Annotated in this window: 55 protein-coding genes, 5 pseudogenes and 3 riboswitches (1 of these 63 running past the window's edge); of the genes and pseudogenes, 12 read left to right on the forward strand and 48 right to left on the reverse strand. The window is 43.3% G+C overall.

Annotated elements, in window-relative coordinates; genetic code table 11:
• The first annotated feature begins 87 nt into the window (after positions 1-87).
• The 5 genes from ACQXR1_RS14305 to ACQXR1_RS14325 all read left to right on the forward strand — a co-directional run bounded on the left by ACQXR1_RS14305 (position 88) and on the right by ACQXR1_RS14325 (position 4,163).
• A complete protein-coding gene (locus ACQXR1_RS14305) occupies positions 88-213 on the forward strand; it encodes a hypothetical protein (protein ID WP_014665931.1) in 126 nt (41 codons plus the stop codon).
• Between the two features lie 277 nt (positions 214-490).
• Positions 491-769, forward strand: coding sequence for a hypothetical protein (locus tag ACQXR1_RS14310; protein ID WP_430772363.1), 279 nt, complete (start codon positions 491-493; stop codon positions 767-769).
• 129 nt (positions 770-898) lie between these two features.
• Positions 899-1,387: an LURP-one-related/scramblase family protein gene (locus tag ACQXR1_RS14315; protein ID WP_430772364.1), complete on the forward strand. Its 489-nt coding sequence runs from the start codon at positions 899-901 to the stop codon at positions 1,385-1,387.
• Between the two features lie 65 nt (positions 1,388-1,452).
• A riboswitch (SAM riboswitch) is annotated at positions 1,453-1,559 on the forward strand.
• An 81-nt stretch (positions 1,560-1,640) separates the two neighbouring features.
• On the forward strand, positions 1,641-2,774 hold the full coding sequence (locus tag ACQXR1_RS14320; RefSeq protein WP_430772365.1) for a 5-methyltetrahydropteroyltriglutamate--homocysteine S-methyltransferase: 1,134 nt from the start codon (positions 1,641-1,643) through the stop codon (positions 2,772-2,774).
• A 68-nt stretch (positions 2,775-2,842) separates the two neighbouring features.
• A riboswitch (SAM riboswitch) is annotated at positions 2,843-2,949 on the forward strand.
• Positions 2,950-3,026: 77 nt separating this feature from the next.
• A complete protein-coding gene (locus tag ACQXR1_RS14325) occupies positions 3,027-4,163 on the forward strand; it encodes a 5-methyltetrahydropteroyltriglutamate--homocysteine S-methyltransferase (RefSeq protein ID WP_430772366.1) in 1,137 nt (378 codons plus the stop codon).
• A gap of 48 nt (positions 4,164-4,211) precedes the next feature.
• Here the strand turns inward: ACQXR1_RS14325 and ACQXR1_RS14330 are convergent, their stop codons facing one another.
• From ACQXR1_RS14330 to ACQXR1_RS14355, 6 genes are all read right to left on the reverse strand, one after another.
• Positions 4,212-4,985, reverse strand: coding sequence for a 3-hydroxybutyrate dehydrogenase (locus tag ACQXR1_RS14330; RefSeq protein ID WP_151257504.1), 774 nt, complete (start codon positions 4,983-4,985; stop codon positions 4,212-4,214).
• Between the two features lie 16 nt (positions 4,986-5,001).
• The gene (locus tag ACQXR1_RS14335; protein ID WP_014665937.1) at positions 5,002-5,652 is read right to left on the reverse strand and encodes a succinyl-CoA--3-ketoacid CoA transferase subunit B; all 651 of its coding nucleotides are present in this window, start codon (positions 5,650-5,652) and stop codon (positions 5,002-5,004) included.
• On the reverse strand, positions 5,649-6,365 hold the full coding sequence (locus ACQXR1_RS14340; RefSeq protein ID WP_071582456.1) for a CoA transferase subunit A: 717 nt from the start codon (positions 6,363-6,365) through the stop codon (positions 5,649-5,651). Before ACQXR1_RS14340 ends, ACQXR1_RS14335 begins: the two co-directional genes overlap by 4 nt.
• A gap of 23 nt (positions 6,366-6,388) precedes the next feature.
• The gene (locus ACQXR1_RS14345; protein ID WP_040082487.1) at positions 6,389-7,804 is read right to left on the reverse strand and encodes a GntP family permease; all 1,416 of its coding nucleotides are present in this window, start codon (positions 7,802-7,804) and stop codon (positions 6,389-6,391) included.
• A 151-nt stretch (positions 7,805-7,955) separates the two neighbouring features.
• Positions 7,956-8,804 carry a methyltransferase domain-containing protein gene (locus ACQXR1_RS14350; protein WP_306645709.1) on the reverse strand — a complete coding sequence of 283 codons (849 nt, stop codon included), beginning with the start codon at positions 8,802-8,804 and terminating at the stop codon, positions 7,956-7,958.
• A 195-nt stretch (positions 8,805-8,999) separates the two neighbouring features.
• The gene (locus tag ACQXR1_RS14355) at positions 9,000-9,752 is read right to left on the reverse strand and encodes a (S)-benzoin forming benzil reductase (RefSeq protein ID WP_430772367.1); all 753 of its coding nucleotides are present in this window, start codon (positions 9,750-9,752) and stop codon (positions 9,000-9,002) included.
• 153 nt (positions 9,753-9,905) lie between these two features.
• Positions 9,906-10,007: riboswitch (purine riboswitch) on the forward strand.
• A 127-nt stretch (positions 10,008-10,134) separates the two neighbouring features.
• Between ACQXR1_RS14355 and ACQXR1_RS14360 the strand changes: the two genes are divergently transcribed.
• A complete protein-coding gene (locus ACQXR1_RS14360; protein WP_014665943.1) occupies positions 10,135-11,328 on the forward strand; it encodes a NupC/NupG family nucleoside CNT transporter in 1,194 nt (397 codons plus the stop codon).
• A gap of 41 nt (positions 11,329-11,369) precedes the next feature.
• Here the strand turns inward: ACQXR1_RS14360 and ACQXR1_RS14365 are convergent, their stop codons facing one another.
• The 3 genes from ACQXR1_RS14365 to ACQXR1_RS14375 all read right to left on the reverse strand — a co-directional run bounded on the left by ACQXR1_RS14365 (position 11,370) and on the right by ACQXR1_RS14375 (position 14,578).
• Positions 11,370-12,035, reverse strand: a complete 666-nt coding sequence (locus tag ACQXR1_RS14365) for a DUF3298 and DUF4163 domain-containing protein (RefSeq protein WP_430772368.1) — start codon at positions 12,033-12,035, stop codon at positions 11,370-11,372.
• A 148-nt stretch (positions 12,036-12,183) separates the two neighbouring features.
• Positions 12,184-12,468: a hypothetical protein gene (locus ACQXR1_RS14370; protein ID WP_306289337.1), complete on the reverse strand. Its 285-nt coding sequence runs from the start codon at positions 12,466-12,468 to the stop codon at positions 12,184-12,186.
• 49 nt (positions 12,469-12,517) lie between these two features.
• The gene (locus ACQXR1_RS14375; RefSeq protein ID WP_430772369.1) at positions 12,518-14,578 is read right to left on the reverse strand and encodes a catalase; all 2,061 of its coding nucleotides are present in this window, start codon (positions 14,576-14,578) and stop codon (positions 12,518-12,520) included.
• A gap of 200 nt (positions 14,579-14,778) precedes the next feature.
• Between ACQXR1_RS14375 and citH the strand changes: the two genes are divergently transcribed.
• Complete coding sequence (gene citH, locus ACQXR1_RS14380; RefSeq protein ID WP_306289335.1) at positions 14,779-16,059, forward strand: citrate transporter CitH; 1,281 nt, start codon at positions 14,779-14,781, stop codon at positions 16,057-16,059.
• A gap of 41 nt (positions 16,060-16,100) precedes the next feature.
• On the opposite strand, the gene bglS is transcribed toward citH, so the two are convergent.
• The 3 genes from bglS to ACQXR1_RS14395 all read right to left on the reverse strand — a co-directional run bounded on the left by bglS (position 16,101) and on the right by ACQXR1_RS14395 (position 18,721).
• Complete coding sequence (gene bglS, locus ACQXR1_RS14385; RefSeq protein ID WP_430772370.1) at positions 16,101-16,829, reverse strand: beta-glucanase; 729 nt, start codon at positions 16,827-16,829, stop codon at positions 16,101-16,103.
• A 283-nt stretch (positions 16,830-17,112) separates the two neighbouring features.
• Positions 17,113-17,946: a transcriptional antiterminator LicT gene (gene licT, locus ACQXR1_RS14390; RefSeq protein ID WP_069150604.1), complete on the reverse strand. Its 834-nt coding sequence runs from the start codon at positions 17,944-17,946 to the stop codon at positions 17,113-17,115.
• Positions 17,947-18,040: 94 nt separating this feature from the next.
• Positions 18,041-18,721 carry a hypothetical protein gene (locus tag ACQXR1_RS14395; protein WP_430772371.1) on the reverse strand — a complete coding sequence of 227 codons (681 nt, stop codon included), beginning with the start codon at positions 18,719-18,721 and terminating at the stop codon, positions 18,041-18,043.
• A gap of 205 nt (positions 18,722-18,926) precedes the next feature.
• Between ACQXR1_RS14395 and ACQXR1_RS14400 the strand changes: the two genes are divergently transcribed.
• Positions 18,927-20,213, forward strand: a complete 1,287-nt coding sequence (locus ACQXR1_RS14400) for an MFS transporter (protein WP_430772372.1) — start codon at positions 18,927-18,929, stop codon at positions 20,211-20,213.
• 18 nt (positions 20,214-20,231) lie between these two features.
• Here ACQXR1_RS14400 and dbpA read toward each other — a convergent pair whose 3' ends face one another.
• The 26 genes and pseudogenes from dbpA to ACQXR1_RS14530 all read right to left on the reverse strand — a co-directional run bounded on the left by dbpA (position 20,232) and on the right by ACQXR1_RS14530 (position 43,954).
• Positions 20,232-21,671 (reverse strand): ATP-dependent RNA helicase DbpA, encoded by a 1,440-nt coding sequence (dbpA, locus tag ACQXR1_RS14405; RefSeq protein ID WP_430772373.1) that lies wholly within the window; start codon positions 21,669-21,671, stop codon positions 20,232-20,234.
• Between the two features lie 82 nt (positions 21,672-21,753).
• On the reverse strand, positions 21,754-22,902 hold the full coding sequence (locus ACQXR1_RS14410; RefSeq protein WP_430772374.1) for a rhamnogalacturonan acetylesterase: 1,149 nt from the start codon (positions 22,900-22,902) through the stop codon (positions 21,754-21,756).
• A 351-nt stretch (positions 22,903-23,253) separates the two neighbouring features.
• A pseudogene (locus ACQXR1_RS14415) lies at positions 23,254-23,382 on the reverse strand (hypothetical protein); the annotation flags it as partial.
• 17 nt (positions 23,383-23,399) lie between these two features.
• Positions 23,400-23,852, reverse strand: coding sequence for a hypothetical protein (locus ACQXR1_RS14420; protein WP_430772375.1), 453 nt, complete (start codon positions 23,850-23,852; stop codon positions 23,400-23,402).
• A gap of 15 nt (positions 23,853-23,867) precedes the next feature.
• On the reverse strand, positions 23,868-24,164 hold the full coding sequence (locus ACQXR1_RS14425; protein ID WP_430772376.1) for a YxiJ family protein: 297 nt from the start codon (positions 24,162-24,164) through the stop codon (positions 23,868-23,870).
• Between the two features lie 18 nt (positions 24,165-24,182).
• The gene (locus tag ACQXR1_RS14430) at positions 24,183-24,494 is read right to left on the reverse strand and encodes a hypothetical protein (RefSeq protein WP_040081332.1); all 312 of its coding nucleotides are present in this window, start codon (positions 24,492-24,494) and stop codon (positions 24,183-24,185) included.
• Between the two features lie 26 nt (positions 24,495-24,520).
• Positions 24,521-25,003: a hypothetical protein gene (locus tag ACQXR1_RS14435; protein ID WP_069838397.1), complete on the reverse strand. Its 483-nt coding sequence runs from the start codon at positions 25,001-25,003 to the stop codon at positions 24,521-24,523.
• A gap of 28 nt (positions 25,004-25,031) precedes the next feature.
• Complete coding sequence (locus ACQXR1_RS14440; RefSeq protein WP_069838396.1) at positions 25,032-25,790, reverse strand: hypothetical protein; 759 nt, start codon at positions 25,788-25,790, stop codon at positions 25,032-25,034.
• 25 nt (positions 25,791-25,815) lie between these two features.
• Positions 25,816-26,304, reverse strand: coding sequence for a DUF2716 domain-containing protein (locus ACQXR1_RS14445; protein WP_134974898.1), 489 nt, complete (start codon positions 26,302-26,304; stop codon positions 25,816-25,818).
• 17 nt (positions 26,305-26,321) lie between these two features.
• Positions 26,322-26,774 (reverse strand): hypothetical protein, encoded by a 453-nt coding sequence (locus ACQXR1_RS14450; protein WP_430772444.1) that lies wholly within the window; start codon positions 26,772-26,774, stop codon positions 26,322-26,324.
• 72 nt (positions 26,775-26,846) lie between these two features.
• Positions 26,847-27,173, reverse strand: a pseudogene (locus ACQXR1_RS14455) (DNA-binding protein); the annotation flags it as partial.
• A gap of 17 nt (positions 27,174-27,190) precedes the next feature.
• Positions 27,191-28,063: a hypothetical protein gene (locus ACQXR1_RS14460; protein ID WP_168781504.1), complete on the reverse strand. Its 873-nt coding sequence runs from the start codon at positions 28,061-28,063 to the stop codon at positions 27,191-27,193.
• 124 nt (positions 28,064-28,187) lie between these two features.
• The gene (locus tag ACQXR1_RS14465) at positions 28,188-28,565 is read right to left on the reverse strand and encodes a DUF2750 domain-containing protein (RefSeq protein ID WP_168781503.1); all 378 of its coding nucleotides are present in this window, start codon (positions 28,563-28,565) and stop codon (positions 28,188-28,190) included.
• A gap of 94 nt (positions 28,566-28,659) precedes the next feature.
• Positions 28,660-29,082, reverse strand: a complete 423-nt coding sequence (locus tag ACQXR1_RS14470; RefSeq protein WP_430772377.1) for a WapI family immunity protein — start codon at positions 29,080-29,082, stop codon at positions 28,660-28,662.
• The gene (locus ACQXR1_RS14475; RefSeq protein WP_430772378.1) at positions 29,069-29,500 is read right to left on the reverse strand and encodes a YxiG family protein; all 432 of its coding nucleotides are present in this window, start codon (positions 29,498-29,500) and stop codon (positions 29,069-29,071) included. The genes ACQXR1_RS14470 and ACQXR1_RS14475 overlap by 14 nt, the downstream gene beginning before the upstream one ends.
• Before the next feature lie 46 nt (positions 29,501-29,546).
• Positions 29,547-29,909 carry a hypothetical protein gene (locus ACQXR1_RS14480; RefSeq protein WP_430772445.1) on the reverse strand — a complete coding sequence of 121 codons (363 nt, stop codon included), beginning with the start codon at positions 29,907-29,909 and terminating at the stop codon, positions 29,547-29,549.
• Between the two features lie 9 nt (positions 29,910-29,918).
• Positions 29,919-30,389 carry a YxiF family protein gene (locus tag ACQXR1_RS14485; protein ID WP_430772379.1) on the reverse strand — a complete coding sequence of 157 codons (471 nt, stop codon included), beginning with the start codon at positions 30,387-30,389 and terminating at the stop codon, positions 29,919-29,921.
• A 140-nt stretch (positions 30,390-30,529) separates the two neighbouring features.
• Positions 30,530-31,084 (reverse strand): DUF4240 domain-containing protein, encoded by a 555-nt coding sequence (locus tag ACQXR1_RS14490; RefSeq protein ID WP_430772380.1) that lies wholly within the window; start codon positions 31,082-31,084, stop codon positions 30,530-30,532.
• A gap of 511 nt (positions 31,085-31,595) precedes the next feature.
• Positions 31,596-31,922 (reverse strand): annotated as a pseudogene (locus ACQXR1_RS14495) (DNA-binding protein); the annotation flags it as partial.
• A 211-nt stretch (positions 31,923-32,133) separates the two neighbouring features.
• The gene (locus tag ACQXR1_RS14500; protein ID WP_430772381.1) at positions 32,134-32,808 is read right to left on the reverse strand and encodes a DUF7003 family protein; all 675 of its coding nucleotides are present in this window, start codon (positions 32,806-32,808) and stop codon (positions 32,134-32,136) included.
• A 158-nt stretch (positions 32,809-32,966) separates the two neighbouring features.
• Positions 32,967-33,656 carry a DUF7003 family protein gene (locus ACQXR1_RS14505; protein WP_163117022.1) on the reverse strand — a complete coding sequence of 230 codons (690 nt, stop codon included), beginning with the start codon at positions 33,654-33,656 and terminating at the stop codon, positions 32,967-32,969.
• 5 nt (positions 33,657-33,661) lie between these two features.
• A pseudogene (locus ACQXR1_RS14510) lies at positions 33,662-34,573 on the reverse strand (RHS repeat-associated core domain-containing protein); the annotation flags it as partial.
• Positions 34,574-34,640: 67 nt separating this feature from the next.
• Complete coding sequence (locus ACQXR1_RS14515) at positions 34,641-35,000, reverse strand: immunity protein WapI (protein WP_014481370.1); 360 nt, start codon at positions 34,998-35,000, stop codon at positions 34,641-34,643.
• Positions 35,001-35,036: 36 nt separating this feature from the next.
• The gene (gene wapA, locus ACQXR1_RS14520; protein ID WP_430772382.1) at positions 35,037-42,041 is read right to left on the reverse strand and encodes a tRNA nuclease WapA; all 7,005 of its coding nucleotides are present in this window, start codon (positions 42,039-42,041) and stop codon (positions 35,037-35,039) included.
• Positions 42,042-42,206: 165 nt separating this feature from the next.
• On the reverse strand, positions 42,207-43,142 hold the full coding sequence (locus tag ACQXR1_RS14525; protein ID WP_071581985.1) for a DMT family transporter: 936 nt from the start codon (positions 43,140-43,142) through the stop codon (positions 42,207-42,209).
• Positions 43,143-43,210: 68 nt separating this feature from the next.
• Complete coding sequence (locus tag ACQXR1_RS14530) at positions 43,211-43,954, reverse strand: SDR family NAD(P)-dependent oxidoreductase (RefSeq protein ID WP_071581931.1); 744 nt, start codon at positions 43,952-43,954, stop codon at positions 43,211-43,213.
• 167 nt (positions 43,955-44,121) lie between these two features.
• On the opposite strand from ACQXR1_RS14530, the gene ACQXR1_RS14535 reads away from it, so the two are divergent.
• Positions 44,122-44,853, forward strand: coding sequence for a 2OG-Fe dioxygenase family protein (locus ACQXR1_RS14535; RefSeq protein WP_430772383.1), 732 nt, complete (start codon positions 44,122-44,124; stop codon positions 44,851-44,853).
• 33 nt (positions 44,854-44,886) lie between these two features.
• On the opposite strand, the gene ACQXR1_RS14540 is transcribed toward ACQXR1_RS14535, so the two are convergent.
• From ACQXR1_RS14540 to ACQXR1_RS14585, 10 genes and pseudogenes are all read right to left on the reverse strand, one after another.
• A complete protein-coding gene (locus tag ACQXR1_RS14540) occupies positions 44,887-45,333 on the reverse strand; it encodes a universal stress protein (protein ID WP_069150618.1) in 447 nt (148 codons plus the stop codon).
• Positions 45,334-45,435: 102 nt separating this feature from the next.
• Positions 45,436-46,845 carry an aryl-phospho-beta-d-glucosidase gene (gene bglH / locus ACQXR1_RS14545; protein WP_071584067.1) on the reverse strand — a complete coding sequence of 470 codons (1,410 nt, stop codon included), beginning with the start codon at positions 46,843-46,845 and terminating at the stop codon, positions 45,436-45,438.
• Positions 46,846-46,866: 21 nt separating this feature from the next.
• A complete protein-coding gene (gene bglP, locus ACQXR1_RS14550; protein WP_430772384.1) occupies positions 46,867-48,696 on the reverse strand; it encodes a PTS beta-glucoside transporter subunit IIABC in 1,830 nt (609 codons plus the stop codon).
• Between the two features lie 374 nt (positions 48,697-49,070).
• Positions 49,071-49,379 carry a contact-dependent growth inhibition system immunity protein gene (locus tag ACQXR1_RS14555; protein ID WP_069838387.1) on the reverse strand — a complete coding sequence of 103 codons (309 nt, stop codon included), beginning with the start codon at positions 49,377-49,379 and terminating at the stop codon, positions 49,071-49,073.
• A 45-nt stretch (positions 49,380-49,424) separates the two neighbouring features.
• Positions 49,425-49,868 (reverse strand): type II toxin-antitoxin system antitoxin YxxD, encoded by a 444-nt coding sequence (gene yxxD / locus ACQXR1_RS14560; protein ID WP_326275006.1) that lies wholly within the window; start codon positions 49,866-49,868, stop codon positions 49,425-49,427.
• On the reverse strand, positions 49,865-51,574 hold the full coding sequence (gene yxiD, locus ACQXR1_RS14565; RefSeq protein ID WP_430772385.1) for an LXG family T7SS effector ribonuclease toxin YxiD: 1,710 nt from the start codon (positions 51,572-51,574) through the stop codon (positions 49,865-49,867). The genes yxxD and yxiD overlap by 4 nt, the downstream gene beginning before the upstream one ends.
• A 19-nt stretch (positions 51,575-51,593) precedes the next feature.
• Positions 51,594-51,863 carry a YwqI/YxiC family protein gene (locus tag ACQXR1_RS14570; protein WP_014481382.1) on the reverse strand — a complete coding sequence of 90 codons (270 nt, stop codon included), beginning with the start codon at positions 51,861-51,863 and terminating at the stop codon, positions 51,594-51,596.
• Positions 51,864-51,874: 11 nt separating this feature from the next.
• The gene (locus ACQXR1_RS14575; RefSeq protein ID WP_430772386.1) at positions 51,875-52,240 is read right to left on the reverse strand and encodes a YwqH-like family protein; all 366 of its coding nucleotides are present in this window, start codon (positions 52,238-52,240) and stop codon (positions 51,875-51,877) included.
• A gap of 306 nt (positions 52,241-52,546) precedes the next feature.
• The gene (gene abnB, locus ACQXR1_RS14580; protein ID WP_430772387.1) at positions 52,547-53,956 is read right to left on the reverse strand and encodes an arabinan endo-1,5-alpha-L-arabinosidase AbnB; all 1,410 of its coding nucleotides are present in this window, start codon (positions 53,954-53,956) and stop codon (positions 52,547-52,549) included.
• Positions 53,957-54,117: 161 nt separating this feature from the next.
• Positions 54,118-54,244, reverse strand: a pseudogene (locus ACQXR1_RS14585) (hypothetical protein); the annotation flags it as partial.
• Between the two features lie 287 nt (positions 54,245-54,531).
• Here ACQXR1_RS14585 and hutP point away from each other — a divergent pair.
• From hutP to hutU, 3 genes are all read left to right on the forward strand, one after another.
• The gene (gene hutP, locus ACQXR1_RS14590; RefSeq protein ID WP_430772388.1) at positions 54,532-54,978 is read left to right on the forward strand and encodes a hut operon transcriptional regulator HutP; all 447 of its coding nucleotides are present in this window, start codon (positions 54,532-54,534) and stop codon (positions 54,976-54,978) included.
• A 112-nt stretch (positions 54,979-55,090) separates the two neighbouring features.
• Complete coding sequence (gene hutH, locus ACQXR1_RS14595; protein ID WP_071581944.1) at positions 55,091-56,617, forward strand: histidine ammonia-lyase; 1,527 nt, start codon at positions 55,091-55,093, stop codon at positions 56,615-56,617.
• Positions 56,614-57,671, forward strand: partial view of a urocanate hydratase gene (gene hutU, locus ACQXR1_RS14600; RefSeq protein WP_069838378.1) — the 5' portion only. It continues 601 nt past the right edge of the window; the window shows 1,058 of its 1,659 coding nt (coding positions 1-1,058); it begins with the start codon at positions 56,614-56,616; its stop codon lies off the right edge, out of view. The genes hutH and hutU overlap by 4 nt, the downstream gene beginning before the upstream one ends.

Here is a 57,671-nt window from a genome sequence, read left to right on the forward strand (position 1 = left end):
AAAAGGGCTGGTTTTTTTTATGTGAAAATGAAACATTTTAAACACGTCCTCCGTAAAACAAGTATCAACAAATGAGGAGGAAAAACAATGACAAAGCATGCAATTGCTGCAAAGAGCCTATTGAAAAAATGGATCATTTCCAGGCCGCTTAACACGCAAAAGAAATCCAGCCCATTTCAAAAAATCAGAAAAATGTTCAAACGCTTCTTCTGACCAGTCATCCAAATCCCCAAAACAAAATCCGCATTCTCTCGTACCGCCCAAATGCTCCGTAATTTGGGTTTTTTGTGTTCAATTCCGCAAAATAGGGTATAAACTAATCAAGAAAGATAACGGCATCCAAAAACAGGTAATTTGAATTACTTTAATTTAGGTTAAAAGTTATATAAAGGAATTCATTTTAACGTCGATAGTAACTATAGAACCAATAACCAATAAGAACAATCACCATAATGCAAGACTATTTTCAGGTCATCAGGTTAGACTGTTTTTGAGGGGCAGTTATTTATTTTTATTTGATTTAGAATTTTTTGAATACTTTTTGACGTTTTATCCGTACAATAGAGAGTACCAAAACTTTTTTTGGGAGGTATGTAATATGATCCTATTTATTATCATCGCTTTATGCGGCTATCTTCTTTTTTCTTTCAGCAGGGACAATCGCCGCAAACCGCAAAAGACAAGCCCTCTTCCAGCAGCCGCATCTCATCACAACAACCTAATCGACCTTGACGCTATCCGCCAAAAACGCCGGATGCATCTTTCCTAATTCTATATTTCAAACGAAAAGGCTGCGGAATGACGCAGCCTTTTAAAATTGTGTTGAGATAGAGCCTGAAACCTTTTTATCCTCTATCCGTAATTTCATACAAGGCAAATCCAAAAGGAGACTTCTGAAATGATCGAGTTATTTATGAAACAAAAAATGTTCTCATTTAAAGATGCATTCCACATTTATGACCGGGATGAACAAGAAATCTTCAAGGTAGAGGGGCGTTTTTTCTCGTTAGGGGACTCATTACAAATGATAGATTCATCCGGGAAAACGCTCGTTTCCATAGAACAAAAACTCATGTCTTTATTGCCGCGCTATGAGATTTCAATTGGTGGGAAAACAGTTTGTGAGGTAACGAAGAAAGTAACGTTTTTCAAACCGAAATTTGTGATTTCCGGCCTTAACTGGGAAATCGATGGTGACTTATGGAGGGATGAATTCCAGCTGACGGACGGGGAAAATGTCCGGATGTCAGTGAGCAAAAAGTGGCTCAGCTGGGGTGATTCCTATCATTTACAGATTGCAAACGAGGAAGATGTTCTGATTTGCACTGCCATTGCTATCGTGCTTGATATGGTTTTATATAACGATGAAGATGAAAGTATTTTCTAAAAAGCATTGACAATTGATCCAAAAGTAATAATATTAAGATAATTGAAATTTAAATATGAAGTTGTACCTTATCAAGAGAGGTGGAGGGACTGGCCCTATGATACCCGGCAACCGCTGTTTCAAACAGAATGGTGCTAAATCCTTAAGAACATTGCGTTCTTGCAGATGAGGCGGAGATTTGATCGTTCAAGCTCTTCCTTACACAAAGGAAGAGCTTTTTACATGCTCAATAATTCAGAAAGAGGCGAATAACATGGCCCAACAAACGAATGTTACAGGACAAAAAACAGAAAAACAACGCAAAGCACCTTTCCGCGCCGATCACGTCGGCAGTTTGCTTCGTTCCGCTACGGTGAAGGAAGCCCGGCAAAAAAAAGCGGCAGGTGAGATAACAGCGGAACAGCTTCGTGATATCGAAAATCAAGAAATCACCCGCATCGTGGAAAAACAAAAAGAAATCGGTCTTGAAGTTGTAACAGACGGGGAATTCCGCCGTTCCTGGTGGCATTATGACTTCCTGGAAGGACTTGACGGTGTGGAGCCGTTCATCCCGGCTGAGGGGATTCAGTTCCATAACGCAAAAACGAAAGCGCGCAGCATCAAAGTGACGGGAAAACTCGATTTTACGAGCCACCCAGCACTAGCTGATTATCAATTTTTACATGAAGTTGCCAGTGGCGCGACACCAAAGCTGACGATTCCAAGCCCGAATATGCTGTTTTTTGGCGAAAAGGCGGATAAAGGCATTTATGACGATCAAGAGGAATATTTTCATGATTTGGCCCAAGCGTACAAAAAGGCAATCAAAGCCTTCTATGATGTTGGCTGCCGTTATATCCAGCTTGATGATACGTCATGGTCTCTCTTCTTTGAGGAAAAAGGCAGAGAGGTTGTCCGGGCGCTCGGAGGCGATCCAGAAACATTGCCCGCCTTGTTTGCCAAAACGATTAACGATGCAGTGGCAGACCGGCCTGATGATTTAACGATCACAATGCACATTTGCCGCGGCAACTTCCGCTCAACCTGGGCGGCATCGGGAGGGTACGACGCTGTAGCGGAAACGATTTTGGACGGCTTAAACCTTGACGGCCTGTTCTTGGAATACGATGATGACCGCTCCGGAAACTTCGATCCGCTCCGTTTTGTGAAACGCAAGGATCTGCAAATCGTGCTTGGCTTGATCACATCGAAATACGGCGAGCTTGAAAATCCAGAGGATGTGAAACGCCGTATCAATGAAGCGGCGCGTTTTGTCAGCTTGGATCAGCTGTGCCTCAGCCCGCAGTGCGGTTTCGCCTCTACAGAAGAAGGCAACCTTTTGACAGAGGAACAGCAATGGGCCAAGCTTCGCCATGTCATCGACATCGCCAACGATGTGTGGAGATAATCTATCATTGACAGAAATAGAAAATATGTGAATAATAGATACTATCAGAAAATTTCATAAAAAGGTTTTCCTTATCAAGAGAGGTGGAGGGACTGGCCCTGCGATACCCGGCAACCGCTGTTTAACAGAATGGTGCTAAATCCTTTAGAGCAATGATTGCTCTTGAAGATAAGGTTGAGATTGTCACGCAAGCTCTTCCTTATCCAAAGGAAGAGCTTTTTTATATTTGAATGGAAAGAAGGAATGGACAACATGTCACAACAAACAACACCCGCAGAACAAAAATCACTTCAAAGAAAAAAACCGCCGTTTCGCGCGGATCAAGTCGGAAGCCTGCTGAGATCTGAGCTCGTCAAAAAAGCGCGGCTGCAAAAAGCGGCCGGCGATATTACGGCTGAGCAGCTTCGCCAGATCGAAAACGATGAAATCATCCGCATTGTGGAAAAACAGAAGGAAATCGGCCTGAACGTCGTGACAGACGGTGAATTCCGCAGAGCGTGGTGGCACTTTGATTTCCTTGAAAACTTAGATGGCGTTGAGCCGTTTACTCCTGAGCACGGAATCCAATTCCATAACGTACAGACAAAAGCACGCGGCATTAAAGTCACAGGTGATATCGATTTTTCAACTCATCCAATGCTTGAAGATTATTCATTTCTCCATAGCATTGCCGGTGACGCGACGCCAAAAATGGCGATTCCAAGCCCGAATATGCTGTTTTTCCGCGGAAAACTGGAAAAGGATGCGTATAAAAACGACTATCACCTTTTCCAGCATGATGTATCCAAAGCATATAAAAAAGCGATTCAAGCGTTTTATGACAGAGGCTGCCGCTACCTCCAGCTGGATGATACGGCATGGGCCGTTTTCTTATCAGAAAAAGGCTTAAAACAAATCGAAGCGTTCGGAACAACGCCTGACGAGCTTCGCCAGCTGTTTGCGAAATCCATTAATGACGCGATTGCAGACCGTCCGGATGACTTGACGGTAACCATGCATATTTGCCGCGGCAACTTCCAGTCCACTTGGACAGCAGAAGGCGGCTATGACGCAGCAGCCGAAACCATTTTTGACGGCTTGAATCTTGACGGCCTTTTCTTAGAGTATGATGATTCGCGCTCAGGCGGATTTGAGCCGCTCCGTTATGTAAAACGGTCTGATCTTCAGCTTGTTCTTGGTTTAGTGACATCTAAATTCGGTGAGCTTGAACATCCGGATGACGTGAAACGCCGTATCGAAGAAGCGTCCCGTTATGTCAGCTTAGACCAGCTTTGCCTCAGCCCTCAATGCGGATTCGCTTCAACTGAGGAAGGGAACAAGCTGACTGAAGAACAGCAATGGGCGAAGCTCCGCCATGTGGTTGAGATCGCGAATGATGTTTGGAAATAAGCAAAGAAAAACACACTTGATTCCATTCGGAGCAAGTGTGTTTTTCTGTCATTGTGCGGTGTAGCCCCCATCAAGAACGACAGCCTGCCCAGTGACGCCCTTCGCCTTCTCGCTTGCTAAAAACACGGCATAATCCGCAATTTCCTTGACGGAAAGAAGCCGTTTTTGCGGCACAAGCGGAAAAATGACCTCTTCAAGTACCGAGTCGTAAGGGACATTTCTTGCTTTTGATAGATCGCTAAGCTGATTGCGGACAAGCTGGGTATCGACATAACCCGGACAGAGCGCATTGACTGTAATGCCGTGGGGCGCGCCTTCCAGCGCCCCTACTTTTGTAAGTCCAATGACGCCATGCTTGGCGCTATTATAAGCGGATTTTCCCGCAAAGCCGACTAAGCCATTAACAGACGCGATATTAATGATTCTGCCATACTGCTGTTTTTTCATGATCGGAAAAACATGCTTCATTGCAATAAAGGGCGCCGTCAGCATAACCTTGATCAGCAGTTCAAAGGTTTCTGTCGGAAACTCTTCAATCGGGGCGACGTGCTGTATACCGGCATTGTTCACCAAAATATCCAAGCGGCCGTATCGTTTTTGGATGGTGTCCACCATATCAGCAACTTGCGCTTCCTTTGTCACATCACACGAAATGGCCGCCGCGTCAAAGCCTTCTTCTGCAAGCTTGGTGGCTGCTTTTTCGCATGCTTCCTGACGGAGGTCTGAAACGATGACGCTGGCGCCTTCACGGGCGAATTCTCTTGCCATTTCGAATCCGATTCCGCCGGCAGCCCCAGTCACCAAGGCGACTTGTTTTCTCATGTCAAACACCTTCCCATTAAGAATTGAGTACAGACTGGCTTACAGCGAAATTCGCTTCTGTTTTTTCATAAACCTCTTCAATTGTGACGCCATCCTGAAGCTCCGTCAGTGTCATGCGGCCGTTCACAAAATCAAAAACAGCCAAATCCGTAATCAGCCTGTGCACGACTTTCTGGCCTGTCAACGGAAGAGAGCATGTTTTTTTCACCTTTGATTCACCATGCTTATTGACATGCTCCATGATGACAACGATTCGTTTCGCCCCGTTGACGAGATCCATGGCGCCGCCCATCCCTTTTACCATTTTGCCCGGGATCATCCAATTGGCCAAATCACCCTGCTCCGAGACCTCCATTCCGCCAAGGATAGCCAAATCGATATGCCCGCCTCTTATCATCGCGAATGACTCAGCGCTGTCAAAATAAGAAGCGCCCGTCACTTCGGTAATTGTTTCCTTCCCCGCATTGATCAAATCCGCGTCTTCCGTCCCTTCCAAAGGATAGGGGCCGATTCCGAGCAAGCCGTTTTCCGACTGAAGCATGACGTGAACGCCATCGGGTATCTCATTTGCGACAAGCGTCGGCATTCCAATCCCGAGATTCACATTCATGCCGTCCTTGATTTCTTGTACAGCCCGTTTGACCATTCGTTTTCTCGCTTCCTTCACTTCGCCTCACCCTTTCCCGATGCTTGCTGAACTGTTCGCTTTTCAATCCGTTTTTCTTGACTCGTGCCAAGCACGACATGCTGAACGTAAATTCCCGGCGTATGGATATGATCTGGATCGAGCTCTCCCGCTTCCACGATTTCTTCCGCCTCGGCAATCGTGATCTTGCCTGCCATGGCGGCAACAGGATTGAAATTTCTCGCCGTTTTCCGAAAAACCAAATTGCCCATGGTGTCCGCTTTCCACGCTTTGACGATCGCCACATCGCCGGTAATGCCTCGCTCCAGCACATATGTCCGGCCGCCGAATGTTTTATGTTCTTTTCCCTCAGCTATGGTTGTGCCGACGCCTGTCGCCGTATAAAATCCCGGTATGCCCGCACCGCCTGCACGAATTCTCTCGGCGAGCGTTCCTTGGGGAACAAGCTCGACCTCAAGCTCTCCGCTTAAAAACTGTCGCTCAAAAATTTTATTTTCACCGACATAGGATGCGATCATTTTCTTGATTTGCCTATTAGCCAAAAGCAAACCGAGCCCCCAGTCATCGACTCCGCAATTGTTGCTGACAACGGTTAAATCCTTTACTCCTCGATCTCTTATCGACAAAATGAGCTGTTCAGGAATGCCGCACAGCCCAAACCCTCCCGCAATCAGCGTATCTCCATCATGAATCAAATTCGCAGCTTCTTTACTAGATGACAACACTTTTCCCATATTGATGCCCCTTTCGTTTTCTCTTACACTAGGCCGGTCAGGCTGTAAATCGCGATCACAGCAAATACGGCAGCCGTTTTGATGAGCGTGATCGCAAAAATATCGCGATACGATTGCCTGTGAGTCAGTCCCGTCACAGCCAGAAGCGTAATGACGGCGCCATTATGCGGCAGTGTGTCCATCCCGCCTGACGCCATTGAAATGACTCGATGCATCACCTCCGGCGGAATATTGTAAGCCTGAATCGCCTGTAAGTATTGCTCTGACATCGCGCTTAGCGCAATGCCCATGCCACCTGAAGCCGAGCCGGTGATTCCCGCCAGCGCAGTTGTCGTAACAGCGCCATTGACAAGCGGATCGGTAAAAGTATGAGAAATTCCGCTGCTCAGCTTATGAAATCCCGGCAGCGCGGCGATAATGCCGCCGAACCCATACTCGGCACCCGTATTCATAGATGCCAGCAAGGCTCCGCCGATCCCTTCATTCAGCCCTTCCTTCATTTGAGCAAACACGCTTCTCCAATCAAATAAAATCGTTGTGATGATGCCGATCACTAAAGCAATCTCCACCGACCAAATGGCAGCGGCTGAAGAAATATCAAGCCTGCCGAACTCCTTTAATCCTATGGAGGAAAAATCAAATCCATTCGGATACCACTTTGGCAGGTAAATGGTGAAGCATTTATTCACTGCACCGACAAGAATAAGCGGGACAAAGGCAAGTGCATCCCGAATCGGGCTTTTGTCCGGTTTAGCACGGGACTCAGTCGATTCAGGCGCAACATTCAGCGAATCAAAACCGCCATAACCCTCGCCAGATGCCTGCGCTTTTTTCCGCCTTGATTCCAAATAGAGCATCCCAGCTGCCAGCACAATGACTGCTCCCATCAAACCCAGCCAAGGGGCGGCATAAATGTCTGTTTTGAAAAACGCCGTCGGAATGACATTTTGGATTTGCGGCGTTCCCGGAAGCGCGTCCATCGTAAACGTAAAAGCCCCTAAAGCAATCGTTCCCGGGATGAGGCGTTTCGGTATGTTTGCTTCTTGGAACATGTTTTTCGCAAAAGGATATACGGCAAATACGACAACAAACAGGCTGACACCGCTGTACGTCAAGACAGCGCCCATCAGCACAATGGCAAGTATCGCTCTTTTTGCCCCGACAAGCCTGACAATCGTTTTCGCGATCGATGCCGCAAGTCCGGCCATTTCAACGACCTTTCCAAAAATCGCACCGAGCAAAAACACTGGGAAATACAGCTTAATAAAACCCGCCATCTTCTCCATAAAAATTGATGAGAAAAAAGGCAGCACATGGCTTGGGTCTGTCAGCAGCACCGCGAATAACGCGCAAATCGGCGCAAACAATATGACAGAAAATCCCCGATACGCCGTAAACATCAGCAAACCTAATGCCAATAGAATGATGATCAGTTCCACACACATCCCCCGTTTCCGCGAACTAGAAAGCGTTTACATAAACCTGTCCGCATCGGCTGTTTCCGTCCCCTTTCCATATGTACGAGAAGTGTGGGCCAACTATTCCGATTAAAAAAGGAAAGCCCCTTTTCTCGGAGCTTTCCTCTGCCATTCATTTCATTCCTATTAGGATATCAACATCAACCGTAATATCGGCTGATTTCATCTCTTTCAGCAGGCTGACTCGGTCTTTCGGCGCCGACCAGGCAAGCGGCGTCATCTTGAGAAGCCAGTGGATCGCCTGCCGGTCAAGCGTTTTGATATAGCGGAGCCTGACAGGACGGCTGTGCGCCGCATGTGCTGTAAAACGCTCAACAGCTGCCGCATTAGAGTACGTACGCCTCGGTGAATCAGTATATAAAAATTGCCGTAATTCTAGTAAATAATCGCTTCGCGGCACTACTTTTATGAGCATGCCATCATCCTTCAGCAGTCTATGAAACTCTGCATAATTAGATGGCGAAAAAATAGACAGAACAACATCAAATTGGCGATCATGAAATGGAGCACGTGCCACATCGGCAACCGCCCACATTTGATCTTTGAATGCCTTAGAAGCTTTTACAATCCCATCCTTCGAAAGATCGATGCCGATTCCCATCGCTGCTTTCCCTGCATAATCAAACCCGCAAAGCGCATTCAAATGAGAACCCTCACCGCAACCGCTGTCCAGGATGGTGAATGCCTCTTGACCGGATTTGGGATGGCTGATGAGTTCTGCTATCGTATCATGGAGCGGCTCAAAAAAACCACATTCTCCAATCAGCCTGCTTCTCGCTTCAAAAAGCTCGGCACCGTAACCGGATTTGACCGGCTTCGTCAGGAAGTTCACGTAGCCGTGCCGAGATAAATCAAATGTATGCCGCCGTTCTGTACAAATCAAGCTTTTTCCTGATGCCGCATCCATGGAAGAACCGCAGAGCGGACATCGAAACAAGCTGAAATCAACGGTTTGCTTCATGATAAAAAACACCTCATTCATTCATTTTTAGATAAATGAAAAAGGCATAGACAAATAAACCTAGGCCTATCTCAAAAATTGGCCAGGTCTGGCAGTTTGTCTACACCTGTCATTATCTATAACGAATGAATTGGATAATCATGAAAAAAACTCCCTTTTTGCTGTATGGGTTTCCCCCCTCCTATCATACAACAATTATCCAGAAACCGGAATGAGATGTTCAACGACTGCTTGTTTTCCAAAGTCATCCTGATTCAGAAAATGAAGTAATGCGTCTGCGGTTTCTTCAGGAGACTGTAATTTCCCCGCTTTCTCTAACTGAATGAATTCATCAACATAAGGAAAATCTTCTTTGCGGACGGAGCGGATTTCAGTTTGCAGCCGAGTGTCCACCACCCCGGGATAAACCGCTGCGATTTTCACTGGATTCCGCTGATTCTCCTGTTCTAAATTGATGCTTTTCGTAAAGGAATCCAGCCCCGCTTTTGACGTGCTGTAACAGCTTTGTGAGGGCATTAAATATTTGGCAGAGGCTGACGAGATATTCATGATTCGCTTATCCGTTTCGATGTGCTTCGTGTGCTGCACAAAATGGGAGGTCATAACCATCGGAGCAATTAAATTGATCTGCATATGCCGGGCAATATCCTCCGCTTTATTATGTTCTATCGGCGCCACAGGTGACAGCACGCCGGCATTATTGATCAAATAAATGCCTTCCGGATGCGGATCTCGTTTGATATGTGCAAACAAATTTTGAAAGAATGCTTCAATTTTGTGGGTCTCTTTGAGGTCGAACGAGTAATATTGCATGTGGTTGTCCTGATCTATCAGGTTTTGATTAGGACGTCTTGATATACAATACAGCCGATGGTTAGAATCGATGAGCTTTTGGACTAAGGCTTCTCCAATTCCTCTTGACGTGCCCGTAATGATAATATGCTTCATTATTTTTCCCCTCCTGATTCTTCAATCATCATATCAACATAGCAATCCAGCATGTTTTTCCTTTATTTTCTCATTTCAGAATATAAATTTTATTATTGTGAAAATAGTTAAAAAGGTTGATTTTCAAAAAGTGAAAGGATAAAATACTGCTATCATCTTAGAAAAAGACATTCTTGTATATGATCAGTAATATGGTCTGATTGTTTCTACCTAGTAACCGTAAAAAACTAGACTACAAGAAAGTTTGAATAAATTTGAACGAGTTGAAAAGGACAAGTTCTTTTCTGTTTGCTCTTATTTTTCACACTTTCTGCACTTCCAGAATTTGTGAAGGATAAGAGCTTTTTTTGTTTCCATAATAACCCTCATAGGAGTTGCTATCATGTACTTTTTACTAAACCTTGTCGGTCTCATTGTGATTATGGCAGTTGTATTCCTATGTTCTCCGCAGAAAAAGAAAATCAAGTGGCGCCCGATCATGACATTAATTGTTCTGGAATTGCTGATTACTTGGTTTATGCTGGGAACAAAAGTCGGAAGCTGGGCCATCGGTAAAATTGGTGATTTCTTCACTTGGCTGATTGCTTGCGCCAGTGACGGTATCGCGTTTGCCTTTCCGTCAGTGATGGCGAATGAAACAGTAGACTTTTTCTTTAGTGCGCTTCTTCCAATTATCTTTATCGTCACATTCTTTGATATTCTAACATATTTCGGAATTTTGCCTTGGCTGATTGATAAAATCGGATGGGTGATTTCAAAGGCTTCCCGCTTGCCGAAATTAGAAAGCTTTTTCTCTATTCAAATGATGTTCCTGGGAAATACCGAGGCACTTGCGGTCATCCGCCAGCAGCTTACGGTATTAAATAACAACCGCCTGCTTACATTCGGTTTAATGAGCATGAGCAGCATCAGCGGCTCTATTATTGGATCTTACCTGTCAATGGTGCCGGCGACATACGTGTTTACAGCGATTCCTTTGAACTGCTTAAATGCGCTGATTATCGCAAACCTGCTGAATCCTGTTCACGTGCCGGAGGATGAAGATATCATCTATACACCGCCTAAAGAAGAAAAGAAAGACTTTTTCTCTACGATTTCTAACAGTATGCTTGTCGGCATGAACATGGTTATCGTAATCTTGGCCATGGTGATCGGATATGTCGCACTAACGTCAGCAGTGAATGGCATTCTTGGCGTTTTCGTACACGGCCTGACCATCCAGACGATTTTTGCTTATCTGTTCAGTCCGTTCGCATTCCTGCTTGGATTGCCAGTGCATGATGCGATGTATGTTGCTCAGTTGATGGGCATGAAATTGGCAACGAACGAGTTTGTTGCGATGCTTGACTTGAAAAACAATCTCAAATCCCTTCCGCCTCACACCGTTGCGGTGGCGACGACATTCCTGACGTCCTTCGCAAACTTCAGTACGGTCGGCATGATTTACGGCACGTATAACTCGATCCTTGACGGAGAAAAGTCAACGGTCATCGGGAGAAACGTGTGGAAGCTCCTCGTCAGCGGAATTGCGGTATCTTTATTAAGTGCTGCTATTGTCGGCCTGTTTGTGTGGTAGAAACATTGAGCCATATCCCTTTTCGGATATGGCTCTTTTGATTATTGATAAATAGAGGATGGAACCTGCACATCCCGAATTCCTGCTACATAAGGCCCCAAGTCATACTGGCCGAAGACGATGGCGATCCCGTTTGCCGTAAAGTAAAACATTGTGTTTTGGTTTAGGGTGATATCCTCTTTCTTTACATCAGGGAAAAACAGCTCATCGTGTTTTTTGATATAACTATACAGATAATCTCTCGTTTTGCTGACTTTTGTTTTGGTGTTCAGAATCTGATTCAGCGTCACGCGCTTTTGTGTGTTCAAGTCATAGTTGAAAGACTGAACAGACGTTAAACCATGGGCACCGCCTGAATAGATATAATTGAGCGTTTGAATGCTGAGCTTGCCCGCCGCATTGTACTTGACGCTGAAGGATGTTTGATATTCCGTTTTGAAGCCTTGTTGTTCACCTGCTTTTTTGTTTTTCAGGTATTCCTGATACGATTGTTCAATGTAGGCTTTCAGCTCTTGATTGATTTTCTTTTCAAAAGCGGCATTCCCGATGTGATGCACTTGTGGATACTTTAATTCCTTGATTTTTTTGTACGTATGGGTGCTGACAGTTGGTTTTTTCGTTTGAACTGCGTTTAAAGATGGGGCCGCATATGCAAATACGGAAAAAAGCAAGACTGCAATCCCCGCAGCTTTCAGTATGTTTTCCACTTCATTCGATCTCCTCCTTTGATGTCGCTGTTTATCATTCCCTTATTTAAGCAATTCACACTTTTATAGACTGATTAAGTCGAAAGAAGTTTCTAGGTCTAACAGCATGATTTTTCCCACTAAAAAAGAGACACAGAATGTCTCTTTTTTATCGCCCGGAAATCGCTTCATGAACGGCCTGTGCCAAATCTGTATTTCCAAACATCTCTAATACCGCAATGACAGTCTGGTCCGGAATGTGCTCTGCTTCGTGTTTTGGCACGACCAGATCGTCCATGGTTTTTTTCAAGCTTTCATTCAGCTTTTGCTGCGGATACGCTTTGACGTACAGCTCCATCGGATCAAGATCATTGTTCACGCACCATTGGGCAAACACCAAAATCATCATATTTTCATCGCGTTCGTAAGCTTCAGCTAGCTGTTTTTCGTTCATTTGCCATGCTCCTTATGAAAAGTATCTTCCTTAAAGATACAGGAGCCGGTCAAATTCGTCTATCCCAATGGCGATGAGCAGCAATCGCATCGATAAATGCCTTGCTGAAAGCGGTGTAGTCAGATTCATCTTCAGCCGTCACGATGCCTGGTCCCTCTGTTGTTCCGACAGAGGATTGAAGAAGGTCAATTCCTTCATTTGCCGCACCGATCGCCTTGTAGTGATTGTAAGCTTCCCTGATAAATGCCATCGCTTGTTTGTTGTCTTTTAACTCCGGCCCTCCTGCGGCATAGACGGCATCATACAGAACAGAGTCAACAGTCAGAAACGTGCCGCCGGCCTCAAGCTGCTGGCCGCTGCCGCTTGTCATATACCCTAGATTTTGACTGATGATATCCACTATGACTCCTTCATTCTTTAAAGCATCCAGCACTGTTTGCAGCTCTTTTTCATGAAATCCGTTTCCAGCAAGTACAGCGACTTTTCTTGTTGACGCGGTTTTCACTGTACGGGCCTGGCTTAACGCAGGCGAAGTAAGAATTTCTTTAGATGCTTTACGCTTCGCGGGCGCCGCCACGCCTACTCCTTTGGCGATTTCTTGCGCCAAATCTTCATCGACATTGCTGAAGACATCAACGACTTGCCGCTGGACGTCCTTGCTTTTGACCTTCCCGACCTCGAAGCAGAAAGCAGAAATGATGTGCTGCTTCTCCACTGGAGACATGCTGTTCCAGAACAGCTTCGCCTGTGAGTAATAATCGTTGAAGCTGTCGCTTCGCTGGCGGATTTTTTTGCCCTCGACTTTTTCCTGATAGTGGACGTATCCGCCTTCTTCAGCTGTCGCAGGCGACGGATCATTGTTTTGCAGAGAGTTTTTATGATAAGCGACAGGTCCCTTATTGATCGTCATCCGGTGATAGCCGTCGTACTGGTTGTTATGAAACGGACATACCGGCCGGTTAATCGGAAGCTCATGGAAGTTCGGGCCGCCAAGACGGATGAGCTGTGTATCTGTATAAGAGAAAAGCCGCCCCTGCAGAAGCGGGTCATTTGTAAAATCGATGCCCGGCACGACATTTCCAGGGTGGAATGCGACCTGTTCTGTTTCCGCAAACACATTATCCTGGTTGCGGTTCAGCGTCATTTTCCCAATGATTTTCACCGGCACGAGCTCTTCCGGCCACAGTTTGGTCGGGTCAAGAATATCAAAATCAAACTTGAATTCATCCTCTTCGTCAATCATCTGCACGCCAAGCTCGTATTCAACCGTGCCGCCGTTTTCAATCGTTTCCCACAGATCGCGGCGGTGGAAATCGGGATCTTTCCCGGCAATTTTTTGCGCTTCATCCCATACGAGAGAATGCACGCCGAGCACCGGTTTCCAATGGAATTTCACGAAACGCGCCTTCCCTTGCTCATTGACAAAACGGAACGTGTGGACGCCGAAGCCTTCCATCATTCTGTAGCTGCGCGGAATGCCTCTGTCTGACATCGTCCACATCACCATGTGAGCCGACTCAGGGTTATTGGCGACAAAATCCCAAAACGTATCGTGAGCAGTCGCAGCCTGAGGCATTTCATTGTGTGGCTCAGGCTTAAATGCGTGAACCAAATCCGGAAATTTGATCGCGTCCTGAATGAAAAACACCGGAATGTTATTACCCACAAGGTCATAATTTCCTTCTTCAGTATAAAACTTTGTCGCAAAGCCTCTGGCATCCCGCACCGTGTCTGCGGAGCCTTTAGAACCCGCAACCGTAGAGAAACGGACAAATACCGGTGTCTTCACTGAAGGGTCCTGAAGAAATTTGGCCCGTGTGTACTCGGTCATCGGCTCGTAAACCTGAAAAAAGCCATGCACGCCATACCCGCGCGCATGCACAACGCGCTCCGGAATCCTCTCATGGTCAAAGTGCGTCATTTTCTCCCGGAAGTGAAAATCCTCCATCAGCGTTGGACCGCGAACCCCGGCCTTTAACGAATGCTCATCCTCTGACACCCGCAAGCCTTGGTTTGTCGTCATTTTCTTCCCGCTGTTATCGGTCCTGTACTGTTCAAGCTGCTCGTCCTTTGAGTGTTCATTTACACGTTTATTTTGATCATTACTCATGTCTGTTCCCCCTTTTTAAAACGAAACATTCTACAGCACATTTACCCGTGGCGTCCTTCAGATAAACTGCCAATCCGCTCAATAGGATTTTAGGTCTACATATCAGGATGAGGTCATACACATTTGAAATAAGCCTTCTTTACAGAGAGAAAGGATGGAAGCGCTTACGAAAAAAGCTGTTGAATAGGGGAGGTCATATCATGCTTGCCATACTCGGTTTTGTGATGATGATTGTTTTTATGTACCTTATTATGTCTAACCGGCTTTCCGCACTTATTGCTTTGATTGTTGTTCCTGTTGTGTTTGCCCTGATCAGCGGATTTGGCAAAGATCTTGGCGAGATGATGATTCAGGGTGTTACAGACCTCGCTCCTACCGGGATTATGCTGTTATTCGCCATCCTGTATTTCGGCATTATGATCGACTCAGGCCTGTTTGATCCTCTCATTGCCAAAATCTTATCGTTTGTCAAAGGAGACCCGTTAAAAATCGCCGTAGGCACAGCGGTTCTGACCATGACCATTTCGCTGGACGGAGATGGGACAACAACCTATATGATTACGATTGCGGCGATGCTGCCACTGTACAAACGGCTCGGCATGAATCGTTTGGTGTTAGCGGGAATAGCGATGCTCGGTTCGGGGGTTATGAATATTATCCCGTGGGGCGGGCCGACTGCGAGGGTTTTGGCCTCCTTAAAATTGGACACGTCAGAGGTCTTCACGCCGCTGATTCCCGCTATGATCGCCGGCATTCTCTGGGTGATCGCCGTTGCTTATATCCTCGGAAAGAAAGAGCGGAAGCGGCTCGGCGTCATTTCGATTGATCACGCACCGTCTTCCGATCCAGAGGCTACGCCGCTGAAGCGTCCCGCTCTCCAATGGTTTAACCTGCTGCTGACTATCGCTCTGATGGCCGCTCTGATCACCAGCCTGCTGCCGCTCCCTGTTCTTTTTATGACCGCGTTCGCCATCGCCTTGATGATCAACTATCCAAATGTCAAAGAGCAGCAGAAACGAATCTCGGCGCATGCGGGTAACGCGTTAAACGTTGTCTCAATGGTGTTTGCGGCAGGGATATTCACAGGCATTCTCTCCGGCACAAAAATGGTGGATGCCATGGCGCATTCTCTCGTTTCACTCATCCCTGACGCTATGGGTCCGCACCTGCCGTTGATCACTGCGATCGTCAGCATGCCCTTCACCTTTTTCATGTCGAATGACGCCTTTTACTTCGGTGTCCTTCCCATCATCGCCGAAGCCGCTTCCGCTTACGGAATAGACGCCGCTGAAATCGGAAGGGCCTCCTTGCTGGGTCAGCCCGTGCATCTGCTCAGCCCGCTCGTGCCTTCCACCTATCTATTAGTCGGAATGGCAGGCGTCAGCTTTGGCGACCATCAAAAATTCACTATTAAATGGGCCGTGGGGACAACGATTGTGATGACGATTGCGGCGCTTTTGATCGGGATTATTTCGTTTTAATCAAAAAAGGATTTCCGCTGGCGGAAATCCTTTTCTGTACATTATTTTTTTGTATAGCGCACCCAGTCGTAATGAGCGTATAGCGGATTTACACCATTGTAGGAACCGAGCCAATCATCGACACCCGTGCCATTCCACAGGTTCATCATGATTTTTCCTGGCGTTGTCGGAATTTGGTTTGTTGCAGTATGTTTTAATTGCCCATCGACATACCATTTAATAGAGTTTGGCTGCCAATCGAACGCATACGTGTGATAGGCATTGGCTGCATCAAACCCGAGATCCACAATCTTTTCATGGTTTCCTGCACCATTTGTATAATAGTTAAATTGAACCTTTGTTGTGTCTTTTCCTAAAAATTCGATATCAATCTCATCCCAAGGGGTTCCATCTGTCGGACCTGTGTAAGTGAAGAACGATGAAACGATCCCTGTGTTTTTAGCTGGTTTCATTCTGACTTCATATAGTCCATAGCCATATGTTTGGACAGAGCGGTTTTCCCCGCAATCAAACTTGTTATAAGATGGACTTGTTAGCGCTAAACGCATTTCACCCAATGACGTTATTGATACGTTGTTAGCACGCCAAGTGCAGTTGAACATATTTCCATTTGAATAACCATCTGCTTTTTGCCAAAAGCCAGAGTTATAGCCGTTAAAAGGGTCAAAAAACGATCCACCTGTTTGAGCCGAGGCAGTAGAAGTGACTGCAAACAAACTCATAAACAATCCAGTGACAAGAATCAACAACACTCGTTTCAGATAAGGCATATTGGCATTCCCCTTTCATTGAAAGCGTTTTCTATGTTGATCTTACATGATTCTTTTAAAAGGGAACATCGGTCAAAATAATGATAATAACGAATCTTACTGATTGCTATGATCACCCTCCCTCTTTAAAAATAAAAACCTAAATTACCATTAGCCCAGACATAAATGATCCGCACTCATTGTAATTTAGGTTTTGCCTGCTTTATCAGTAACAATCCTACCATCATCATATTGAAATGTAAGAAAAAACGAACACACGAAAATAAAAATGTCAGCGCTCTCATTATGCTTGTTTGACTATCCTTTCTATGTGAATCGTTAAATACAACAGCTCGTCACTGGTGAGCTTGTGCTCATACTCCCGCTCAATGTAGGTTTGGATTTTCTTCGTGCAGTCATACGCCCGATGATACTTTTCTCTCACTGTCTCCAGCAAAAAATCATCCTGGCTTTCCATATGTGTACCGTTAAAAAGACGCTGTGCGAAAAACTTTAAGTGGGTGACGAACCGATAATAGTGAAGCGATTCTTCGTTAAATTCAATCTTAAAATGGTATTTTACAATACTCAAAATCTCTTGCATGACTTTTGTAATATTGATGATATTGGGCATCTCTTCGTTCAGCTCGGCATTAACAATATGCAGAGCAATAAAGCCTGCTTCATCCTCTGGCAGAGACACGCCAGTCTTGTTTTTCACCATGGCCAACGCTTCTTTGCCAATGGCAAATTCGTCTTTGTACAGCCGTTTTGTTTCCCACAGCAAAGCGTTTTTGATATCAAGCCCTTTCTGATTGCGCTGGATGGCAAAGTTAATATGATCGGTCAGCGACACATAGATGCTGTCGTTGAGCTTTTTGCCGAGCTGTAATTTTGCGTAGCTGATAATCTCTTCGGATACTTCCATGCACTCGATCGGTATATCATACAAAAGGGTTTTAAATTTTTCTGATACATCCTTGTTATCGAGCGTAAACACCTTCTCAATGCGGGCTTCATCGACATCATCGCCGGACTTTTTCTGGAACGCGAGCCCCCTGCCCATGACAACCAACTCTTTTCCCTGTTCATTGACAACGCTGATCACATTATTGTTGATCACCTTCGCAATTTTCATGACATGTCCCTCCAATCAACTAAGAACAGGCTACATCTTGATTGTACATTCTTTTTGCACTAGGTCAATATCATCAGGGAAAGGCGGGAACCAGCTAGTACAATTCACTCAGTACCGGCTGTCCGGGCTGTTTTTGAAGCAGCGCCTCCAGGTGGCGTTCAAATAATGCCTTATCCGCTTTCTGCTTTTTGACAATGCTATTTATGATTTTGACGCTTTCAGCGCTGTATTGTGTATATTGTTTTTTCAGTTGATCCAGCTGCTGTCTTGTCGTCTTCGCGTTTTTCGGTGTGACTTGACTGATGAGGTTGATCATACGGCCTGTGATCTCAAAAAAAGCGGCTCTATTTTCTTTCAGCTGCTGAATTTCGCTGCGGATCATCTCTTGATTTCGCGTTTTTTCAAGCAAGGCGATCGCCTCGCTGTTTTGTTTTTTGAGCGATTTGCTTTCAATTTTAATCGATTCAAGGTTCTCTTTCGCAATGTCTGCTTCTTCTTCAGTCATGCTGCTTCGCACGAAGTATTCTGGATTGCCGATCCCATAATCAAATGCTTCGCTCACTTTGATCATGGAACTGAACACAATGGCCAGCTGCCTTTCGCTTGCAAGGGCTTGGAAATCCTGCTTTTTCTTACTGCTCATCGGTTTGGCTGCGGTTTGTTTTACTGTCTTTTGATCACAGTCTGCGAACGTTTGAGCCTCACCTTCACTTTCGCATGCGCTCATCACAAGAACTGTGACCAGCAGGCTTATACACAAGCCTATTCGCCTCATGCTCTGTCTCCTCTCTGCTGAAGCCTTCTGGAAAATACCATAAAATATAGTTAAATGGTACCAGATGCACCTAACCCCAGCAATAAATCAAAAGTATGATTTGAAGCGAAAAAACATAAATATTTTGTAAAAATTGACGTGCATTCCATTCTTTTCAGGCCCATTTCTCGTACAATAGAAGTATCGTTACCGGAGAGGGGCTCTGATGATGAAACGTTTTTCGAAACAAGAAAACAGCTGGGTGTTATATGACTGGGCAAATTCGGCTTACTCAATTGTCGTGACCACCGCGGTGTTTCCGTTATTTTATAAATCAGCGGCTGCGGAAAGCGGTGTCAGCGCCGCTCAATCGACTGCCTATCTGGGCTATACCATTGCGATTTCAACATTTATTCTTGCGATGCTCTGCCCTATTTTAGGCACAATCGCCGACTATGAAGGGTGCAAGAAAAAGTTCTTCGGTTTCTTTGTGTCTGCCGGTGTCGCCAGCACCGCGATGCTCGCCTTTATCCCTAGTGAACATTGGCTGCTATTGTTGCTGTTTTATACGATATCGGCTATCGGTTTTTCCGGCGCCAATGTGTTTTATGATGCCTTTCTCGTGGACGTCACGCCTGAGAAGCGGATGAATCTCGTCTCAGCACGGGGTTTTGGCTTAGGATACATTGGAAGCACGATTCCATTTATCATCAGCATTGCTGTCATCCTGCTCGCTCAAGCAGAAACAATTCCAATGTCTGTATCGGCTGCAAGCCAGCTGTCCTTTTTTATAACGGCTGCTTGGTGGGGGCTGTTCACCATCCCCATGATCAAACATGTCCATCAACGCTATTACATCAAAAGAGAACCTCATATTGTCATCAACAGCTTTAAGCGGCTCGGCCAAACGATGAAACGGATCAGGCAATACCGGGCACTGTTCCTCTTTTTACTCGCTTATTTCTTTTATATCGACGGTGTCGGCACGATTATTACGATGTCGACATCCTATGGATCAGATTTAGGGATCGGCTCCTCAAGCCTTCTGATCATCCTATTTGTCACCCAGGTCGTCGCCGCGCCGTTTTCGATTGTATACGGAAAACTGGCAGAACGCTTCACGGGGAAGACAATGCTGTACGTTGGGATCGTTATTTATATGATTGTCTGCGTGTACGCCTATTTTATGGAGACAACGCTTGATTTCTGGATACTGGCCATGCTTGTCGCCACCTCGCAGGGCGGTATTCAAGCCCTCAGCCGTTCCTATTTCGCCAAGCTTGTGCCAAAGCGCCACGCCAATGAATTCTTCGGTTTTTACAACATTTTCGGAAAATTCGCCTCAATTATGGGCCCGCTGCTCATTGCCGTGACCGCCCAGCTAACCGGGAAATCCTCGACTGCGGTGTTCAGCCTGATCATTCTGTTTGTAATTGGTATTGTGATTCTTGCCATTGTTCCGGAGGAGACCAGCGCTGATGTCAGCCAGCAGCAAAATGACCTGCCCCTTTAACTGGGAGCAGGTCATTCATCATTTATTCGCTTTATTTACCTTGAGCTTTTTCCCTTTGACGGTTGTGTTCTTCATCACTTGGAGAACATGAGGGCCTTTCCCATTTAAAATCTCAACGTATGAGGCGTTATCCATAATCGTGATGATGCCGATGTCATCAGCTGACACACCATCAATTTTGGCAATCGTTCCTACAAAATCAACGGCTCTGATTTTCTTTTTCTTTCCGCCGTTAAAATACAGCTTCATAATGTCTTTATTCAGCTCTTCGCTTTTGTCCTTTTTGCTTTCCGGACGGTCATTCATTTTAGCTAGAAATTCAGGTTTCTTTCTAGCCACTTCCTCTTGAGAAGGGGCCTCCATTTTTTGAATCTCAAACCCGATATATTCTTCAATGTCGGCTAAAAACCGTTTTTCGAAGGCCGCGACAAACGAAATGGCCTTTCCTTTGTTCCCTGCGCGACCTGTCCGGCCTGTGCGGTGCACGTAGCTTTCCTTTTCAAGCGGCAGATCATAGTTGATGACAAGGGAAATATTTTCAATATCAATCCCGCGCGCAGCGACATCTGTCGCGACTAGGTAACGGTACTCGCCCCGTTTAAATTCATTCATGACGTCGAATCGGTCTTCCTGAATCATTCCGCCGTGAATTTTATCGCATGGATATCCTAAGTCATCCAATTCATCGGTCAGCTGATTGACGTGCTCTTTCGTTCGGCAGAAAATGATGCAGCTATCGGGATTCTCCATCATCAGCACATCTTTCAGCAATGAAAATTTATTCTCTTCTCTTACTTGAATCACTGCATGTTCAATATTCCTTGTGGTTAGGCCGGCCGCTTTGATTTCGATATGCTCCGGGTTTTGCATATATTGACGGCTCAGCTTCTCGATATCCTGCGGCAGCGTTGCCGAAAACAGCATCGTCGTGCGCTCAGTCGGCAGATGCTTGATAATCGCCTCGACCTGCTCGATGAAGCCCATATTCAGCATCTCATCCGCTTCATCAATGACCAAATAAGAGAGACGATCCAATGGCAGCGTGCCTTTTTCAATATGATCCAGAACACGTCCCGGCGTGCCGACAACAATGTGGCTTTTTTGCTTAAGCTCAGCTTTTTGTTTATCAAAGGAGGATTTTCCAAATACGGCTGTCGCTTTGATTCGTTTAAACCGTCCGATGTTCGTGATATCTTCCTTTACTTGCACCGCAAGCTCACGGGTTGGAGTTAAAATAAGCGCCTGCGGCTTGTTTTCATCCCAATCCGCCAGCTCACAGAGAGGAATCCCGAACGAAGCCGTTTTCCCGCTTCCCGTCTGTGATTTGACGACTAGATCCTTTCGTTCAAGGGCAGCCGGGATCACGCTCTGCTGCACCTTGGTCGGTTCTGTATATCCCAGTCCACCCAGTGCTCGTAAAATGTCATGACTGATTTGATAGTTTTTAAAATGACTCATGTATAAACTCCTGTCTCTTGCAGATGTTCTCATTATACTCTAATTGACGAAGGCGTATGTGTTTTGTCGAAAAAATGACGTGTTAAAAGCCATCGATTCCCTGGTGTTTTAGCTCCTGAACAGCCAATCGCGCCAGTGCGTCGGCCCCCGTGCGGTTCGGATGCAGCGTATCTCCGTCCATATAAAGCGCGAGTGTTTTTTCCGGACCGATCGATGTAAAGTATGCCGAGCTGAGGACATTTAAGTCAATGAGGTATGTTTTTTCCTCTTCGGCCAAAGCCAAAATAGAGGCCCTGTACCATCTGTTGACAGACGAATGGATGCCTTCAGAAGTAAAATCGGTCGCCCTGCCCTGAGGCGTTGATAGGATGACGTCCGCTCCTTTCGCTTTCACCTGGCGGATCATATCACGCATCATCTCTTTAAACTCCGCTTCAGATTCATTATGCTTCGGATTTGTGTCATTAATGCCAAGCTGCAAGATAAAATAATCCCCCGGCTTGATGTACTTCAGGATCGCCTCAAGCTGTCCATCATTTCTGAATCCTCTCGCGATCTGTCCGCCAGACGCCATGTTTCTCACTTGAAAGGTGTGTTTATCGATATAGTGAGGCAGCATCTGCCCCCAGCCCGCCTGCTTGCTGCTGTTGAGCGGATAATAATTGCACACCGTCGAGTCGCCGCCGACATAAATGGTTCGTTTCGTCACCGGCTTATCAGACAGTTTCTTGATTTTCAGGGCACTGAGCGTAAAAGCGGTGCCTGTCTTTCCCTCTGTCACCAGCAGATTCAGCTGCCCGTCGGTGATAGGAATTTGGAACGTGTCCTCCGCGCCATCCCCTGTCATATTGATGACCTGAAACACGCCCGCCGCCGCCACACTGGCCCTTGCCGTATTGCCAAGCATCACCTTCACCTCGTAAAGGCCGTTCGGGAGATCCACTTGAAACGTGTTATTGCTTTTCGTCCCATACGCTAAAAATTGAACCGAATCACTCTTCACACCAGTTCCGGATGCCGCCACATCCTTCATATTCTCCGGTGTTTGAAATCCGTAGCCCTTTGACCGGTCATACCGATCAGACGCCCTGACACCAATATAACCAGGCTCAACTGAACCGTTTCCAAAGTCAAACTGATACACCTTCTGCTCCGCTGCCTTCACACTCTCATTCCCGTCAAAACACAGCATCAACATCATCACAAAAACCGCTGCCATCCATTTTTTCATCAAGACTCCCCCTCTATGAAAACGTATACATTAATGCATACTCGGTGATTGTTTCTTTATGATGGCTGAAGGGAGAAAAAAATGGCGTTGAGGAATAAAAATGAGGGGGGAGTCTCAAGAAGGGGAAAATCAGTGTGACTTCTTGTCACACTTGATCACATCCCAACCTCCGCAATAGAAGCTTATTTGGTCTTCTTCGTCATACACATAATAACGGAGTCTTTCCCATTGATCATCAGTCGGTTCAATCTCCAACTCAACCGCATCGATGGATTCAAGGTCATCCAGCCTCGATGCACTAATGTTTTCAAACCGCAATTGAATGTCACAGGTTTGAGCAGATAGTTTTAATTCAAACACAGGAATTTGAATATAACGATCATCTTCTTTCATATAGAAAGAAAACTCGTTTAATGTAAATGGACCTGTATCCTCATCAGAAAGATGCTTTTTCAATTTCTCGTATTGTGTGATATTCAAATGAATTCCCCCTATTCTTAGTTACCGCCAACCATATAGATGTCTACAGCATCGTATTCAAACCACATGATCCGTTCGCCTGAGTCCGTTAGACACTGGAGCTTCCCTTCTGAAAAATAACTTTTATCCGGTTGAGGATCAGTGATCAGAAAAACATCGTCATTGATGGAAGCTAGCAGAAAGAGATAACCTGCAATGTCACGGTCTGCTTTCTGTATTACGGATTCGAAACGGAATTCCCTTTTGGCCAGCTTCGTCACCTTGTAAGCATGACCTTCAAAATACTCGGACAGGTGTTCTATAAATGAACCAGTCGTTATTACCTGTATCATGATTCGATCGTAGGCAAGCCCTTCCCAAAAACGATAAAACGACTCTGCATCTTCAAGTTCACAAGACATAACAACTTGGCCAGACTTAAGATCGATCATGTCCAAATTGCCAATACTGCTTATAGAGGTTATTTCCATAAAATCTTCCCCTTATCAGTTGGATAGCGCCACGCATATCTCTTGTCTGACTTGTTCATACAAGAGAATGTGATGATACAGATCCTTATCGTTTTTGATCATATCCGAAAGTATGTCTGGATACAGCTCAAAAAAGGTTTTCTCCAACGAACGCCGCTGATGCCGGGGCATCCTTTTATTCGCCAGCACATAATCCAAACTGCCATCAACTAGCATAAAAAACTCATAGATGTCCGCTTCAAAGCCGTACAATTCATCAGGGTACGGCTTTTCTTCAAGCTCTCGCTGTCTTTTTTTCAGTTTTTGAAGCACGTTGATCCTCTCCTCACCCTATTCAACTTCCATCACCTCATATTGCCGGCAATAAAAACGGAACGTCTCCTCTTCCCATTCTTCCACAAGGTAGATGCCTTGCGGCTGCGATTCAATGCTGAGAAGGCAATCAGACATATCCGAAAGGGTTTCGATTTCTCGTATCGTAACGGCTGAAACGTCTTTGAATATGACAACAATCGTGCGTGAATGATAAACAGCTACTAGCTCAATCGTATAAATGGCACCAAGCACGTGATCTGTTTCCCGATAAAAACGCCATTTCTTGATATGCTGAAACAAAATAGGAGTAGCTCCTGAAATACTCAATTTTGATTCCTCCGTTGATAGCGTCTTTATACTCCATACTCACAGTAAGGCTTCAAATCAGGAAAAGCATCCTTCAACATTCTTTCTATGTTTTCATCGGTCACTGTAAATATAATATCTGTTGAATCAAAGAAACCGACTTCAAAAATACACTCTTTCACAGGAGAAACATAATCATCTACATAATAGTCAACATTCCCATCGACAAAAGGCACATTTGTTAGATTATAGGGTAACGTCTCTTTAGGTACAGCTGTTAAAGTAGAAAAAATCACATAAACCTTAAATTCATTTAATATTCGATGAAACTCCTCACCTGTGATAAAAAGATAGTCTTCACGCCCGCCAATGATATCGTTCCAATGATCTTTATCCTCGGATACATCCATCATATTCAAAATATCGCCAATGACCCAATGATACTCAGTGATAGGGAGAGGGAATTGTTTGAAAAAATCACTTAAAAGAAAAAGTTCAGAATTCGCATATTCCAGACAATACCTGCTCATATGTACCTCCCCACCAATAAAACCCTTTTTACAACTCATACTTGATCAATTCCTCCATCGAGGTTCCTTTGAAATATTGATAAAGAATATCCTCGATACTCAAATGACCAAATAGCCCAATCGGATTGCTAAACGTCTTCCCCCGCTTTTCATCAACCTCTATTAAATCACTCTCTGACGCTAATGAATCGTCTTGGCTAATGAGGTATTTTCCATCTTCATACATGACAAATGTTATAGCAGATTGATCAAATTTCCTCATCAAATCTATCGGCACCTTGGAAACAACCTTCCAACTTCCCTGAAGAAAGCCTGTATATCCTGTATTCGCAATAAAAAGGGTTCTTTGCTTTTCTGCCATCATGAGAGAAATGTCTTTTTTATTCAAGCGTTGATCTGTAAAAATATCAAAATACTGAATGAGAAGATCATCATTTTTATCTGTTGCTAAATCTCCTTTTACCACTAATGCATATGTAAACTGATTGATTTGCCGTAAAGGGATTTCAATGACAACACCAGGCCTAACTTCACTTAAAGTAGTTCTTTTTTTCATCTTTAGGTTGATATCGGTGACTTGTTTTCCTTCTAATTCTTTAAAAAGCGAATCGCCGTCTGAGTTTAATACCTGAAAGAGAGTATAAATAAATTCATTTAGAGTAGGCTTGCGATCCAATTGTTCCAGGAACACAGCGTGAAAATCTTCGATGGCGTCGTGACAAATATCCAAACCATCATCACTTACGAATATCTTTTTATTTTTATATTTCTCTTCCCAAAAGCCCATGTTCCACCTCCGTTTTTCAGAACACTCATCTATTTTGAAACAGAATCGGCGGATATTTATCTATCGCCTCCAACAGCTCTTCACCAAAAACAGTGATTGTACATTTCCACGGGTCTCCCAAAAGTCCCCAAGAGAAGTCCTGATGAAAAAAGAAATAATAGTCTCCATTTGGAAATACGGGAACAGGCCATTCGCCAAATTCATCCTTAGGCATTGCCTGATGAGGACTAAAGGTATATCCGTCATGCTGCCAATCTAGTGCGTACATTACATCTTTCTTTCCAGTACATAATTGAAATGCTTTTAAAATAGAAGTCTCTAAATCACTCAGCACTCCACTCACATCATTATGACCAGCTTTACTGCTCATCGCGCTTGAGATATCAAACACTCGATATGGATCAGGCGGAATGATGTGATGACATCTGCTTCCGGGTTTCCATTTTATGAGCTTGTTCACTTCTGACCAGATGCGGTCTTGTTTTGTCTGACTTAAGGCGCGCCAATTCATCATGATCTCATCCCTACACCTTATTGGATATCCTGTTTATAAACACCTGAAGAGGCCACTGCGTAAACAGCGTTGCTTGTTAGTTTTAGCTGTTGAACGTCTATGGCTTCACCGTTAGAATCACAGCATGTTATCTCTTCCATCTCTTGACTCACATCGGCAGAAATCAAATAAAGAGACGACTCAAGCTCTTCACTGGAACAATTGAACGTCCCAACCAAAAAACCTTCTTCGGATATCGCGAGCTGATCAAACGCTTCTGAGTCCGGCTCTTTATCCGACAGAATCCACACTCGTCTCACGACCGTTTCATCAAATGCGGCAATGACTGCATCTCCGTAATACAGCATATAAATCAAGCCGTTTTTTTCTGCAAGTCCATAACAATCATCTACAGCCGGCGCATCCATTTCTTCGAGCTTTCTATCAATATGTATTTCCTTCTGCTGACCATCTAACGTAAAACACCACACACTATGGCCGTTGGGATTCTCATCATGGTAAATCCCTTCATCACATAAACCGACCCAAAGCTGTTGTTTCTCATCCAAAAGACAGCAGGAAACCCCTGAAGGCAAGTGAAAAGTACTTTTCACCCTTCCCTCTTCTGAAAAAACCTTTACCTTCGGCTCATACGATTCGTAATAAACGAAGACATAGCCATCTGCACATTGTTGAAAGAGCTGAATATCGCTGTATGCAATCTGCTCTTTCACTTTAAAATCCCGAACGTCACCGGAAGGATCATAGATTGAAATGGTGATATCTCCTTTCTCACCTTTTCCAATGTAGACACACCCCTGTGGATCGGCATGGAAAAAACAATCTTGGGTGTTCGTGTTGATGATTTTATTCATTTTTAATTTTTTCATTGGTTATGCTCCCGATTTTACAAAGATTTATCATTTAACAGAAATAGATTATGATGATGGTCAATTCCTACACACTTATCTTTATATACAGCTACTTGGGAAAAACATAGATCTTCTCCAGTATTTTCATTCAACATCTTATGTTCTACAAAGCTTTGCATATCATCTGTCTTGGCTGCTTTTTTTATATGGTATGTGTCATCCTGAATGAACAGGTAAAGATACAAACCGTTTTGGATACAGGAATGAAACTCTATTTCAGCCTTATATTGCTCTAACGTTCCTCCCGATAATTTCAGTTTTTGGAAATAGTTTTCTCCCATCGAACTGTAATGCAAATAGATGGCATCTTCACTTACAAAAGTAGAATAATATTGGTCAATCACATACGAACTAACATCATTGGAGTCCAATTCATATTTTCCATTTTTCAAAGTGAATTTATTAATTCCTTTTGAGCTTATTTCCTGATCAACGCATGAAAATATGCCTGTTTCATCATACCCGACCCATAGACACTTATTCTGGTCTATCATCATTGAATTTATATATCGCCCCGCATAAAAAGATTGATAGAATCCTTTGAGCGGACTCCACACATATATGTTAGGTTCAACGTTACTTATTCCATCCTCGTACTCTTTATCAATTAAAAACAAAAATGAATCATCAACTTTTTGTATATTTATAACTTGCTTTTTGGTTTGTACGCTATAGCTGTTTAAAAATCGACCATCAGTGTTTGAATAAATAGAAAGATGATTGATGAAGTATCCATGATCATTACGTTCCTGCTGGGTCAACACAATGAATTCTGAATCATTCATTGATAATAAAATTTTGCCTTTCTCTGTTACTGTGTGTAATCCTTTAAAAAATAAATCAGACATATATGCCACCTTTCAAAAAGCTATCTACAAAATTTAGTAAATATCCCCTTTTGTAAGTCGACTATTTTGAAAAAGAAACTCCTTTCCGAGTGCCTCTGAATATGGAGAAAGAAGATTATCTCTTTTAATAGTTTTCTAATTCATCCTCGATGTCAGAGAGAACTTGAGAAATTGGTATCGAAACTGAATCTATATTATTAAAAAAAATGGATATACCAACTTTATCTTTAAGCATACCGGGAAGCCAGTTCTCTACAAAATCCTCTAAACTTATTGACTCTGGATATGTACTCTTCCATTTCTCACTTGAACATTGTTTTGCATGCCCTTCAGTCGGCCAAAAATGAAGTTGTATTGTTCCATTATCGTCTTCAGATGTAACCCACCCTTTATCATTACTTAATGACCAGACTTCTTCATAGTCAACAATTTTCTTAATAAAATAACGATATCTTTTATCAGGATCTAACTTTAATGTCATCTCAAGTTCTTTTTCATTCATTTTTTACTCTTCCTTGTAAGCAGTGTAAGAGGGACATCAGCTAGTCCTTGACCCTATCTAATGCCCCTCTGGATATAACATCAGATTATTACGGTTAGGGAAGTTTTGAAGGTTTTTTTACATCTTCTAGGTTTGTTTTTAAAGCATCTGCAAAGCATTCTAGCTTCTCTTTATTACAGGTAATCTCAAACAATTTAGAATTAAACTTACTGTCATCTTCACGTATAATTTTAATCTTAAAGCTGTAATATCCGTTTTCTTTATTAATATTGAGAATTAAAAGTGGATCAATGGTTTCTAAATTTATCATATCTTGATTTCCCATTATCAACGTTTCAATTCCAGATATCAGCAATTTATATTCACTCTCTAATAAAACAGCGGAAAAATCGCGAATGATCGCTTTTTTATTTTCCAACAACTCAAATATGGATAAAATAAATGGATCATCATCCATCTCTTGATACCTTCTCGGTGTTAGTTCAAGTTCAAGACAATCGTCTTTAATTTTGGCCATGCTGCCTCCTTGTTTTAAGGTATGCATAAAACGATTGATCATCAAAGCGAACTGTTTCAGCTTCTATAGCAATCAGCATTCTGTTCATGTCAATAAGAAAGTTAGCATTTGATTGATACTCCGGAATTATAGAATTTGATAGATTCCCGATCCCTTCTGGGTGATAACTCATCTCAAATACTTGCCAATTGTATTCTTCCGGATCTATTTTTTCCAATCTCATGTCGCCAATATCTGCACTATAATAAGCGGATGCCACATTTTGAAATAATATTTTATGAGTATATTCAGCTTCACTTTCAAAAACCTTTATATTAAGTGAGAGCTCTTTTTTAAACACATTAAAATCTAAATAAAGGACACTGCACCCCTCATCTATGTAATCAACCCATTCATTAATTGTTTTGTACATTGTCATCTCCTGCCTCTTTTTTAATCAATAACACCTTACCATCAACCACAAATTATTCAGTATATTGTTTGATCCAATCATTTAAATCATCAGTTGAATGCAAATAAGTTTCAGGAGAATCTTTCAAATCAATCCCGCTTAGAAGGATTAACATACTCCAGACTCTATCATCTTCTACTTCGGGGTCATCCGCATGAACATAAGTTCCAGCCCAATCCGACACTTCTTCTCTTGTTGTTTGTCCATTTAAGACACTTTTGATTTTTTTTATGCATTCTATTAGCTTTGGCTCGCTCAATTTGATCACCACGTATTCAAGTACTAAATGATTTGTTATTAGTATGCAAAGCACCGTACTGTTATTTAGGTATTGAATATTTTCCCATAAACGATCCCGAATGGTGTTTCCTCCCAGGAAACTAATCTACCAATATACAACCTCACAGCCATATTCCGTGTGCAATATACATAATCCAAACTGACCCTTAGGCTCAACCAAAATAAAACTATGATTGAGAAGCCCTTTGTCGAACCCAATACATTCAAATATGCCGTCAAGGTGCTCGAGACATTTTCCAAAAGAAGAAATTAACGCACCAATTTCGCTGCAGTATTGATGAAACAGCAGAACGTCCCGGTCATCATAAGCAACATATGACTGAGATATTTTCCAGATCAACTGTTTCGCTTCCGTTTTTTCGAGGGCATCAACCTCACGGGTGTTGGCTGGTATTGAATTTGATAAAACCAGCTCAAGCAATTGCTTGCTTTGCGACAGATCAGCAAAACGATAAGTGAAGCCTCTTTCTGCACAAGGGACTAATTTTTTTTTGATTTCGCTCATCAACATATGTCTTTTATTCTCGGCGAGTTTTTCGATTAATCTTTTTTGCATGAGCTGCATTCCCTCCGCCGTCAATTTCTCAAGTTCTTTTAAATTGATTCATCATTCTCTTGTTTTCGTTGTCGTCCATGTTTAGATTTGTTCTAAAAAAGCTTGTATCGCTTATTGATACAAGCCTTATCTTCAACTATTTAAAACTCACCCAGCGGATTTTCCCAAAAACGCTCCCACAGTTTTGGAAACCTATCAGGCAAATCTTCTTCTTCCCAATCCAATTCAATACCGTCCGATTCGGCAAGCCCCTTTTGCTCAAGCGCATCTAAAAGCTCGTCGTGTACTTCATCATCCCATTCATCGTCGCCAGTCTTTATATATGTCAACGCTTCGATTGCCATTGACAGCAAGTCTTCATTTTGCGGATAGCCTTCCTCGTCAAGCGTTTCCTCCGTGATGTGTGCTGCCAAATACTCGTGATCATCCAGCACTTTTTCAAATGTCTCTTTACCCTGGGCAATCAGCCATCCGCGGAAATAATCAAATGTATCGTCCGAACAACCGTCCATTAAGATGTATGCTGCCGCCCATAGTGAGGACAGGTAGCTTTTGTCCATGAATGTCTGAAGCATAAATTCAAAATCAACGATCTCATTGATTTCTTTTTTCAATAATGTATCACGCAGCCACTCATTAGGGTCTTCCTGGCTGCCAGCTTGGTCAATAAGCTGCCAAAACGATGTTTCATTCATTTGCTTTTCCCCCTCTGATATCCCTCTTATAGATCCCCGAGTCTGATATTGCATAAATAGCATTACTTGTTAGTTTCAACTGTTGTATCGAGAACTCCCGCCCGTCTTGATCACAGCATTTCACCTCTTGTATCGGTAGACTGACATCAGCCGGAATGAGGGACAGTGAATGTTCATCTTTGCATATCCAAAACCCGTCATCCGAAATTGCAAGCTGGTCATATACTCCAGAATAATCTTTATCAGAAACAATCCACACTCGTTTCACGTCCGTCTCATCAAAGGCAACAATGACTGTATAAGAGTAATACAGCATGTATATCAGTCCATCTTTTTCTGCAAGTGCATAGCAGTCATCTACCACGGGCGCATATATTTCTGAAAGCTGTTGATCAATATGAGTTTCCTTTAGTTGTCCGTCTAAAGTGAAGCACAGCAAGCTTTGTCCACTGGGGTTTTCGTCATCATAAATACCTTCATCACTTAAGCCGGCCCATAGGTTTTGTTTCTCATCCAAAAGACAACAGGAAACCCCTGAAGGCAAGTGAAAAGCACTTTTCACTCTTCCTCCTTCTGAAAAAACCTTTACCTTCGGCTTATACGATTCGTAATAAACGAAGACATAGCCATCTGTACATTGTTGAAAGAGCAGAATATCACTGTATGAAATCTGCTCTTTCACTCTAAAATCCCGAACATCACCGGAAGGATCATAGATTGAAATGGTGATATCTCCTTTCACACCTTTTCCAATGTAGACACGCCCCTGTGCATCGGCATGGAAATAACAATCTTGGGTGTCCGTGTTGATGATTGTATTCATTTTTAATTTTTTCATTGGTTATGCTCCTAGGTTAGAAATGGTGAGATAAGTCTTCTTACTCGTTTATTGACCTCTTTAAGTTTTACCCATAAATCGTATAGTCTTTTACAGTTGAGTTCTGACCCCATTGGTGGAATGCTGATTGCTCCTCCATATGAGCTTTGGATGAAAGAAACCCATAAGAAGTCACGAGCTTTATACAATATTTATTGACGTTTCCCCAAATTCATTCGATATCGTAATCCTCCCATTCTTTCCAATGGTTATTAGAAACTCCTACATTAACTGGACCTATTCCGCTTTCAAGGTATTGAGCAAATGATTGAAATGAAATTAATTCACTTGGATCTGTTAAATAATCAGGATATTCCCAGTTCTCTGTTTCGTATACACCTTCATCATCACCTTTTAAACCTAGTTCACTCTTAAGTTTTTTTGGTTTAATCCAGAGTGCTTCTCTAAAAGTGGCATCCTCAAACAAATTTCTAAAATAAGTTTTCCATGCCTTTTCTTTGGTCTTCTTTTGGAACTCATTTCTTTGGTGGACATTTACGCAGTAAAGGGACTCTGCAATTTTTATTTTCACCGCTTCGCTTAATTGATTAAAGTTACTTTCACTATATGTTACTTTCTCATCTTCTTTGGTCTTTAAAACGATGTCATTAATTATGATCAATTTGTAGTTCTCTGAAAAACAGTTACTATAAGCATGAACAGACAGAAAGGGTCCTTCATTATCTATTTGGAAGCATTGGATTGCCAGTAACCAGTGTTCTTTATTTAATCGTACTAAGGTACATTTACTTCCAATATAATTAGATTCGCGCCATTCAAAAAGAGGTCGATTTAACTCACTGAATTCGTCATCTAATAGACTAAGAATTTCTGTTTTTTTAATCAATGTTTATTCTCCTTTTTTACTGTTTTTATCTTTATATTTGCAAACTAAATAATGATTTCGACCTTTTCAGGAAAATATATCCTTTTTATATCGTGTATGATCATCATATGATAAAATATTATGGATACACAGCCATAGGCTGTATATCCGTATCATCTTTAATAATACTGAACAGAATCTGAATATATCCATGTCGACCAATCTGTGTTACCTTCATCATGGTTCTGGATACATGCAGCATCTTTACGGCAAATTGCTTGAGCAATAGATTGAAAGAAAGGAGAAAGGCTAGGAAAATCCCTTTCCGTTTCAGGATGCATCCAAGATTCAGTTGAATACAGTTGGTCATACTCACAGGAGAAGCCTGCCAATTGTAGTTGTTCTTGTTTTGTCAACCAGAGTGCGTCGAGGAATAAACGATTTTTAATCATTTGCCTTAAACATGTAATCCATTCATTCTCTGATGTAATCTTTGCTAGTATTTCTTGCTCAATGAAAAATTTAAATGTTCTCCCTCTAAGGAACACATTAATTTGTTTCCTTGTAAAACCTGGTTCTACATCTTCCAACTCTAGTTGATCTCCTATTTTATCTACAAAACAAAGCGGTTCATCCACTAAATAATTTGCTGCTTTATTTATTAACTGGTTTCCAAACGCATAAAAATCAATGGCTGGACCCAATTTTGACAATCCAAACAGCTGGATCGTTAAAAGCCAGTTGTCTCCATCAACAAATACCGAAAGCTTTCCTTTGGCAAAATCAAAATTCGAATTACAAATAAAAGGGAACTCTTCCTTTCTGAATGAATCGTTAAGTAATGCTAAAATCGCTTCTTTTTTTCCCATTTTCCTCACCTCCGTTGATGTCTTTTTCTCAAGATAGAACTTGTATATCCTCCCTGTTTTCGCGAACAAGTTTGACAGTGAGGATATAGCCTTTGACGCTGGCCTTTCTTCCTTAATTTTGATACTGGTTGGTGATCCGCAATCCAATTTCCACTTTTAGTTCCAGGATGCCTTCTACCACAAGTGTGACAGCCATATTTATTCCCAATCTTGTTTAATACTCTTCCTTCCTTTTTATTCAACCTGCTACTTGTACTTCTTTCAGGAATTGACCTTTTGGCATATTTACCTGGTTTTAAATACTTCTTAGCTCCCTTCGCAACACCTAAAACCTTCTTGGCGCCTTTCAGCACTTTTCCAGGGCCAAAGTTAGAAGCAGCTGCCCAAGCAGCACCTTTCCACCCTTTACCTGATTTATATGCCTTGTACCCATCATAGGCTGCAAACCCGGCATTTACCACAAGCCATACCCAATGCCCGTCCGGATCAACATTCATCACCTGGTTATTATTTCCATAAGCATACCCATTCTGATCCAATGAGTCTCCGTCGCTGCCCGGGTCTGGGTCAAGTGAGAGGAACACGCCGTTTCTTGGCTCGTAGTAGCGGGCCATGAGATAGTACAGGCCGGTTTCTTCGTCGTATTGGTAGCCTGCGTAGCGGTAGCGGTTGTCTTTCACTTCGTCGCTTGCTTCTGTTTTTGTTGGATTTCCCCATGCGTCGTACTGATATTTGGCAACGGTTTTTCCAGTGCTGTCTGAGATCGCAATGACGTCACCTTGTGCGTTGTAGTGATAGAAATATTTCTTGCCATTTTGCGTGAATGCTAGCAGTTGTCCACTATCACCGTATGTGTATGCTTTTGTGAAAGTATACACATTCAGACTGTCGCTGTAAAAATAAATTGTGTCTTTCCCGAATTAATTAAAACAGCTGTCAAATATACTTGACAGCTGTTTTTGTTTATTATTTTAGTTTAAAGATTCACCCTCCTGTTATAAGCTTATTAATCAAAATCCTAATTTTTTCATGAAATTCTAAGCATTCACTTAATTCTTGATATTTTAAAATATCACTTTTATAATTCCTAAAATGAGGATAATGTTCATAGAACGTTTTTTTTAACATTTCTCTTTGATATCTAGGAATTTTTTTATCTTCAATTATATAATTTAAACTTCCAGTTATTAAGGCAAAAAATTCATAAAATTCATCTAAAGAAGTATTTGTTTCTTCTTCAAAATCATACATATCATTTGGAAACGGACCATGTAATAATACATAATATTTTTTGAACTCATCTAATGTTTTTTGATCAATATTATATCTTTTAAAAAATTTCATCCATATTCAGGCCCTTCTATATTGTAGAAATTAAAATTAACGCTTTTTCTTTTTCTTCCATTTATTATTCACAAATGTAACTACCTTTCCACTTCTTGTGTAATAACCAGTTCTTTTTCCATTCTTAATCCTGTAACCTTTTTTTCCAGTAGCTAGTATTACTTTTTCGCGTAAATGCTTATTAGATCTATAAAATGCTCTAGCAACTTTTGTATATCTCTTTTTACTGTAAGATTTACCATTTCTCACAATATGTTTATTATGATGATAGTCCAATGACTTTCTTTTAGTTTTAAATGTTCCTTTATACCAATGTCTTGAGGTGGCCCATTTTCCGATTTTTTTTGTTAATTTTAACTTTCCACCACCTACAAATCCTGATGCGGCTGCAACCGCTACGCCTTTCCACCCTTTACCTGATTTATATGCCTTGTACCCATCATAGGCTGCAAACCCGGCATTTACCACAAGCCATACCCAATGCCCATCCGGGTCAACATTCATTACAGGGTTATTATTTCCATAAGCATACCCATTCTGATCCAATGAATCCCCATCACTGCCCGGGTCTGGGTCGAGCGATAGGAACACGCCGTTTCTTGGCTCGTAGTAGCGGGCCATGAGATAGTACAGGCCGGTTTCTTCGTCGTATTGGTAGCCTGCGTAGCGGTAGCGGTTGTCTTTTACTTCGTCGCTTGCTTCGGTTTTTGTTGGATTTCCCCATGCGTCGTACTGATATTTGGCAACGGTTTTTCCAGTGCTGTCTGAGATCGCGATGACGTCGCCGTGTGCGTTGTAGTGATAGAAATATTTCTTGCCATTTTCCGTGTAGGATAACAGCTGGCCGCTGTCTCCGTACGTGTATGATTTTGTGACGTTGTTGTCCGCGTCTGTTTCATACAAGACGTTCAAGCTATCTCCGTCGTAGAAGTAGTTCGTGACTTTTCCGTTGACGGTTTTTTGGATTCTGTTTCCTTTTTCATCATACTTATATGTTGCGAATGGCTTGTCTTCGCCTTTTTTGGTAACGGCGGTCAGGTTATCTTCTGCATCCCACGTATATGTGAATTTGCCGTCGGATGTGCGATTGCCGTTTTTATCGTAAGAGATGCTTTCATCATTGACTTTTGTCAGCTGGTTCATGATGTTGAAGGAAGCGTTCACCGTTTTGCTTGAGCCGTCTTTTACAGTTGTAACGGTTTTCCGGTTCCCGAATCCATCATATGTGTATTCAATGACAGTACCGTCTTCATGGGTTTCTTTGACAAGCTGATTCAGCTTCCCATACTCATATTGCACCTTGCCGCTTGCTGAGCTGTTTATCGTTGTGCGATTGCCGTTGGCATCATATTCATAGCTTTCCGTCAGAATGCTTCCGCCGTTTTTGTCACCGATATGCAGCGAGCTTACAAGGTTTCTTTCGTCATATGAAAAACTTGTTCCACCGCCGTTGCCCGTAATAAAGGTTTGGACGTTGCCATTTTCATCATAATCAAATGAATAGGAAGATGTACTGTCTTTCATCTCAATCATTTGATCCAGCTTGTTATACGTAAATTGATTCGTTCCTTTTTGATCCCCATGGCTCCACGAGAAGGTTTTCAGCTTATCGGAGTCACTAGGGTATGTCCAAGTTTGGCTGCCGCCGCGGTCTGTCAGTTCGGTTAAACGGTTTTTGTTGTCAAATGTCCGTTTCTTTGTGGTGCTCTGCTCTTTATTGACGACCGACGTTTCATTTCCATTTTTGTCATACGTGAAATTGTACTTTTCTGTACCGTTATACGATTTTGATTTCACCCGGTCTGTTCCATCATAAGAAAGAGACACTTCGTTGCCATTTGGAGAAATGGTTTTGGTCAGGTTGCTGTTGGCATCATATTCGCTTGCTAGCACATTGCCCAGAGGGTCAGTTGTTTTGACAAGCTTGCCCATCACATCATATTCGTATTTATAGGTTTGATCTGCTCCCGCTCGGATGGTTTTGCTTATCTCATTGCCTTCCTTATCATAGCTGTGAAGGATAGACGTACCGTTGGAGAGCGTCATGTTTGTCAGTTGGTCTGCCTGATCATACGTATAGGTTGTTTTTTCACCTTTTGCATCCGTTTCAGACGTTTTCTTACCAGTTTCATCGTAATCAGTTGAAGTAGAGTATCCTAGTTCATCTTCTTCCTTGGTCACATAGTTACCATTACTGTCATACGTGCTTTTTGTCAGAAGGCTTCCTTCAATCAAACGGATATCATCAAACCACGCGGTTCCTGTTGCGCTCTTTTGGAACAGTATGCTGATATCGACTTTATTGATCGGCTTTGTTTTTGGTATAACAACAGCTGAGCGGTTCCATTCCTGTGTTCCAGAAGGGAATTTCGCATTGTATACGCCTGTGCTGCCGTCCGAGTAAGTGACATTAGCCTGCAGAGAATAGTCTTTTTCATCTGTGAACTTGACACTGCTTGCTTTCGACATGCCTGTCAGTGTGAGATAAACCGGTTTGTCATTTGCGCTTTGCCCTAAGACAACGGTTTGTTTTGTTACTGATCCGGCTTGGGACGCACTGGTCCGGGCAGCTTTTAATGATACATCATCATTAAAGCCTTCTTCAGAATCAACGGATGCTCCGCTTACATTCCAGCTTTCCGTTGCAGCTGTGAAACTGCTGTTTTGAACTGGGTTATAGCTTGACGATACTTCGCCTTTTTCCAGCTGGACTTCATCAAACCATGCTTTTCCTTTGCCATCTTTATCTTTATGATCGACTTCCATATATACAACAGCTTTTCCTGCATTTGCTGGAGTCGTAAAAGTGATTTGCCGTTTTGTCCAGTCATTTTTTCCGGCTAATGCACTGTATTCATTGTGAATCCATTGAATTCGTTTTTGATCTTTGTCTCGCAAATCAATGTTAAAGTAGGCTCTTGTTTTCGCTAGATCTGTTTTGATTTTCCCGCTTAATGTATAGGTTGTATTCGGCTCCAGTTCAACTGTTTGTGTCGCTGACGAAAACCCGTGATCGGTTCCTGCAGACGTTGATTGGCTCAAGACTTCCAATGCCTTTGATCCGGAAAGAACTCCGCTTTTATCGGCGATGACTGAAATTTTGCCGCTGTCTTTAGAGGCAGTCAGATTCCAGCCGGATTTTTGTGCTTCAAAGCTTCCATCTTTCAAAATATTAGTTGAAGCTGATAAATCTTTGCTGGATTGAATCTGATTTCCGTATTTATCATAAACGGCTGCTGACGATGATTTTCCGCTCTGATCGGTTTCGGATACAGCATCCAGTCCATCATAAGCAATATCCGTGACATTGCCCTCGGTATCCTTCATTTTTGTGACATCGTTGTTTTTGTTATATTCGTATGTCTCAGTTCCATATGCGTCTTTAACCGACGTAACGTTGCCATCTTTGTCATATTGATAGCTTTCTGTTGCTTTTCCTGTGCCGACGTCGTTTGGATCTACATCTTCTACGACATTATTGCCTTCATATTTTGTATTCGTTGTAATTTTTAGCCCTTCCGCATCATCAATGACCTGAATCGGATTTCCCGCTTCATTATAGCCATACTGTACCTTCCGGCCATTTGGCTGTGTCATGAGAAGTGTCTTTTTATCAGCATCATAGCTGTAGACATATGTTTCTTTTTTAGCGTTGATCGCTTTTTCGAGACGGTGTCCGCTATACTGATATTCGGTAAAGACAGGCTTTGCTTCGGTACTGTTGGCTGAATACTGTTTGACAAGGCGCCCTTCGCTATCGTAGTCATAGCTTGTGACAGTCCCGTCTGTATCTGTAACCTTCTTCAGCAAATCATTCTCATATGAGTAGGTGACTTTCTTATTCTTAGGTCCTGTGATGGACGTCACATGGCCGTTTTCATCATAGGTAAATGTAAGCTTGCGGCCTGAAGCATCTGTAATGGCCATCAGTTGATTTTTGTCGTTGTAAGTGTAGACGGTCGCATTGTTGTGGCCATCCACTACCTTTTGAAGCTTACCGCCTTTTTTATTGAAATAAGCGTTGGTTTGATCCTTTGTTTTTAATATGAACTGATCAGTTGTTTCTGTTAATTCAAGATATACACCGGTCGGTGGCTGATACGTGCCATCGGCTTTTTTCGTGAATCGATGTGTCGTAGCGTCTTCATCGATATACATTGCCCCGCCATCCGTTGAGATGACAGATGTTTCTGCATCAGCATACCAGCCTTGCCCAAATAAATGATCAGAGCTGTCAAGACTGTTGTAGGTTCTCGATAAGCCAAGTCCCGGACCACGTCCGTCAATTGACAAATCTTCTTCATTCACAATGACATTGCCTGTCGCACCATTTAACTGGCCGCTTGGGATATCAATGATAGACCAGTATTCTTCTGTCCCAAGGAATTCTGCTCCTTCATGGAACGTTGGGTTAAAGGGCGCCGTTGGAATCGTTTCACCATTCGCATCATAAGCGACAAGCGCGAAAGAATAATTCTTCTTCCCTTTGTAATTCCCATTTGCATTGTTATAGACAGGTGATGGATCGAGGGCTAATTCCCCGCCTTTTCCATCGGTATGCAGCTTATAGCTTCCGGCTTTGATTTCCTCAGAAGTCGGCCATATGTTTTTATTTTGGGTTGTCCAATGATCCGCGTCACCCACATCAAAGGACTGATATTCCTTACCGTTGTAAATGTTAACTTTATAGCCTTTCGCATTTTGAACCTTTTCCCATATCAAATTTACATAGCCCGTTTGACTCGATTTTGTATTTGTATACAAATAGCCAGTTAAATTCTTTGGCTTAGCGATATCAGGAAGTGCCGGGTTAGCAGCCGGTGATGCAATCGCTTCGCCATCTTTGTTGTATGCGATAATTTTAAACGAGTAATTTCTTTTGGCTCCATCTCCCCCGGCGTTTTTATAAGTTGGGCCGGGATTGATCGGGAGCTCTGCACCATTGCCGTCTTTCAGATGAAGAGCATATTTCCCAGCCTTAATTTCAGCACTTGTCGGCCAAATCTTTTTCCCTTTGGTGGTCCAGGACGTCTGATTTCCCAGATCAAGTGTCTCAAAGCCTTTCCCATTGAACACCTGAACCTTATAGCCGGTTGCACCAGATACAGCTTTCCAAGAAAGATCAAAATATCCTGTGGCATTCCCATTATTGTAGCCCTTTGCTGAAGGTGCTTGTGCTTTTCCTACATTAGGGATAACGGGCTTTGCCGGTGCGGACATCGCTCCTTCACCTTGGTCAAATATCGCACTGACGCCAATCCAATAGTTTTTGCTTGTAGCATAGCTTCCGCCGGAATTCTTATAGACCGGGGATGGATCTAATGCCAATTCAGCTCCATCCTTGCCGTCCAGATGCAGTTTATATCTCTTGGAGGCAATTTCTGCGCTCGTAGGCCAGATTTTTTTCCCTTTTGTGCTCCACGACGTGACGTTGCCTGCAGAAATCGCTTGATATTCCTTACCATTATAGATCCATACCTTATATCCTTTTGCGCCTTCAACCTTTTTCCAACTGATATCGAAATAACCTGTGGAATCGCCGTTGTGATAAGCTTTAATTGTAGGGGTGTTTCCCTTTGGTATGGTATACGTCACTTCAATATACGGTTTATTGGCGGAGTTCGCTGAAGAAATTAGTTTTTTCCAATATTCCTTGCCGTTTCCGTTTGTATGAAGCTTAAATCCATAGTTGGCCCCGCCAGAGTTCCACGACTTTACAGCAGCAGTCACGTCATAACTCGCCCATTGTCCTTTATGGACGTCGGCTTTTCCGATATTTTTAGATGCCGGTTTGGTGTTCCATGTCACTTTTGCATTATCATAATTGCTGTTTACCGAATCCAGCCAAAGACCGGTTGCCTTTGTTCCATAATAGGAATGGGCTACGTATGTTTTTAATGTAGCTTTAGTGACAGTCATATTTTGAATTGGCTTTAGGTTGTTAAATTTCATGAACGCATAGTTTGTGCCTGTTGTTTTGTCATAATAGCCCGTTTTCAGTACATAGGCCTTTAAATTAGCATCCCATTTTTGTGAGGAGGCCGAATAGTTCGTCGTCGGGTAGGCACTCATGACAAACGTGTCCGATGAAACAGATAAAGAAGTTGACGGGTCAATAGAAACTGGATATACGCGTTCTGGGTCTTTCAGCCAGTTCTCGTCTGCCGTAAGATGAAGCAAATACCCTTCTTCATTCTTTTCCAGCTTATAGCTGACTTTGTCTGACCGTTCAACCTCGCCGGAAAGCTCATCTAGTTTTGAATCCGTCATAAAAGGCTTAGGCACAGAAAAAACAACTTTGCCTTTTTCATCAGAAAAATCAATGGATCCATCCTCTTGCTCTTTAGCCTGCAAATTGGTTTTTAATTGAAATGTAAATGTGTTGTATCCATCATACTGATGAAGGACTAAATCTTCTTTTATGTTTTCATTGAATGTGAAAGTCTGAAGATCAATATTCGGAAAAACATCCGGATACACAATCTCATTACTGTCAGTCTTATAATCTGCTGAGGTATCTTTCGGAGTAAGTGAAGTTTTATTCGGGCCTTTCGCTTCTGCAAGTGAATATGTAACCTTATGGTCATTATGCTCAAAAGTCGCATAAAGCCCGTTCTTCATTTGCTTTTGAAAATCTGAATTCAAAATAGCGTTCTCTGTCTCGACTTGTTTGCTTGTCGACTCTTTTAACTCAGGAGAAATGTCTTCCCAGTCAGCATCCGGTGTTTCCTTTGTATGAATAGGATCAAGGTATACTTCCTGTTTATAGACACCGTCACCTTCATAATAGAGCTTTGTATTTTCTGTTCTTTCTGAGGTGATCTCACCCTTTTTGTTTATATCTTTTGGATCAAAAGGTACGGCTTCCTCAGTTTGTTCTTTCCGAGAAGTTTCTTCTGGATCATCGGCAACAATACGATTTCCATTCTCTTCTTCTGTGGTTTTTGCCAGTACATCTGCTGGCAGTAATGAAATCATTAAAGCCAACACTAAAAATGCTGCTATGAACCTTTTACAGTTTCGCCTCTTTCTTTTTTTCATTTTCTCTCTCCTTCTGTAATAAAAGTAATATTTACTCAATAATCTTAACTAGACTGAAATATTATTACAATATTTTTCTAGAAAATTTATCTTATTTTAAGGATTAGCGAGAGTCTATTGACCTAAAATAAAAAAAGGCCGCATAGGCCTTTTTACATTTTTTCATTATTGGATTTGTTCAATATCCGTACCTTCAGCTGCCACATTCTCCTTCCCCTTCCTCCTGACAAGCGTCAAGGCCATGCCTGCAAAGATCAGCACGATGCCGAGCGTTTGATAGAGGTCAGGGCGGAAACCTGTGAAGACTGTATCGAGCACGATCGCGACAGCGGGGTCGAGAAATACAATGATTGAAATAAATTTCGTTGATAAAAATCGCAAGCTGTCAAAAAACAACAAATACACAATACCCGTATGAATAATACCGGTAGATACCACCATAATCCAGTTTCCCTGAGAAAGGTCAGCAAAAGCGCCGAAGTGAATAAACGGAATCAGAATGATAACCCCTAAACCCGTTTGCAGGAAGGTGGTCGTGTAAGGGCTGAGGTTTTGAATGCCTTTTCCCAATAAAGTGGTGAACGCATAAAACAGGGCGGCGAGAACTGCCCAAATGATCCCTGATCCCATCAGCTGCGTCAATGAAGTACTGCCGTTAATCCCGGAAATCAGCGCAGTTCCCAGAAAACAGATGATAATGGAGCTGACGGAGATGACATGTAATCTCTCTCTGTAGATGATGCTTCCCAGGAGAAGAACAAGCACCGGTGCTAGGTGATAAACGGAGATAGCAATTGTAACGGACGTTTCTTCAAAAGACTTAAATAAGAACACCCAGTTGAATACAAGAAAGAAACCGCACGCCAATGTTTGCAGCACGTCTCTCTTTCTCCATTTTTCAGTTTTATATTGGCCGGACGCCAGCCAGCAAAAGCTTAAAAATAGCGTCGCGCAAAGGCAGCGGACAAAGACCAATTCAAATGACGGCAGATTGGTATGCTCTGAGAAAAAGCCGATGGAGCCGAAAATCACCATAGAGATGACCATTTTGATTACGGCTGTTGATTTTTGTTTTGGTGTGATTGAGAGATCTTGCTGCATCAAGCGTATTCTACCTCCAGTTATGTATAGGGAAAAGCACCCCAACTGCAAGGTGCTTTTCCCTTTTTTTATAGTTTCTTGCCGGCCGTCCAGCCGCCGTCTATGACAAAGTTTGAACCTGTAATAAAGTGCGCCTCATCAGAAGCCAAATACTTCATACAGGAAACAATATCACTCGGCTGCCCCCACGTATGAAGGGCATGGTTATCCTTGATCAGCTGAACCATTTCATCGTCTTGAAAATACTCTTCCGTTAATTCTGTTTGGATCACGCCCGGTGAAATGCTATTCACCCTGATCCCCTTTGATCCGAATTCCATAGCGAGCTGCTTCGTTAGTCCGATGACCGCGTGCTTGGAAGACACATAGGCAGCACGCGCAGGCTCTGCCATCAGACCGGACACAGAGGCGATGTTGATTATACAGCCTCGTTTTCCCAGCTTTGACCACAGCCCTGCCGCGTCTCGGGAAAGAATAAAAGCTGCCGTGAGATTAATGTCTATGACCTTTTTGAATGATTCTGCCGATAATTCAAGAACAGGGGTGATTTCCCTTATCCCTGCTGCATTGATCAAAATATCAGGGATCAGTCGGCTTTGTTCAAGTTTTGGCATCAAAGATTCCGCCTGCTGGACATCAGACAAGTCTGCTTTTTCCATGTGAAACTCACTGTTTACTATAAATTCTGACATTTTATTCGTTTGAATATCCACTCCAACGACTCGAAAGCCTTCTGTTAGAAATTGCTTTACTGCCGCAAAGCCGATTCCGCTATTTGCCCCAGTGATCATTATATTCTTTTTCTTCATCATTTTACATTCTGCCTTTTTTCATTTTGGTAATTTGTAATAATCTGAATATTATCATTTGACAATATATTACAAATAATTTAGCATTGCACTACATCCTCTATTTTCCACATTTTCTATCATACAGGAAATTACTAAAAAAATCATCTACTTTTTAAGGAGAGATTCATATGGTTCAAGTTTCAAACGTACAAAAAGAGTTGAGATCCGATATTTCTAAATATGCTTCTTTTTTAAAGGAAAACGGCTATTCGTATATTCCAGCAGATTTCTACCGGCAAAAAAATACAGACGCCGCAGTCCGCGAATTACAGCTTACATATGACGCTTTGAAAGCTGATCCTAAAGGAGGCGGCCGTTACAGAGCGCATTCCCGCTACATTTTGGCTCCTCACTCCGACACTCTTGAATTAGATCCGGATAATGGATATTTCCAATCAAAAGAATATAATTATGATGACGGCGGTATCGTCAGACAATTTGAAAAAATATCAGATGAGTTTCTCCAGCATCCTGTAATGCGGCAAATGATACATTCAAATGTAGAAATGGCCCGCCAAACCGATTTTGTAGATTGGGAGAAAGAAGTGATCGTCGGGCTCCACCAAGTCAGATATCAAGTGACACCTGACGCGCCTTCATACAGCTCACCCATTTGGCTGCATCGTGACGACGAACCGCTTGTTTTCGTCCATCTATTTCAGCTGAGCGAGGATGCTATCGGAGGAGATAACTTAATTGCTCCGTCTGTTAAGCAAATTGATAAAGTGCTGCGGCTGACAGACCCGCTTGAAACACTTGCTCTCGGGCAAAAGGTCTTTCATGCGGTTACACCGGTCGGCACTGCCAATAGAGATGGTGCGCATCGAGATATATTATTAGTTACATTTTCTAATAAATAAAAAAAGCGCCCAAGGGGCGCTTTTTCAATAAATCTATCGAACAATCAAAACCGGGCAGGTTGATAATTGAGACACTTTATGGCTGACGCTTCCAAGCATCATTTCTTTCAGGCCGCTGATCCCCCGGCTGCCAACGATGATCAGACTGACGCCTTTATCTTTTGCATGATTTAGTATTTCATGTGCCGGCTCGCCATTCGCGTAAATGATTTCAGATTGAACGCCGTTTTCGGCTGCTTTTTCTTTTGCGTTCTCTAGGATTTTCAGGCCTTCTTTTTTAACTTCGTTCCTGATTTCATCAATAAAGTGTTCAGGCACATAGACAATTCCCGTCAGAGAAGAAGTCGTGACGACGGCTTCTCTCCCCACATGAAGAATGCTTAGTTCCGCTTGCTGCTCTTTGGCCAAATGCACTGCGGCATCAAGCGCTTTTTCACTCATATCTGATCCGTCAATCGCAACTAACATTTTGTTAAACATGCTCTTCCCGCCTTTCGGACTGTGGGTGGTTCATCTTTCTCTTTTATTGTCCGCCTGCTTTTCGTTATTGTCAATTGAAGCGCATGAGTTTTCAAAAAATTATCAGAGACTCTCTCCGTTTGTAGCGATGACCTGCTGATACCAGTTGAAGCTTTTTTTCTTGATGCGGTTTAATGTTCCGTTTCCTTCATTGTCCCGGTCCACATAAATGAAGCCGTAGCGTTTTTTCATTTCCGCAGTAGATGCACTGACAAGGTCAATTGGCCCCCATGATGTGTATCCGATTAATTCAACGCCGTCCGCAATGGCTTCGCGCACTTCAATTAAATGATCACGCAGATAGTTGATTCTGTAATCGTCCTGAATTGTGCCGTCATCCTCAACTTTGTCTACAGCGCCAAGGCCGTTTTCAACAATGAACAGTGGCTTCTGATAGCGGTCGTATAATGTGTTGAGCGTAATGCGCAAGCCTTTTGGGTCAATTTGCCAGCCCCATTCTGATGATTTCAGGTAAGGGTTTTTGACTCCGCCCAGCAGGTTGCCGCCTGATTTTGCAAGCTCTTCCGGATCAGTGCTCGCCGCCATCGACATGTAGTAGCTGAATCCAATGTAATCTACCGTATGTTCTTTCAAGAGCTCTTCATCGCCTTCAGCCATTTCAATTTCGATATTGTTTTCTGCCAGATAGCGTTTCATATATCCCGGGTACGCGCCTCTTGCCTGAACATCTGAGAAGAATAGTGTTTTGCGCTCATTCTCCATTGCCGCGAAGACATCTTCCGGCTTAGAGGTCATCGGATAGGTTGTCGTTGCCGCTATCATACAGCCGATTTTCGAATCAGGGATGATCTCGTGACCCGCTTTGACAGCGAGAGCACTGGCGACAAATTGGTGGTGTGCCGCCTGGTACATCGCGTTTCGTTTGTTTTCTCCTTCTTCAAAGACAAGGCCGCCTCCGGTAAACGGCGCATGGAGCACCACGTTAATTTCATTGAACGTCATCCAATACTTCACTTTGTGTTGATAGCGTTTGAAAACCGTTTTGGCATAGCGTTCATAAAACTCTATGACTTTGCGATTCTTCCAGCCGCCATACTTCTTCACTAAACCGAGCGGCATTTCATAATGAGAGATGGTTACAACAGGCTCAATATGATGCTTTAACAGCTCATCAAACAGATCATCATAAAATCTAAGACCTTCTTCATTGGGCTCCTCTTCATCGCCATTCGGAAAAATTCTCGTCCACGCAATTGATGTACGGAACGCTTTAAAACCCATTTCCGCAAACAAAGCGATATCCTCTTTATAACGATGATAAAAGTCAATCCCGTTGTGATACAGATTCAAGGAAGTCATTGATTCATCAAATGGAGACATGATGCCGTTCGGCGATACGTCAGCTGTCGAAAGCCCCTTACCGCCCTCGTTATAAGCACCCTCCACTTGGTTGGCAGCAACCGCGCCGCCCCATAAAAATCCTTCTGGAAATCGTTTTGCATTTGAACTCATATTGATCACCCCATCAGTTTTTTAAGATAAAGCAAGCAGCGCTTCTTTTGTCTGCACTTTACCGATCTCTTTCACCGGCGAAAACGAATATTGGTCTGTATTGGTCACGATCACCGGAGTAATGACGTCATATCCCGCGGCTTTGATTTGCTCCAGGTCAAAGGACACAAGCGGATCTCCCGGTGCGACCTTGTCGCCTTCTTTGACGTGAGCCGTGAACCATTGTCCCTCCAGCTTCACCGTGTCCAATCCAATGTGTATGAGAATTTCAGCTCCCTGATCACTCGTAATGCCAATTGCGTGTTTTGTTTTAAAAATGGTGGTAACGCTTCCATGAACAGGCGAGACCACTTCTCCTTCTTCAGGCTCAATGGCAAATCCTTTTCCCATGATCCCGGCAGAAAACACCCCATCTTTGACTTCGCTTAAGGCTTTCACTTCTCCCTTAATCGGGCTGTGAATGATTTCTCCGCTGCCTTCATGCACTGCCGGCTGCTGGCTGCCGTCAGAAGACACATCCTCGAATCCAAGCAAATACGCAGCTGCTGTTCCCGCCACAAATGCAATCACGAGACCGATCATCGCGTAAATAAACGTTGGCCCGATAAAGACAGGGATGCTCGGCAGTCCTGCATTTCCACCGACGATATAGGAAGCAACACCCGTCATCCCGTAAAACGCGCCACCTGCTGCACCGCCAATCAAAGCGGCCGCAAACGGCTTTTTCAAACGCATATTCACGCCGTACATCGCAGGTTCTGTGATCCCCATCAGCGCCGTGATGCTCGTGGTAAGCGCGAGTGATTTGAATTTTTTATTTCTGGAGCGAAGGAAGACGGCAAATGATGCCCCAGCCTGCCCCATATTCGCCAAAAACATAGCCGGCAGTAAATAATCGTGTCCGTTTTGAGCGATGTTGTTGATCATAATTGGCACAAAGGCATAATGCATGCCCGTCATAATGATTAAAGAGAATGTTCCCGCCAGCAAAATCATCGCCACAAGCCCTGCATGATCAAACAAATAATTGACACCAGAAGACAAGTATTCTCCTAAAATAGCGCCAAGCGGACCAACTGTAATCAATGTCAGCGGCACGACAATCAATAATGTCAACGTCGGAACCACAATCAATTTGAGAGACGAGTGTGTAAAACGGTCAATCCATTTTTCCACGTAGGAAGCAATCCAAATCGCCAGCAAAATCGGAATGACTGTTGACGAATAAGTGGCAGCGGTTACAGGAAGACCGATAAAGGAAATCGGTTTCCCCGCACCGAGCAGAGCTGTTAAATCCGGATGCAGAATCGCCGCCGCAATGGCAGCCGCTACGTACGGATTGCTCCCGAACTTTCTCGCCGCACTCATCGCAAGCAGGAGCGGCAGGAAGTAGAACGCGCCATCACCGACAGCCGTCAAAATGACATGAACCTGGCTCTTCTCCGCCATCCAGCCAAACGTAACTGCCAGCGCAACAAGCCCTTTGATCATCCCCGCTCCCGCAATCGCAGGCAGAATCGGAGTAAACACACCAGAAATCACATCAAAGACCGCACTCAGCACATTCTTTTTCTGAGAGGATGAACCAACGCTCTTTTCATCACTGAGATTGCTGTGCCGCACAATCGCCTGATACACCTTCGGCACATCGTTTCCGATAATGATTTGAAACTGCTCGCCGCTGATATTGGTGCCCATCACCCCCGACAGCTGCTCCAGCTGACTGCGATCTGCCTTCGCGTTGTCATGAAGATTAAAACGCAGCCTCGTCATGCAGTGAATCACGCGCTGAACATTTTCTTCCCCGCCTACGAGTTGTAATATGTCTTTCGATAATTTATCATAATCCATGTGTATACCTCCTTTTTATGGGGGGACTGCTGGATGAAAGGTGGCCGCCTTTCACCAGCTTTTTTTGTATCAACTGCCGCATCACCTCCTAAAAGAGAATAAAAAAACCTAAACGACACAGATTGCGAGAGTCTCCTCCTGCACCTGCACCATTTAGGTTTTGCCTGCTTTCGCAGTAACAATCCTGACGGGTCGTTTTATTTGTTTGTAGGTATACTTTAGCACTAGATTCGCGGGATGTCAACGCTTTCATTTTTGGTGTTGGCTATCGTTCCTAGACAAAAATAATCATAAAGATTTGAACATAGTATTAACTTCAATAAAAAATGATTAAAAACCTTGAAAGGCATTTTTCCAATCAAGGTTAAGAATCGTTACCATTTAAATTTTATTAAAGACTTCTTTATCTGCACTATTACATTCTTTAGCCAATCTATTGGTTCTAAATTAAACGCAGGAAAATACACGCCATCTGCGCAAGATTGAATGTATTCATTTTTCTCATTGTCTGAATGCTCACTTTCTATAAAATCCGTTAAAAAGACAATAGCATCCTCCAAATATTTCTTACTTTCCTCTGCTAATAACTCTTGTAAAGCGTCATCGGGAGATTCAATATCCTGATGGAATGTTCCAGCTAAAAATTGAAAAACCGGGTCCTCTTGTTTATTGATCGATAACATGTCATTTCGCTCCTTTAAGGGAGCGGTAATGGGATAATGTTAAAATCATTCATCATCTAATAAATCAAGATAATACTGATCATTCTCTTCTATTTTTCTTAAGAACTCGGTAAGAGAAGTTGCAATTTGAATATCATAATAGTAAATCGGATTTTCATTATTATCATTTAATTCAATTGACATTAATGCCGATTCACTACCTTCAAAAAATATTAATTTATCATTCTCAAACTCATCATATATTTCTATGTCAGGATAAAATTCAAAGTCATTTATCCTCAATCGAAAGTCTCTTACAGAATATGGATCCAAAATGCGATTAGTATTAAACTCTGATCCTTTAATAAACCCATAGCCAACTTCTAAATAAAAATTCACTAATTCATTAGGTAATTTTAAGTTTAAGTTTTTTTCAACCTCTTCAATCTCACTTTGATTCACTGGATAAAAATCATTTTCTTTGTTTGCTTTTATAAAATTATAACTCATTTTTTTTTGCCTCCTTTAAATAATTCATTTGCTGGTGAGCCTGTACCATGAATCCCAGCTTGATGCTCGTTAGGAAATTTTGCTGGATGCATATTCCACCATTCATGTTCTCCGCCAAAAGTATTCTCAATTATATGGTGAGCATCATACTTATCCCCTTTTTTTCTAATAATTTTACCTGTTTTTTTAGATACAACATTTTCCTTGTAAACAGGCCATTTTTGTCCAGTGTTTTCTTCCCATTCTTTTATAACTTTATTTTTTACTTTATCAAATTTAGTCCTGTGTTTTGCAGTCTCTATTGGTGACATTTTTTTATATTCTTTATTTCTTAATGCTTCCTTTAATTTATCTATTTGATTTTTAGGTAATTCTCTACCTGTGCGTTGTTCTATATCTCTAGCATACTTTTTTATTAAATCAGAATTAATTTTATTAGCAGATCCACTTACATCATTCGCAATTTTCGCTTTATCCTTAGCAACGTTTTTAACTTCCGAAGCCTTCTTAGCCTTTTTCCCATCATTAATAAGTTTATTAATATCTATTAACTTTTCTAACTTAGCTATTTTGGCAAATGGTACTGAGTTTATGGAGGCAACAACACGGTCTTTCCCTGTGACTTTTTCGCCTGATACCGGATCTCTGCCCGTGGCTGCCTTAAAAAGATCATTCACACCGGTAAGATCTACAGCTGTCTCTAACAATTTCACATATCCGCTCTCATCCACTTTAATGTCCGAAAGCGAGACGACAGGTTCAAGTTTCATATTATTACCTGATATATATACATTATAAAGTGTATCATTAAAAACGACTTGCTTAACCTCTGCATTTGAGAAATCAGTTTTTACATGTTCTCTATGTTCACTCGTATTATATACTTTACCATTAATAACAATGATATTTTTACTTACCTTTTTAGAATGACCCGTTTTGACAACTGAATCCACTTTTGACTTTTCATTCTCGGCTAATTTCTTCAACATCATCTCCATCGGAGAATCATCCGCCTGCTTCATTTGAGAGTTAATCGCGCCGAAGGTTTGGTTGATGTTTTCTTCTTCCTGTGATTTCAGGATGGAGCCGCTTTTGTAGCCTGTGATTTCAATTTTTGGGCCAGTGTACATGGTTTCGAGCTGGTCTATATATTTTTTCATCGTTTGAAAATCTGATTTTGCGGTTTCTAGTGCTTGGGTTTGCTGGCCGTCAAATTGAAAGAGCTTATGCAGGGTGTCCGAAATCAGCCGCTCAGCCTGTTCTGTTTCCATTCGGAAAAAAGTATCATTGACTGTCGGCAAGCTGACGATGTGGCCGATGGCTGATGTCTGGCGATTGACTGCGTCTGTGAGATGCTCTGTCACTTCTCGTGCATGCTTGACCCCATGTCTCGCATCATGTGAGAGAAAAGCCTCTGCGATCATGCCGTGAGAGTCAGATTCTACAGAGGAAATCGCATGCTGTGTTTGTTTCAGCACTTTTTTGTATTCGTCGATAAACATGCCAAAGAAAAGGAGAAAAGGCTTGTGGCACTCCTCGTAAAAGGTCCGGATGGCATCTCCGCCTTTTCCTTTCAGCGCATCCTTCATGCCTGCCAGATGCTCAACGCTTTTTTCCAGCTTCTCCAGCTGCTGTTTTTGCTTGTCCAGTTTCTCAATCGTATGCTGAATGCCCTCGTGAAGAGCGTGGACATCTAATGTTTTCAATCCCTTGTCCTCCCGCGCTTTATTTCATGGAAGATGATATGTTTTCATCCGTTTCCTTCATGGCATTTACTGCACTTTCCGTTTGTGCAATATGCTTGGCCAGAACGGACGCATATGCTTCAGTGAGCTCTTTGATGTCCTCATTTAATTGCTCGATGGACTTCACAACATTCAAATGGTTTCTGCCTGAGAGATGACCGGGCAAGGAGGATTTGAGTTCAGCTGAATTCTTAAGCTGAGAAAGCCCTTGCTTCACTGTGCCATAGACCATTTTAATTTCCTGTGCCATTTGTGCTCACCTCACTTTTTATGTTTTTCCTTCTCTATTTCATGCTCTATCCTCGTGATTTGGCGTCTTATAGAATACACATCGCCCTCTAATGAATCGATTTTTCCTTCTATGCTTTCGATGATTCCGCTGACTTGATCGCTTTTGATTTGCTGATATGCTTTGTTCATTCCTTCACGAATATCTTCAAACCGCTCCGCATGTGTTCCTCTCCATGCCTCCCGGTGAAGATGAGGCCGGTGAATGAGATGCTGGGCCTCAGAGAAATCGTGTTTGATTTGCCTAATTTCGTGCAGCACTCGTTTTAATTGATGGATCTGTTCCTGCTTTTCATGTAAGTCGGCTTTTACCGAATGTAACAACATTTCACTATGCATGCCGCAACACCTCGTGTTTCTATCAAACTGTGTCAATTCTTTACAATACAGACTATTTTCATATTACATGATGGGTCATATTGGATAAATAGGTAAAAAGGTTTGTCTTATGGGGAGTTATAGCGGTTCTAATTTGCTAAAAATACAGTTTTTACGATTTCACAAGAGGGCTAATAATCACAACAGGGACTTTTCGTTCAGGTCTTTCTTCTCACTAACATTTACATTCCCCCCTCGTGCTTAACTATTACTATTAGTCAATAATAATCATAAAAAAACGCCTTCCCTCGAAGGCGTTTCTCCATCTTATTTAGATCCCCAAACAGCCTCACCGCTGCCATTCAACACACTAAACGTCATCACGTTCTTCTCTCTCACCGAATCCCACTGGCGTAAAAATACCCCGTTATACTTCTTGCCCGCTAATGTGATCTCAGCTGTGTTTTTTCCGGTTTTCTTCCATGTTCCGGTCATTTCCCCGGAAATGGTGTGGTTTTTGTTGAGCTGGATGTTGATGGTTTTTTTGATGTCGGCTGAGATGTCTTTTCCGTGCTGGATGAGTTTGTACGTTCCTGTGATGTCTTTTTGTTTTACTTCTTTCAATGTTTCGCCTGCGTAACGATATGGCGCTGCTACCGGCCAGCCGTCTTTGTTCATGAACAATTGGTGGACTCTGACTTCGTGTTCTTCACCTCTGCCCGGGAAGCGGGTGTGGAAGATTAAATAGGAACGCCCGGTTTTCTGGTCATAGTATGCGGAGTTGTGGCCTGGTGAAACATACCCGGTGCCTTTTTCATTTTCTGTTTCAAAAGTGTAGCTGCCCATGAGTTTGACGCCATATGGTTCGATGGAGCGGTCGTCGAAGAATGTGCCTTCTTTGCCGCGGACGTCGAGCATTGGATTGCCTTCTGCATCATAGTAAGGACCGTCCGGTTTCTTGGAGCGGGCCACACGGATGTTATAGCCGCCTGTTGCATCGAGACCGCCGAATGACAGGTATAAGTAGTAGTATTGGGTGTCTGGATTGTAGAGAACATACGGGCCTTCGATTCTGCTGTGGTTTCCGCCGAGCAGTTTTTTCCCGTATCCCTGTCCAGGAAGCGGGAAGCCCGTTTTCGGATTCATTTCAAGTATGAAAATGCCGCCTGAGTATGATCCGTACACCATCCACAGCTTGCCGTCTTTATCAAAGAAGGTATGCGGGTCGACGACATTCGGGTGTTTAGTTGCGTCATACGGGGTTCCATCGCTGCTTGTGCCTTCCATGCCTGATTTCAAAAAGATGCCTTTGTTTTTGTATGGCCCTTCGATGTTGTCAGCGACGGCAACACCCATGGCGGACCTAGGCGAGTCGCCCCGGCAGGCGTTGTAGTACATGTAGTATTTGCCGTCCGCCAGCTGCGTGACGTCAGCCGCCCAAAGAGTATCGGATTGCGCCCATTCGAAGGTTTCTTTTAATTCTTTATAGACATTCGGAATCAGTGGGTTGTCATTGCTTACGCTGGTGGTCAGCTGCTGCCATTGCATGAGGTCATTTGTTTTTGCTGAAGCGAGATGAGATCCAAAAACATAAAAGGTGCCGTTTGTTTCAATGATGGAAGGGTCATGGACGCTGACTTCTTTAAATATAGGTTTTTGTGCATTGGCGGAGTTTGGGAGGGTGAAGGCCATGATAAGAGCTGCAAGAAAACATACACGGAACAATCGGTTGAACATCTAAACAATTCGCCTCTCTTTTTTATTAAATTTTAAACGCTTACATTTCACTATGAAAATACCCCGCCTATTAAAAACAGCCGAATGTTTTCATATTCAAACAGATAGGTGATTTCTCTTACATAGTCAGACTGATGTCTGTCAGTCTTGCGCAGAACTGCTGCTTGCATATCCTCTCCTTCATAGTTCAACTCTTTTGCTGTTTCTCCTTCTTTCATCACTCTGTTTTCATTCGCGTACATGTAATAACTGCTTTGTCAGGTTTTGCATCGATTGTGATACAGCCATTTCGTTGTCGGCGTTTTTTAAGATGATGGCTGATTGCCCGTCAACACCTGAGGCAGTTGGCTGGCTCTTTAGAAAATGCCTTGCGAAAAATACGACGTAGTAAATGCATATTGAGAGTAAGACAGCGGCGCTTGCCTCCTGTCTGGATATCGTGTCTGCGTCTCGCTATCACAATAGCAATCTAACTTGTTAAAGACTGTAAAAAACCTTTTGACTTCTGCTGCTGAACCAATTAATATAATACTCAGTTAATAGTTATCAGAATTTTTAGGAATTGAGTGATTCATATGACACTGCACAAAGAGCGTCGGATCGGACGGCTGTCTGTTCTTCTGTTGCTGAATGAGGCGGAAGAGCGTACACAGGTCGAGGAGCTGGAGCGAGATGGATGGAAGGTCTGTCTCGGCAAGGTAGGATCAATGGAAGCGCATAAAGTAGTAGCCGCAATTGAAACCGCTTCCAAAAAGAGCGGTGTCATTCAATCTGAGGGTTATCGGGAGTCACACGCGCTTTATCATGCGACGATGGAGGCCTTGCACGGCGTGACCAGAGGTGAAATGCTGCTTGGATCACTGCTTCGGACGGTGGGCTTGAGGTTTGCTGTTTTGAGGGGAAATCCTTATGAAAGTGAAGCGGAAGGCGATTGGATTGCTGTCTCGCTTTACGGAACAATCGGGGCGCCGATTAAAGGTCTTGAGCACGAGACATTCGGTGTTGGAATTAATCACATATGAAACAGCCCATAGATTTTAGACGATAGGGGGCTATGCGTGAAAACAGATGTTCACAGCATAGCTCCTTTTTGTATGGGCGCTTTACCGAAGTAAAGAAAAAGGAGTTGGGCTTATGGTGACTTTAGACGGTTCTTCATTGACAACAGCCGACGTCGCTCGTGTGCTGTTTGATTTTGAGAAGGCAGCGGCTTCCGAGGAAAGTATGGAGCGCGTGAAAAAAAGCAGAGCGGCAGTGGAACGGATTGTACGTGACGAAAAGACAATCTACGGCATCAACACCGGATTTGGCAAATTCAGCGATGTCCTGATTCAGAAAGAAGACTCGGCGGCGCTGCAGCTGAATTTAATCCTCTCTCATGCCTGCGGTGTCGGCGATCCTTTTCCCGAGTGTGTGTCCAGGGCAATGTTGCTTTTGCGCGCCAATGCGCTGTTAAAAGGCTTTTCCGGTGTACGCGCTGAGCTAATCGAACAGTTGCTTGCTTTTTTAAATAAACGCGTCCATCCTGTCATTCCCCAGCAGGGATCACTTGGCGCAAGCGGAGATTTAGCGCCGCTTTCCCACCTGGCGCTTGCGCTGATCGGGCAAGGAGAGGTCTTTTTTGAGGGAGAAAGAATGCCGGCAACGACAGGCTTGAAAAAAGCCGGTATTCAGCCGGTAACGCTGACATCCAAGGAAGGGCTTGCCTTGATTAACGGGACTCAGGCTATGACTGCAATGGGAGTGGTCGCCTACATTGAAGCTGAGAAACTAGCCTATCAAACAGAGCGAATTGCCAGCTTAACGATTGAAGGCTTGCGGGGAATTATCGATGCATTTGACGAGGATATTCACTTAGCCCGCGGCTATCAGGAGCAGATTGATGTCGCAGAACGAATTCGCTTTTATCTATCTGACAGCGGCCTCATAACCTCCCAGGGAGAACTGCGGGTGCAGGATGCCTATTCATTGCGCTGTATCCCGCAGGTACACGGTGCAACTTGGCAGACGCTAGGCTATGTTAAAGAAAAATTAGAGATTGAAATGAACGCCGCTACGGACAATCCTCTTATTTTCAATGATGGTGACAAAGTGATTTCCGGCGGAAACTTTCACGGACAGCCGATCGCCTTTGCCATGGATTTTCTAAAAATCGCAATATCAGAGCTTGCGAATATCGCAGAGCGCAGGATCGAACGACTTGTGAATCCGCAGCTGAATGACCTGCCGCCGTTCCTAAGCCCTCATCCCGGTCTGCAATCCGGTGCAATGATCATGCAGTATGCCGCGGCCTCACTCGTTTCTGAAAATAAAACACTGGCCCATCCTGCAAGTGTGGATTCTATTCCGTCATCCGCAAACCAAGAAGACCATGTCAGCATGGGAACCATCGCCGCTCGGCATGCTTATCAGGTGATCGCAAATACAAGGAGAGTCATTGCGATTGAAGCGATTTGCGCATTGCAGGCGGTTGAATACAGAGGCATAGAACATGCAGCGTCCTATACGAAACAGCTTTTTCAGGAAATGAGAAAAGTCGTGCCGTCCATTCAGCAGGACCGTGTTTTTTCCTATGACATTGAACGCTTGACTGACTGGCTGAAGAAAGAATCTTTATTACCTGATCATCAGAATGAAGAACTAAGGGGGATGAACATATGACTGATGTAAAAAAATCAATCCGTGCCAACAGAGGAACAGAGCTTGAATGCTTAGGGTGGGAGCAAGAGGCGGTGCTTCGGATGCTTCGAAACAACCTTGATCCGGAAGTCGCCGAGAAGCCAGAGGATCTCATCGTATATGGCGGCATTGGCAAAGCCGCACGGGATTGGGACGCTTTTCACGCCATTGAGCATTCCTTGAAAACACTAAAAAATGATGAAACATTGCTCGTGCAATCCGGAAAGCCCGTTGGCATGTTCCGTACACACCCGCAGGCCCCGCGCGTGCTCTTAGCAAATTCCGTTCTTGTTCCGAAGTGGGCAGACTGGGAGCATTTCCACGAGCTTGAGAAAAAAGGGTTAATGATGTACGGACAGATGACGGCTGGCAGCTGGATTTACATTGGTTCACAAGGCATATTGCAAGGAACCTATGAAACCTTTGCTGAGCTCGCGCGACAGCACTTCGGAGGCAGCTTAAAAGGAACATTGACGCTGACAGCGGGTCTCGGCGGAATGGGAGGCGCCCAGCCGCTGTCTGTCACGATGAATGAAGGCGTCGTCATCGCCGTCGAGGTTGATGAGAAACGTATCGACAAGCGGATCGAAACAAAATACTGCGATCGAAAAACAGCATCGATTGAGGAAGCCTTAGCGTGGGCTGAAGAGGCAAAATTGGCAGGAAAACCTTTGTCCATTGCGCTTCTCGGAAATGCGGCTGAGGTGCATCACACACTTTTGAACCGAGGTGTCAAAATTGATATTGTGACCGATCAGACATCTGCCCATGACCCTTTAATCGGTTATGTTCCCGAGGGCTATTCACTTGCTGAAGCTGACCGTTTGCGTCAAGACAATCCAGATCTTTACGTGCGCCTTGCGAAGCAAAGCATGAAAAAACATGTCGAAGCCATGCTGGCCTTTCAACAAAAGGGCTCTATTGTATTTGACTACGGCAACAATATCCGGCAAGTCGCAAAGGATGAAGGGCTGGAGAATGCCTTCGATTTTCCGGGGTTTGTCCCTGCCTACATCCGCCCCCTATTCTGTGAAGG

The sequence above is a fragment of the Bacillus sp. ATD genome (assembly GCF_050585765.1).
In the GTDB taxonomy this organism is placed as follows: Bacteria; Bacillota; Bacilli; order Bacillales; family Bacillaceae; genus Bacillus; species Bacillus stercoris.

What these genes read in the sequence shown, in the direction of transcription:
- ACQXR1_RS14400 (WP_430772372.1), top strand. Translation starts at nt 18,927, where the DNA reads ATGATGAAACGTTTTTCGAAACAAGAAAACAGCTGGGTGTTATATGAC.
- ACQXR1_RS14460 (WP_168781504.1), bottom strand. Translation starts at nt 28,063, where the DNA reads ATGTCTGATTTATTTTTTAAAGGATTACACACAGTAACAGAGAAAGGC.
- ACQXR1_RS14570 (WP_014481382.1), bottom strand. Translation starts at nt 51,863, where the DNA reads ATGGCACAGGAAATTAAAATGGTCTATGGCACAGTGAAGCAAGGGCTT.
- ACQXR1_RS14350 (WP_306645709.1), bottom strand. Translation starts at nt 8,804, where the DNA reads ATGAAGCAAACCGTTGATTTCAGCTTGTTTCGATGTCCGCTCTGCGGT.
- yxxD (WP_326275006.1), bottom strand. Translation starts at nt 49,868, where the DNA reads ATGAGTTATAATTTTATAAAAGCAAACAAAGAAAATGATTTTTATCCA.
- bglP (WP_430772384.1), bottom strand. Translation starts at nt 48,696, where the DNA reads ATGGATTATGATAAATTATCGAAAGACATATTACAACTCGTAGGCGGG.
- ACQXR1_RS14465 (WP_168781503.1), bottom strand. Translation starts at nt 28,565, where the DNA reads ATGAATGAAAAAGAACTTGAGATGACATTAAAGTTAGATCCTGATAAA.
- ACQXR1_RS14490 (WP_430772380.1), bottom strand. Translation starts at nt 31,084, where the DNA reads ATGAATGAAACATCGTTTTGGCAGCTTATTGACCAAGCTGGCAGCCAG.
- ACQXR1_RS14395 (WP_430772371.1), bottom strand. Translation starts at nt 18,721, where the DNA reads ATGAGGCGAATAGGCTTGTGTATAAGCCTGCTGGTCACAGTTCTTGTG.
- dbpA (WP_430772373.1), bottom strand. Translation starts at nt 21,671, where the DNA reads ATGAGTCATTTTAAAAACTATCAAATCAGTCATGACATTTTACGAGCA.
- ACQXR1_RS14530 (WP_071581931.1), bottom strand. Translation starts at nt 43,954, where the DNA reads ATGATGAAGAAAAAGAATATAATGATCACTGGGGCAAATAGCGGAATC.
- ACQXR1_RS14420 (WP_430772375.1), bottom strand. Translation starts at nt 23,852, where the DNA reads ATGGAAATAACCTCTATAAGCAGTATTGGCAATTTGGACATGATCGAT.
- ACQXR1_RS14485 (WP_430772379.1), bottom strand. Translation starts at nt 30,389, where the DNA reads ATGCAAAAAAGATTAATCGAAAAACTCGCCGAGAATAAAAGACATATG.
- ACQXR1_RS14575 (WP_430772386.1), bottom strand. Translation starts at nt 52,240, where the DNA reads ATGCATAGTGAAATGTTGTTACATTCGGTAAAAGCCGACTTACATGAA.
- citH (WP_306289335.1), top strand. Translation starts at nt 14,779, where the DNA reads ATGCTTGCCATACTCGGTTTTGTGATGATGATTGTTTTTATGTACCTT.
- ACQXR1_RS14305 (WP_014665931.1), top strand. Translation starts at nt 88, where the DNA reads ATGACAAAGCATGCAATTGCTGCAAAGAGCCTATTGAAAAAATGGATC.
- ACQXR1_RS14435 (WP_069838397.1), bottom strand. Translation starts at nt 25,003, where the DNA reads ATGAGCAGGTATTGTCTGGAATATGCGAATTCTGAACTTTTTCTTTTA.
- ACQXR1_RS14340 (WP_071582456.1), bottom strand. Translation starts at nt 6,365, where the DNA reads ATGGGAAAAGTGTTGTCATCTAGTAAAGAAGCTGCGAATTTGATTCAT.
- ACQXR1_RS14535 (WP_430772383.1), top strand. Translation starts at nt 44,122, where the DNA reads ATGGTTCAAGTTTCAAACGTACAAAAAGAGTTGAGATCCGATATTTCT.
- hutH (WP_071581944.1), top strand. Translation starts at nt 55,091, where the DNA reads ATGGTGACTTTAGACGGTTCTTCATTGACAACAGCCGACGTCGCTCGT.
- ACQXR1_RS14355 (WP_430772367.1), bottom strand. Translation starts at nt 9,752, where the DNA reads ATGAAGCATATTATCATTACGGGCACGTCAAGAGGAATTGGAGAAGCC.
- ACQXR1_RS14410 (WP_430772374.1), bottom strand. Translation starts at nt 22,902, where the DNA reads ATGAAAAAATGGATGGCAGCGGTTTTTGTGATGATGTTGATGCTGTGT.
- ACQXR1_RS14440 (WP_069838396.1), bottom strand. Translation starts at nt 25,790, where the DNA reads ATGGGCTTTTGGGAAGAGAAATATAAAAATAAAAAGATATTCGTAAGT.
- ACQXR1_RS14470 (WP_430772377.1), bottom strand. Translation starts at nt 29,082, where the DNA reads ATGGCCAAAATTAAAGACGATTGTCTTGAACTTGAACTAACACCGAGA.
- ACQXR1_RS14445 (WP_134974898.1), bottom strand. Translation starts at nt 26,304, where the DNA reads ATGATGAATTGGCGCGCCTTAAGTCAGACAAAACAAGACCGCATCTGG.
- ACQXR1_RS14505 (WP_163117022.1), bottom strand. Translation starts at nt 33,656, where the DNA reads ATGGGAAAAAAAGAAGCGATTTTAGCATTACTTAACGATTCATTCAGA.
- ACQXR1_RS14330 (WP_151257504.1), bottom strand. Translation starts at nt 4,985, where the DNA reads ATGAGAAAACAAGTCGCCTTGGTGACTGGGGCTGCCGGCGGAATCGGA.
- ACQXR1_RS14525 (WP_071581985.1), bottom strand. Translation starts at nt 43,142, where the DNA reads ATGCAGCAAGATCTCTCAATCACACCAAAACAAAAATCAACAGCCGTA.
- ACQXR1_RS14375 (WP_430772369.1), bottom strand. Translation starts at nt 14,578, where the DNA reads ATGAGTAATGATCAAAATAAACGTGTAAATGAACACTCAAAGGACGAG.
- bglH (WP_071584067.1), bottom strand. Translation starts at nt 46,845, where the DNA reads ATGAGTTCAAATGCAAAACGATTTCCAGAAGGATTTTTATGGGGCGGC.
- hutP (WP_430772388.1), top strand. Translation starts at nt 54,532, where the DNA reads ATGACACTGCACAAAGAGCGTCGGATCGGACGGCTGTCTGTTCTTCTG.
- ACQXR1_RS14315 (WP_430772364.1), top strand. Translation starts at nt 899, where the DNA reads ATGATCGAGTTATTTATGAAACAAAAAATGTTCTCATTTAAAGATGCA.
- ACQXR1_RS14540 (WP_069150618.1), bottom strand. Translation starts at nt 45,333, where the DNA reads ATGTTTAACAAAATGTTAGTTGCGATTGACGGATCAGATATGAGTGAA.
- ACQXR1_RS14555 (WP_069838387.1), bottom strand. Translation starts at nt 49,379, where the DNA reads ATGTTATCGATCAATAAACAAGAGGACCCGGTTTTTCAATTTTTAGCT.
- licT (WP_069150604.1), bottom strand. Translation starts at nt 17,946, where the DNA reads ATGAAAATTGCGAAGGTGATCAACAATAATGTGATCAGCGTTGTCAAT.
- ACQXR1_RS14320 (WP_430772365.1), top strand. Translation starts at nt 1,641, where the DNA reads ATGGCCCAACAAACGAATGTTACAGGACAAAAAACAGAAAAACAACGC.
- ACQXR1_RS14325 (WP_430772366.1), top strand. Translation starts at nt 3,027, where the DNA reads ATGTCACAACAAACAACACCCGCAGAACAAAAATCACTTCAAAGAAAA.
- wapA (WP_430772382.1), bottom strand. Translation starts at nt 42,041, where the DNA reads ATGAAAAAAAGAAAGAGGCGAAACTGTAAAAGGTTCATAGCAGCATTT.
- ACQXR1_RS14475 (WP_430772378.1), bottom strand. Translation starts at nt 29,500, where the DNA reads ATGACAATGTACAAAACAATTAATGAATGGGTTGATTACATAGATGAG.
- ACQXR1_RS14515 (WP_014481370.1), bottom strand. Translation starts at nt 35,000, where the DNA reads ATGAAATTTTTTAAAAGATATAATATTGATCAAAAAACATTAGATGAG.
- abnB (WP_430772387.1), bottom strand. Translation starts at nt 53,956, where the DNA reads ATGTTCAACCGATTGTTCCGTGTATGTTTTCTTGCAGCTCTTATCATG.
- ACQXR1_RS14360 (WP_014665943.1), top strand. Translation starts at nt 10,135, where the DNA reads ATGTACTTTTTACTAAACCTTGTCGGTCTCATTGTGATTATGGCAGTT.
- ACQXR1_RS14370 (WP_306289337.1), bottom strand. Translation starts at nt 12,468, where the DNA reads ATGAACGAAAAACAGCTAGCTGAAGCTTACGAACGCGATGAAAATATG.
- bglS (WP_430772370.1), bottom strand. Translation starts at nt 16,829, where the DNA reads ATGCCTTATCTGAAACGAGTGTTGTTGATTCTTGTCACTGGATTGTTT.